Origin of the sequence: Streptomyces endocoffeicus, assembly GCF_016741935.1 — a bacterium.
GTDB lineage: Bacteria > Actinomycetota > Actinomycetes > Streptomycetales > Streptomycetaceae > Streptomyces > Streptomyces endocoffeicus.
Genome location: NZ_JAERRG010000016.1, coordinates 1 through 56,541 on the forward strand (window position 1 = coordinate 1; position 56,541 = coordinate 56,541).

Sequence of the window (56,541 nt, forward strand, 5' to 3'; positions counted from 1 at the left end):
TCGAGTAGGAGCGGGGCCTTTGTGCGCTGTCTCGGAGCGTCAGCGCAGCCGGGGGAAGTCGGCGCCGTCAGCGCGGCCAGGGGAAGTCGGCGCCGTCAGCGCAGCCAGGGGAGGTCGGCGCCCACCGGCTGGAGGCCGTCCGCGATGATCCGGCATGCGGCGCCGAACTGCTTGACCTGCTCGGGGGTGAGCCGGTCGAAGATGGCCGTCCGTACGGCGGTGACATGGCCGGGGGCGGTGTCCTGCAGCACCTTGAGCCCCTTGTCGGTCAGGACCGCGTTCTGTCCGCGCTTGTCGTCGGGGCAGTCCTCGCGCCGGACCCAGCCGTCCTTCTCCATGCGCGCGACGGCATGGGACAGCCGGGAACGGGTGATCTTGGCCGCCTCGGCCAGCTCGGTCATCCGCATCCGGTGGCGAGGCGCCCAGGAGAGCTTCACCAACAGGCCGTAGTAGACATGGGGCATGCCCGCGTCGCGCTGCAACTGGCGGTCGAGGTGGTCCTCCAGGAGCATGCTCGCCTGGACATACGCCTGCCAGCTGCGCTGTTCGTCTTCGGTCAGCCAACGCGGCTCGTCGGCGTCTGAGGGGGTTTTCATGGCGTCGTCCACGAGTCCATTCTAGGGAATTCTCTTTGAATCTTAAATAACTGTGCGCTACAGTGATAACTATATGCTTGAGACTTCAAGCATTTTGGCGAGCTCTGTCGACTGACGAGGAGTCCTCATGTCCGCGCTCGACGGGCGCATGCCCGCGCTCTACCTCAGCCATGGTGCTCCGCCGCTCGCCGACGATCCGGTCTGGCCGGGACAGCTCGCCGCCTGGGCCGCCGGCCTGCCCCGGCCCAACGCCATTCTCATGATCTCCGCTCACTGGGAAGAGGCGCCCCTGGCGATCGGCGCCACCCAACAGGTGCCTCTGGTCTATGACTTCTGGGGCTTCCCTCAGCACTATTACCAGGTGCGGTACGCCGCGCCGGGCGCCCCCGAACTCGCCGAGCGGATCCGCAAGACGCTGCGCACGGCCGGTACCCCGGTGCAGGACATCCCCGACCGGGGGCTGGACCACGGGGCGTATGTGCCCCTGGTCGAGATGTATCCGGAGGCCGACATCCCGGTTCTCCAGGTCTCGATGCCGACCCTCGACCCGCGGAAGCTGATGGAGATCGGCCGGAAGCTGGCGCCGCTGCGGGACGAGGGCGTCCTGATCGTCGGCAGCGGCTTCTTCACCCACAACCTGGCCGCGCTGCGGCATACCGGCCCGATGCCGCCCAGTTGGTCGGCCGAGTTCGACGACTGGGGGCAGCGGGCCCTGGACGCGCAGGACATCGACGCGCTGCTGGACTTCGAGCACGCGGCCCCGGCGGCAGGGCTCGCCCATCCGCGCACCGAACACTTCGCGCCGTTGTTCGTCACGCTGGGCGCGACGGAGGCGGAGCTGCGCAGTCAGCGGAGTGCGATCGACGGGTTCTGGATGGGGCTGGCGAAGCGGTCGTTGCAGTTCGGGTGAGGGTGAGGGTGAGGGTGAGGGTGAGGGTGAGGGGGCGGAGGTGGGGGCAGGGGCGGCTCAGCGGGTACGGCCTGGGTGGGGCTCTTGTCAGAGCACCGGGTCGATCATCGCGCAGGCGTGCAGTGCGGCGGCCAGGGCCCTCGGGTCCGTGCCCCGGGCGACATCGAGCGCGGTGTCGGTCAGCTTGATGGCGTGCTCATCGCCGTGCGCGGCGGCGCGGGCGAAGACCTCCTCGGGGGCGACCCCCTCCCCGGACGGCAACCGGTCGGCCGGGAGCGGCTCCCGCGGCGCGTACACCGCCGTGACCGCGGCACTCGCCGCCCATGCCGCGTCCAGGCTCGGCACCCACAGCTCGCGCGGCAGCGCGGGCAGGGCGCGGAGTACGGCGTTGGGCGCGGTGGCGGTGTGGACCAGCATGATCGGTTCGCCGTGGCCGTGGGTGGCGTAGCGATGCGTCGCGGCCCGTACGAGCTCGGTCAGACGCCGGCGCGCCTCCTCGGGCCGGTCGGCAACGGGGTTGTCGGGGTCGTCGGGGCCATCGGGGCCGTCAGGGTCCGGGCCGGGGCCGGTCGTCCGGCTGGGCTGCGGGGCGGTGGGCGGCCAGGTGGGAAAGGCGGTGAGCCGGGCCAGCCGGTCCCGTATGTCACCGCTCTGGTCGGCGATCGGCTCCACGGCGGCCAGCGCGTCGGCCGCCGCCCCGGAGGCGGGGCCCGGCTGCTGTCGGAGCGGCGGCAGCGGGGCGTGGCGGGCGGCCCAGTAGCCGAGGGCGTGGGCCAGCTCGGCGGTGCGGGGAGCGGCCGTCGTGCCCGGCTCGTCCAGCAGGGTCCGTACGGCGTGACCGACCCGGATCACCGGATGCGTCGCGCCGGCGGCGATGCCCGGCAGCAGCCGGGGCCACCACACGGCGAGCACGTCCTGCCAGGGGTGATCGGCGAGTTCCCGGTCGAAGTAGGCGGGCCAGTCGGCCAGCCGGCGTGGATCGCCGAGCGCCTCGCGCCAGTTCTCCTCGGTGATCGCGGCGTACGAGCGCGGCATCTCCTCCAGCTTGTGGCGATAGCGGTCCAGCCAGCGGTGCACGGTGCGCCCCTGGCCGTGGCGCACCAGTGCCTCCACGGCCATCGGCGCGTGATTGCTCAGCCATCCGTGCCGCTCGGGGCCGGAGGCGTGCAGTCGCTCGAGGGCTTCGTCGAGAGTTCCACTCGTGTCGTCTGTCATGACCTCACGCTAGGGAGGGCGGGACGGCCCCGGAACGGACCGGGGACGGAGCCGTGCGGGGACCAACGACCTAAGCCGGGCCAGGCCCGAGGGCTGGCCTTGAGGGCTGGCTTTGAGGGGCGGTCTTGAGGGCCGGTCTTGAGGGCTGAGCGTCACTCCCGAGGGCTGAGGGTCACTCCCGAGGGTGTTCCGCCCGTACGTGGAAGACGTAGAACGACATGCCCACCATCACGAGCCCCGCCCCCAGCCCGATCCCCGAGGACCGGTACACCGAGCCGCCGCTCACGGAGTGCAGAAAGCCGAGCGCACAGCCGAGGACCGTCCCGTAGAGCACGGCCCGGAGCTCCGGCATCAGGCCCGGAGTCATCCTGCCGAGGGCGTAGCAGAGCGCCCCGACCACCGCCGCCGACACCACGCCGAAGACGGCGGCTGTGGGGATGGTGGAGCCCTGGTTGTGGGTCACGAACATCACCCAGCCGCCGTAGAGCACCGCCAGAACGGCCGGGACGCCCCAGGAGGCGGAGGGGTGCGGCGGGAGGTGGAACTGCGGACGGCGGTGGTGGCTCACGGGGGCTGTGGGAGCTGTGAGGGAATGCATGGCGGAACCTCCTCGTCGCCGCGTCCCCGCCCTGGCCTGTCACTTTCCAGCGCACACCCATGCGGAGGGCCGGGCAACCCGGCACGATGGGCCATACGGGCAACCGGCGGCCCACGAGATTCGTCTTGACAGATGAGAGAAGGGCGGGAGAGCCGTAGCAGGCGACCGCACAGGGGGTCTGACCTGCGCTTCCCGGTGTCCCGGCGGTGCGCTGACCCGCGTGTGGCTGGACAGGATACTGCATGATCGTAAAAACGTGAGGGCCTGATGGGAATTCTGTCCTGATTCCAGTCGTTGTTTCCTTCGGACGGGGCACCCGACACCGGAGTGTCCGTCCATAGTCCGCGCCCGATCCATCTGTAAGGGAGCACGCATGGCAACCCGTGCCGTCGCCCGTAATCAGTCCGCCGCCGGTGGTGGCGCTGATGGGGCCAACAGCGTTCGCGCCTCAGGCGGGGAGATCGCCGATCGCGACCTGGTCGGCATGTATCTCGACGAGATCGCTCGTACCCCGTTGCTGGACGCGGCGAAGGAGGTCGAGCTTTCTCAGTCCATCGAAGCGGGGGTGTACGCCCAGCAGATCCTGGACGGGGACGTCGAGGACACCCCTGCCGCAGGTGCGAGCCGCGAGGAGCTGGAGGCGATAGCTGCCGAAGGCGCCCGCGCCAAGGACATCTTCATCCGCTCCAATCTGCGCCTCGTCGTGGCTGTGGCGCGCCGCTATCCGCGCAGTGGGCTCCCCCTGCTCGACCTGATCCAGGAGGGCAACGCGGGCCTGGTGCGCGCGGTGGAGAAGTTCGACTACACGAAGGGCTTCAAGTTCTCGACCTATGCCACGTGGTGGATCCGTCAGGCCATCACGCGCTCGATCGCGGATCAGTCCCGTACGATCCGGCTGCCCGTCCACCTGGTCGAGGAGCTCGGCCGGATCCGCCGAGTGCAGCGGGAGTTCAACCGTGAGCACGGCCGCGAGCCGGAGCACGCCGAGATCGCCAAGGAGCTCGGCTCCACGATGGAGCGGGTCTCGGATGTGCTGGACTGGGCCCGCGACCCGGTCAGTCTGAACATGTCGGTCGACGACGAAGGGGAGACCCAGTTCGGCGATCTGCTGGAGGACACCTCGGCCGTCTCGCCCGAGCAGTCGGTGATGACGCTGCTGCGCAGCGAGGAGCTGGAGGACCTGATCGGTCGCCTCGACGACCGCACCGCCTCCATCATCAAGGCGCGGTACGGCATCGACGACGGCCGGGAGCGCACCCTGACCGAGGTCGGCAAGCAGCATGGCCTCACGCGTGAGCGGATCCGCCAGATCGAGAAGCACGCATTGCTTGAGCTGAAGAAGATGGCCCGCCAGACCGGTTTCGACGCAGCGGCTTGAGTTCTCAGGCCAGCAGACCCCAGCCACCAGATCCCCTCCAACCCTGGACCGAGCCCCGGCGCCTCCCCCCCCGGCGCCGGGGCTCGCTTCTGCCTGTCCGTCTGTCTGTTGGGCTGTCTGTCTCTCTGTCGGGGTCTTCTGTCTGTCCGTTGCGGGCTGGGGATGGAGGGAGCGACCGGTCAGACGGCGAAGCCGCCGTCCACGGCGATCGACGCCCCGGTGATGTAACGGCCGCTGTCGCCCGCGAGATGAGCCACGGTCGCCGCGATCTCCGTGGTGCGGCCGTAGCGCCCGAGCGCGGTGAAGCCGCTCTGGAACGCGGCGTTCTCGCCGTCGGCCGGGTTCATATCGGTGTCCACGGGGCCGGGGTGGATCAGGTTGGCGGTGATTCCGCGCGGGCCGAGCTCACGGGCCAGGGCCTTGGTGAGGCCGGTGAGCGCGGTCTTGCTGGTCGCGTAGAGGCTGCCGCCGGGGAAGGCGACCCGCTCGGCCATACAGCTGCCGATGTTGATGATCCGCCCGCCGTCGGCCAGATGCGCGGTGGCCGCCTGCGCCAGGAGGAACGGCGCCCGGACGTTCACGGCGAGGACCCGGTCCACATCGTCCAGCGACAGCTCGGCGATGGGGCCGAGGACGCCGACACCCGCGTTGTTGACCAGGATGTCCAGGCGGCCGAACTCGGCGGCGGCCCCCTCCACGGCGGCCCGTACCGCCTGCGCGTCGACGCCGTCGACCCGCACGGCCCAGGCGCGGCGGCCGAGCGCCTTGATGCGGTCGACGACATCCGCCGCGCGCTCGGCCTGGCTGTGGTAGGTCAGGGCGACATCGGCGCCCTCCTCGGCGAGCCGGATCGCCACGGCCTCGCCGATGCCCCGGCTGCCGCCGGTGACCAGGGCCGCCTTGCCGTCGAGTGTCATGCCTTCTCCTCTATTCCCTGTATTCCTTGTATGCCAGGTATTTCTGGTATGCGGTAAAGACACCGCTACGCATAAAGACACCGCTATGCGCAAAAACTTCGCTATGCGGTGGTCCCGGAGGACATGACTCGATCCTGGCCGGGCGGCCCGCGGAAGTCCGGCGGGATTCGGACGGTGCGCTACGGCGATGGGCGGGCGGCCAGGGGCGGATCAGCCGGGGGCGGATCGGCCCGGGCTGATGCGGTGAGGCACGGCACATGTCCGGTCGAGTTTGTTTCGTGCCCGAGTCTGTTTACTTTCCTGCATCGCCCACGTAATCTGGCCGCGAAATCACAGGTTCGGGCATGGAAGGGACGTAAACCCACATGTACGCACCGGAGCGTCAGCAGGAGATTCTCCGACTCGCCCGCGAGGGCGGGCGGGTGGATGTCCTGTCCCTCGCCGAGGAGTTCCAGGTCACCGCCGAGACCGTACGGCGTGATCTGCGCGCCCTCGACCGGGCGGGGCTCGTCCGCCGTGTGCACGGGGGCGCCATCCCGGCCGGGCGGCTGGACTTCGAGCCCGATCTCGCCGAGCGCGAGTCCACCGCCGCCGATGAGAAGGACCGCATCGCGCGGGCCGCCATCGCGGAGCTGCCGTCCGACGGCAGCGTGATCATCGACGCCGGTTCGACGGCGGCCCGGTTCGCCGCCGCCCTCCCGCTGGAGGCCAAGCTCACCGTCGTCACCCACGCGCTGCCGGTCGCCGCCCGTCTCGCCGACCACCCCGGTATCGCGCTGCACCTCGTCGGCGGGCGGGTCCGCCATCGCACCCGGGCCGCCGTGGACGCATGGGCGCTGCGCGGCTACGGCGAGATCAAGGCCGATGTGGTCTTCCTCGCCACCAACGGCTTTTCGCTGGACGGCGGGCTCACCACACCCGATCTCGCGGAGGGCGCCGTCAAGAGCGCCATGATCGCGGCGGCCCGGCGGGTGGTGCTGCTCGCGGACTCCGCCAAGTTCGGCCGGGAGCACTTCGCCCGGTTCGGCGGCCTGGACGACGTCGATCTGCTCATCACGGACACCGGGCTCAGCCCCCAGGACGCCCTGGCCATCGAGCGCCAGGGCACGGAAGTGGCACGCGCATGATTCTCACCGTCACCCCCAACCCCAGCCTGGACCGTACGTACGAGATCCCCGCGCTGGAGCGCGGCGCCGTGCTGCGGGCCACGGCCGACCGGGTCGACCCCGGCGGAAAGGGCGTCAATGTCTCGCGCGCCGTGGCCGCCGCGGGGCAGCGCACGGTGGCCGTACTGCCGCTCGGCGGACCGGAGGGCGCGCTGCTCGCCCGGCTGCTGGAGGAGCTGGGCATCGAGGCGGCGGGCGTGCCCGTGGCGGGCTCGACCCGGGTCAACATCTCCGTGGCCGAACCGGACGGCACCCTCACCAAGCTCAACGCGAGCGGGCCCGAACTGAGCGACGCCGAGGCCGAGGCGGTGCTGGAGGCCGTCCGGACGAGGGTCGAGAGCGCCGACTGGATCGCCTGCTGCGGCAGCCTGCCCCGGGGGCTCGCGCCCGAGTGGTACGCCGAGCTGGTGGCGCGGGCCCACCGGGCGGGCGCCCGGATCGCACTGGACACCTCCGGCCCCTCGCTGACCGCCGCCCTGCGCGAGCGCCCCGATGTGGTGAAGCCCAACGCCGAGGAGCTGGCCCAGGCCGTGGGCCGTCCGCTGGTCACCGTGGGCGAGGCGGTCAAGGCGGCCGAGGAACTGCGCGAGCTGGGCGCCCGCGCCGTACTCGCCAGCCTGGGCGCCGACGGCCAACTGCTGGTCGACGAGACCGGCGCGTACTTCGGCACCGCCCGGGTCACCGCCGTGCGCAGCAACGTCGGCGCGGGCGACGCCTCGCTCGCCGGATTCCTCACGGCGGGCGGCTCCGGGCCCGCCGCACTCGCCTCGGCCGTGGCCCATGGAGCCGCCGCGGTGCAGTTGCCGGGCAGCGCCATGCCGACCCCGGCCGACCTCGACCCATCCGCCGTGGTCACCACGGCGGACATTCCGCTGGACCGTGTGCTCAAGGAGCCCACGTGACCGGCCGACCCCACTCCCACCCCCCAGTCCCCACTCCGTCCGCCCGCCCCCAGGGCGGCACCGCACACAAGGGAGCCGCGAGATGAGTGAGCTGATCACCGCGGATCTGGTCGACCTTGACCTGTCCGCCGACACCAAGGAAGCCGCCGCCCGGTCGCTCGCCGAACGCATGGTCGAGGCCGGCCGGGTCACCGACCTCGACGGCTTTCTCGCCGATGTGGCGGCGCGCGAGGAGCAGATGCCGACCGGCCTGGACGGCGGCATCGGCATACCCCACTGCCGCAGCGCCCATGTCACCGAGCCGACCCTGGCCTTCGGGCGCAGCGCGGCCCGGATCGACTTCGGCGCGGCGGACGGGCCGGCCGATCTGATCTTCCTGATCGCCGCCCCGGCGGGCGCGGACAGCGACCATCTGACGATCCTGTCGAGCCTTGCGCGACAGCTGATGAACGCCGAATTCACCGATGCGCTGCGCTCGGCCGACCAGCCCGAACAGGTGGCCGCCCTGATCCGCGGCGAGGAGCCCGCCACGGCTGAGCCCGCTGCGGCCGAGCCTGCTGCGGCCGAGTCCGCCGCCGCGGAGCCTGCTCCGGCCGAGCCTGCCGCCTCGGACTCGGCCGCGTCCTCGGCTGCCGCCCGGACGGCTTCGGAGCCGGTGGCCCCGTTCCGGATCGTGGCCGTCACGTCCTGTCCCACCGGTATCGCCCACACCTATATGGCCGCCGAGTCGCTGGAGAACGCCGCTCGCGAGGCCGGGGTCGAGCTGGTGGTCGAGACCCAGGGCTCGGCCGGATTCGACAAGCTCCCCGCCGCCACCATCGCCGCCGCCGACGCGGTGGTCTTCGCGCACGATGTGGAGGTGCGGGAGAAGGGCCGCTTCGCGGGCAAGCCGACGGTGGACGTCGGGGTGAAGGCGGGCATCAACCGCCCCGCCGAGCTCATCGCCGAGGCGCGCGGGAAGGCCGCGCGGGGCGAGATCGCCACACCGGCCGACGGCGCGGCGGAGGGCTCGGCGCCGATGGACGCGGACGGTGCCGCCGGTGACGGCTTCGGCACCCGGCTGCGCAAGTGGCTGATGACGGGCGTCAGTTACATGGTCCCGTTCGTCGCCGCGGGCGGTCTGCTGATCGCGCTCGCCTTCGCGATCGGCGGCTACGAGATCGCGAACGCCAAGTCCGTGGCGGACCACTTCGTCTGGACCGAGAGCAGCAGCTGGGCGGCGCTGCTCTTCCAGATCGGCGGTGCGGCGTTCACCTTCCTGGTGCCGGTCCTGGCGGGCTATATCGCCTACGGCATGGCCGATCGGCCCGGTCTGGTCCCCGGATTCGTGGGCGGCTACATCGCGACCACCATCAAGGCCGGATTCCTCGGCGGTCTGGTCGCGGGTCTGATCGCCGGCGCGGTCGTCATGGCCATCCAGCGGTTCAAGGTCCCGGCGTCGCTGCGCGGCATCATGCCGGTGGTGGTGATCCCGCTGATCTCCTCCGCGATCGTCGGCGTCCTGATGTTCGTGGTGATCGGCAAGCCCATCGCCTCCGCGCAGGAGGCGATGACCGACTGGCTCAACGGCCTCTCCGGCGCCAACGCCATCGGCCTCGGCGTCCTCCTCGGCCTGATGATGTGCTTCGACCTGGGCGGCCCGGTCAACAAGGTGGCCTACGCCTTCGCGACCGGCGGTATCGCGGTGTCGGACCCGTCCACCGGAAGCCTCAAGATCATGGCGGCGGTGATGGCCGCCGGTATGGTCCCGCCGCTGGCGATGGCCCTCGCCACCACCGTGCGCGGGCGGCTGTTCACCAAGGCCGAGCGGGAGAACGGCAAGGCCGCCTGGGTGCTGGGTGCCTCCTTCATCAGTGAGGGCGCCATTCCGTTCGCCGCGGCGGATCCGCTGCGGGTGATCCCCTCGTCGATGGTGGGCGGTGCCGTCACCGGTGCGCTGTCGATGGCCTTCGACTGCACGCTGCGCGCACCGCACGGCGGCATCTTCGTGGTCCCGCTGATCGGCCAGCCGTTCCTCTACCTGCTGGCCATTGTGGCGGGCACGGTGGTCTCGACCGGTCTGGTGGTCTTCCTCAAGGGGCTGCGGAAGACGGCGGAGCCGGGGGCCACCGGCCAGGCGGGCGGCGGTGCTGCCGCGGGCGGTACCACCGAGGACGAGTCGAAGGTGGCGGTGGCGGTCTGACCGCATCTCAGCCACCCCCTGTCGGGCTCGGCGGCCCGCCCACCTCCGTGGGCGGGCCGCCGCTCTTCGTGGGCGGGTCGCCGGTCTCCGTGGGTGGGTCGCCGGTCTCCGTGGGCAGACCGCGCGAGGCGTAGTAGGCGCCGAGTGCGGCCTCGCCACCCGACCCCATGGCGGTCGCGATCCGCTGGAAGCGGACCGACCGCAGATCACCGGCGGTGAAGACCCGGGGATGCTGGCTCCCGGGAGGGCAGTACCCGGACCGGTCGGCCACCACGGCCCCGGCCGGGGGAGCCGGGGCGCTGCCCAGGTTGAGGAAGGCGAGATCGGCCGTGAGCGTCCGCCGCTCGCCCTCCACCGTCTCGACCTCGGCGGTGAACGGTGCCGACGCGGACCCGGGCCCCAACTCCAGCCGCCGCACGGCCACCAGCTCCACCCGGGGGTCCCGCCGGATCTCCTCGGCCTTATAGGCGTCCTCGGGCGGATACGCCACCACAAACCGGGCCTTGAGCTCCGGATGAGCCCGCACCACGGTCCCCAGGGGCCGGTCCGCCCCCAGGACCAGCACCGTCCGGTCGTCGATCGCCGCCGGATCCGCCTCCCACAGCTGCGGCAGTGCCCGGCCCGCCGCGCCCCCGAGCCATCCCGCTCCCTCGGGACCCAGCGGCCCGACCCCCGTGGCGATGACCACATACGGAGCGGTCAGTCGCGAGCCAGGAGCCGCAGCGGACCCCGCAGCCTCCACGGTTTCCACCGGCTCCACGGAGTCCACCGGCTCGATCGTGACCTCGACGCGGTCGTCGAAGGCATCGACCAGCGTGGCGCGGCGGCCCAGCTCCACCCGGCACAGATCACACTGCGCCAGGTCGGCCTCGATCGCTGCCGCCAGATCCGGGCCGTTGGTGACGGTGAGGACATTGCGCACCACCGGGATGCGCCGCAGTGCCCCGCACAGGGCGTCGCCCGGCTCGATCAGCACCGAGCGCATCCCCACGCTCGCCGCCATCACGGCGGCGGCGCAGCCCGCCGGGCCACCGCCGACGATCAGCAGATCCGTATCCATCCGAAGCCCCCCTTCTCTTCGTCGCTCCGGCCCGCTTCTCTCCCGGCCGGACGCTTCCTTCTCTCCCGGCCCCGCGGATCAGAGGCCGTAGAGATCCCGGTACGCGGGGAAGACACCGCCCGGGCCGTCCACGGTCTCCGCCGCGAGCACCGCCTTGACCACCGCCCGGGTCAACATGTCCGCCCCGGCCGCCAGGACCTCGTTCAGCGCACCGCTCTCCCGGTGCACCCCGAACGCCGGATCGCCGGCGTCCTCGGGGTCGCCCTCCGGTATCAGCGGGCGTCCGCAGGTGGCCAGGGCGAATACCGTGTCGCCGTCGGAGAGCAGATGCACCGGCCGGACGGCCCGCGCCAGACCGTCGTGCGCCGTACCCGCGAGCTTCTGCGCCTGGGCCCGGGTGAGCACGGCGTCGGTGGCGACCACGGCCAGCGTGGTGTTCAGCGGAGGCCGCACCGACGCGGCCTGCCGCCGCTCCGACTCGGCCCGCGCGGCGGTCAGCCGGCGCATCGCCTCCACGTGGACGGCAGCACCGGGCCGGTGCGGGCCGCCCTCCTCCGACGATCCGTAGTGCTCCCCGTACAGCGCACCCGTTCCGGGATCGACGACCGATCCCGCGGCGTTGACCACCACGAGCGCGGCCACCGTGACGCCGGACGGCAGCACCGTGGAGGCCGAACCCGTGCCGCCCTTGAGCCCACCGGCCACCGCGCCCGTACCCGCCCCCACATTGCCCTGCGCGACCGGAGCCCCCGTCTCCGAACCGGCCGCCGCGTCGATCGCCTCGCGCCCCAGCGCGGCGTCCGGGCGGGCCCGCCAGTCGCCGCCCCGGCCCAGGTCGAAGAGGGCGGCGGTGGGGACCACCGGAACGACCTGCGCCGGATCGGGGCCGACCCGGAAGCCCCGGCCGTGGTCCTCCAGCCAGGAAGCCACCCCCGAGGCGCTGTCGAGTCCGAAGGCGCTGCCGCCGGTCAGTACGACGGCATCGACGCGCTGGACCAGATTGCGCGGATCGAGGGCATCGGTCTCACGAGTGCCGGGGCCACCGCCGCGCACATCTACGGCGGCGACCGCACCGCCCTCGGGGGCCAGCACCACGGTCGTCCCGGTGAGCCGGCCGCTGCCGGACCGCTGGGCATGGCCCACCCGCAGTCCGTGGACATCTGTCAGGCCGTCGGCCGGACCGGTGGGAGTTGATTCGGGGTTTGTCCGCTCGGCATCCATGGAAGCTATGCGTAGCACGGGAAGCCGTGGCATGGTCGAGTGGCGAGGCGCGAACCACTCCGGTATCCGCTCTTCCGCGATCGCCGCCGAAGCGCGTCGGACGGGATGAGGACCTCTCATATAGAGGGCGTTCATCAGACGTTGATGGCCTGACAGCAATCTGAGCTGTATGCCGTTCGCCCCCGTCCGAAAGAAGACCGCCGTGCCCCGTAGCTCTCGGACGGAGGAGCTCCCGACACCGGCCGCCGACCCTCGGCGGGCCGCCCGGGTGGCCCTCCGCTGGATCAGCGAGCCGGACTGCACCGAGGAGCTCACCCATGCCGAGCTGCTCGACCAGGCGGCCCGGGCCGCCGCCGCGCTCACCCGGCTCGGCGTCCGCGCCGGGGACCGGGTGGCGGTCCATCTGCCGCTGGTGCCCGAATCCGTGATCGCCACGCTCGCCTGCGGCCGGCTCGACGTCGTCCGCGCCAGCCTCCCCGTGGGGCTGCGCCCCCATGAGCTGCGCGACCGGATCAGGGAGGTCGGCGCCAAGGTCGTCATCACCGCGGACGCCGGGCAGCACGGCGGAGAGATACAGCCGCTCAAGCGCCACGTCGATCGGGCGCTGGCCGGCTGCCCCGAGGTGCGGTCCGTGCTGGTGGTCCACCGGCTGGCCGGCCCGGTGTCCTGGCGGCCCGGGCGTGACCTGTGGTGGCACGACGAGCTCGGCCGATACACCGAGCCGCTGCCCGGGCCGTACTCTTGAGGCATGAGCACCGCCCCTGCCCCTGGACCGCGCGATCCGGCCGCCGCGCTGATCTTCGACGATCCCTTCGCGCAGCGGTCATCGGACGATACGGACCACGGGTGGGGTGAGCGGGTTCCCGGCGGCGACAGTGCCGGCGATGCCGCTGATCTGGCCCGGTTCCTCGACGAGAAGCCGCCCCACCACCTCTGACGGATTCCTAGGCGCTGGAGCCGCTGCCGCCACCGTCGCGGACGGTGGCGCGCTGTGCCACCAGCTCGTCCCGGATCTCGCGCAGCAGAATGATCTCCTCGGCATCCGCGACGGCCTGCTCCTCCTCCGCCTGCGCCTCCTTGGCGGCCTTCCGCGCCAGATAGCGCGACATCGGCAGGACCATCAGGAAGTACACCACCGCCGCGGTGATCAGGAAGGTCAGCACGGCGGAGAGCACGCTTCCCCAGAGGATCGGGATGCCGTGGACGATATCGCCCGTGGCGTTGGTCTCGCAGGGCGCCTTGAGACAGGAGCGGTACTTCTCGAGGTCCTTCGTGCCGAAGGCTCCGACTATGGGGTTGATGAGGCCCTTCACTATCGAGTTCACGACGGCGGTGAAAGCGGCTCCGATGACGACCGCGACGGCCAAGTCGATCACATTGCCGCGCATCAGGAAGGCTTTGAACCCTTCCATGACGCTCTTCTTCTCCTCGGTCACCTTCTCCTGGCTCAACCCACTGCCTCTCTTTCGCCGCGTCGGTGCTTGAGCGGACGGTTCCGCAACCTACACCCGCAGGTGAGAGGGGCATCAGGGCGGTCGGGGGAGTCAGCTGCGGCACAGCGCCACCGCCAGTCGGGAGTCGGCAGCGGCCCCGGCCAGCGCGGTGGCGTCCGCTCGCTCCACCGTCAGCACCACCAGCGCCCCGCCGCCGATCGCCGCGCCGTCGAGCGCGCCGCCGCCGTCCAGCGCCCCGTCGCCGCTCGCATCCGCGTCCGGATCGGCCTCCGGTGCGCCGCCGTCGGCTCGGCCGTCCGTCGCGCGGGCGCTCCGGGACCCCGGCACCTCGGCCACCCGGACCCCACGCGCGACCACCCGCGCCGTAGTACCGGACGGCCGGGTCCGTGCGGCGTCCGGAAGCGGCGTGGCCAGCACATCCACCCGGTCGCCGGGGTGCAGCAGCCGTACCGCCGCCGCGTCGGCGATCCGGACCGGCGCCGAGACCATGGCGGGGCGCGGGCCGCCCCGCCGCTCCTCACCCGCGGGCGCGGGCGCCCGGGAGGACACCGCGTCCGTGTGCCCCCGGCCGGACGGTGCGGCGGCCGCGAGTGCGGCGGCCGTCAGCGCCAGCCCGGCCGCCATCGTGCGGCGGCGCCGCACGGTCCGCCGCAGCCCGAATCCGCCGGTGCGCCCGGTGCGCACGGGATCGAAGCGTGGCACCGCACGGGCCGGGGGAGCGGAGCGGGGTAACGCGAGGGTGGGGGACGGATGGGACATGGCACATCACCGCCTGCCGTGAGGGTCCGGGTGCTTCTGGCCCCCTCACCATGCCCGCCCCCGCCCGATCCCGCTCGGGCCTGTGGACGGCCACCGGGCTGTGGAAAACTCGGCCACCCGCGCGAGCGACACCCGCCCCGTCCGGCTGCCCCCGCGCCGCGCCTACGGAAGCTCGATCCCCAGGTCCCAGCCGTCGTGGGCGTGGGTGCACAGGCAGTCCCGTGCGGAGGTCTCCGGCAGCCTGCCCACCGCGTCGAAGAGCACCTCGCGCAGTCGGCCCACGTTCTCCCCGAAGACCTTCAGCACCTCGGTGTGGGTGACGCCCTCGCCGGTCTCGACCCCCGCGTCCAGGTCGGTGACCAGCGTCAACGACGTGTAGCAGAGGCCCAGTTCGCGGGCCAGTACCGCCTCCGGGTGGCCCGTCATGCCGACCACCGACCAGCCCTGCGCGGCATGCCAGCGCGATTCGGCCCGGGTGGAGAAGCGCGGTCCCTCGATCACGCACATCGTCCCGCCGTCCACCGGCTCCCAGCCGCGTCCCCGCGCCGCGTCCACGGCTGCCTTCCGGCCGACCGGGCAGTACGGGTCGGCGAAAGTGGTGTGCACCACATTCGGGATCCGCCCGTCCGGCAGCTGTTCGCCGTCGAAGTAGGTCTGCGTACGCCCCTTCGTGCGGTCCACCAGCTGGTCCGGGACGAGCAGCGTGCCAGGTCCGTACTCCGGCTGCAGCCCGCCGACCGCGCACGGGCCGAAGACCTGCCGCACCCCGAGCGAGCGCAGGGCCCAGAGGTTGGCGCGGTAGTTGATGCGGTGCGGCGGCAGATGGTGCTTGCGGCCATGCCGTGGGAGGAAGGCGACCCGCCGCCCCTCGATGTCACCGAGGACGAGCGAGTCGCTCGGCGCCCCATAGGGAGTCTCCACGGTGATCTCGGTCACGTCGTCGAGGAACGTGTAGAACCCCGATCCCCCGATGACCCCTATGTCTGCTTGCCTGCTGGTCTCGACCATGTGATCACCCTAGCCAGCCGCGCCCACGCGAACGACACCCCGCCGCCTCCGGGGGAGGCGACGGGGTGTCGATGAAGCCGAAGAACCAGGCGGCCGGATCAGGCGGCCGAGCTCGACGTCGAGGACGACGAGGATGACGTCGACGACGAAGACGTCGAGGAGGAGGACGAGGAAGAGGAGTCCGAGGACGAGGAAGACGTCGAGGAGGACGACGAGTCGGAGCTGTCACTCTTCGCCGCCGACTTGCTGGAACCGCCGCTCGAGCTGCTGGAGGAGGAGCGGCTGTCGTTCCGGTAGAAGCCGGAGCCCTTGAACACGATGCCGACCGCCGAGAACACCTTCTTCAGGCGTCCCTTGCAGTTGGGGCACTCGGTGAGCGCGTCGTCGCTGAACTTCTGCACCGCCTCGAGGCCCTCGCCGCACTCGGTGCACTGGTACTGATAGGTCGGCACGTTCTTCCTCCTGGCACTCTCACTCAATGAGTGCTAACGACGCTCCATAGTGCAGTATTCCTGCCCGTCAGTCCACCGGGACGAGACATGCAGTGATCGAACACACCGCCCGAGGCGGCCTCCGACGGGCTCCTCAACCCGCTCCCGTGCCCAGCCAGCCCGCCAGCTTGCCGCCCCGGCCCACCGCCCGCAGTCGCTGCTCCGCCGCGTCGCGCACCGGGTCCGTGGCCACTACCAGCAGTTCGTCGCCGCGCCGCAGCATCGTCGAGGGCAGCGGTACGAAGCTGGTCTCGTCCCGGACCACCAGGGTGACGGCGGCCCCCGGGGGCAGCCGCAACTCGCCGATCTCCACGCCGTGCATCTTGGACGACTGGGGGATCGACACCGACAGCAGATGGCCACGCAGCCGCTCCAGTGGCGCCGACTCGATGCCCAGGTCGGCCGGCTCGGGCTCCTCGAGCCGCAGCCGGGGTGCGAGCCAGGGCAGCGTCGGCCCCTGGACCAGGGTGTAGACGATCACCAGCACGAAGACGATGTTGAAGATCCGGCGGCTGTCGGGCACATCGCTGACCACCGGGATGGTCGCCAGCACGATCGGCACCGCCCCGCGCAGCCCGGCCCAGGACAGCAGGGCCTTCTCCCGCCAGGGCAACCGGAACGGCGCCGTGCTGACCATGACCGACACCGGACGGGCCACCACGGTCAGCACCAGCCCCACCGCGAGGGCGGGCAGGATGTCATCGCCCAGTTCATGCGGGGTGACCAGCAGCCCCAGTAGGACGAACATCCCGATCTGGGCGAGCCAGCCCAGCCCCTCGGCGAAGCCGCGCGTCGCCGGCCAGTGCGGCAGCCGTGCGTTGCCCATGATGAGCGCGGCGAGGTAGACGGCGAGGAAGCCGGACCCGTGCGCCAGCGAACCCGCCGCGTAGGCGGTCACCGCGATGGCGATCACCGCGATCGGGTACAGACCCGAGGCGGGCAGCGCCACATGCCGCAGGCCGTAGGCGCCCAGCCAGCCGACCGCGATGCCGATCACCGCGCCGATCGCCAGCTCCAGGGCGATCGTGCCGATCAGGGAGTACCAGGACTCCATGGGGCCCTGGCTGGAGAAGGCGACCACCAGGATCACCACAGGGGCGTCATTGAAGCCCGACTCGGCCTCCAGGACACCCGTGAGCCGCTTGGGCAGCGGCACCGTGCGCAGCACCGAGAAGACCGCCGCCGCGTCCGTGGACGACACCACCGCGCCGATGATCAGCGCCTGTCGCCAGTCCAGTCCCACCACGTAGTGCCCCGCCGCCGCGGTGATTCCCACGCTCACCGCGACGCCCACGGTGGACAGGACGGCGGCCGCCGGCAGGGCGGGTTTGATCTCGCCCCACTTCGTGCCCAGACCGCCTTCGGCCAGGATGACGACCAGCGCGGCGTAGCCGAGGATCTGCGTCAGCTCGGCGTCGTTGAAGGTGACGCCGATCCCGTCCGTGCCGATGGCGACGCCGATCCCGAGATAGATCAGCAGCGTGGGCAGTCCACTGCGTGATGACACCCTTACGGCCGCCACCGCGAAGAGCAGGACGAGGGAGCAGATCAACAGCAGCTCATTGAGGTGGTGAACAGTCAGGGGCCGACCCTTTCTCGCGGGAGCGGGGGGAACGCTGCGAAGGGGTCCCCACCGACCGGAACTTCATTGCCTTACCTAACATTTTACGGGATCTTGACGCGAGCCTTCCATGAGAAGGCTTCACCGAGGTGTACGAGCCCGGACGGTGGCCGGTGCGGGGCGTCAGTCATGACTCCGCGTAGGGGTGGCGACAGCGCTGCGCCTATGGTTGCTCCAGCACTCCAGGTTCACCCTGCCCCTCGAAGGACAGCGATGCCCGCCAACACAACCGGCTCTTCTCCCAAAAAGAAGAAGAGCCGACGTCTCCGCCTGATCGTGATCGCAGTCGTGCTGCTGCTCGTCGGGGGCGTCGGCTACGGCGCGTACTGGAGCATCAGTACAGTTCGAGCCTCATTCCCGGAGACCACGGGATCGCTGCAGCTGAAGGGGTTGTCCGGCCCCGTGCAGGTCAAACGTGACGGCTACGGGATACCTCAGATCTACGCCGGCACCTCCGAGGACCTCTTCCGCGCCCAGGGGTTCGTCCAGGCCCAGGACCGCTTCTGGGAGATGGACGTCCGCCGCCATATGACCGCGGGCCGGCTCTCGGAGATGTTCGGTTCCGGCCAGGTGGAGACCGACGCGTTCCTGCGCACCATGGGCTGGCACCGGGTGGCCAAGCAGGAGTACGACACCAAGGTGTCGGCCGACACCAAGAAGAATCTGCGGGCCTACTCCGACGGCGTCAACGCCTACCTCAAGGACCACCAAGGGGACGCGCTGTCGGTCGAGTACGCGGCCCTGGACTTCAAGAACGACGGCTACAAGCCCGAGAAGTGGACCCCGGTCGACTCGTTGGCGTGGCTGAAGGCGATGGCCTGGGACCTGCGCGGCAACATGCAGGACGAGGTGGACCGCGCCCTGGCCTCCAACCGGCTCAGCGCCAAGCAGATAGACCAGCTCTACCCGTCCTACCCGTACAGCCGGAACAAGCCGATCGTCCAGGGCGGCGCCGTCAACGGGGTCACGGACGAGTTCGACCCCAAGGGCACCCCGGCCGGTTCCACGAGCGGCACGGGCGGCACCGGCTCGGTGGACGGAGGGGCCACCGGAGCCGCTCAGGGGCTGCAGACGCAGCTGTCCTCGCTCTCCAAGACCCTGGACGACGTCCCGGCGCTGCTGGGCCCGAACGGGACCGGTATCGGCTCCAACTCGTGGGTGGTCTCCGGCAAGTACACGACCACCGGCAAGCCGCTGCTCGCCAACGACCCGCACCTGGCGCCCCAGCTGCCGTCCGTCTGGTACCAGATGGGGCTGCACTGCAAGCAGGTCAGCAGCGCGTGTCCGTACGACACGGCGGGCTTCACCTTCGCCGGTCTGCCCGGTGTGGTCATAGGTCACAATCAGGACATCAGCTGGGGCATGACCAACCTCGGCGCCGACGTCAGCGACCTGTACCTGGAGAAGGTCACCTCCGACGGCTATCTCTACGACGGCAAGCAGATCCCGTTCACCACCCGCGAGGAGACCATCAAGGTCGCGGGCGGCGCGAGCCGTAAGATCACCGTCCGCACCACCAACAACGGCCCGATCGTCTCCGACCGCGACGACGAGCTCGCCGACGTCGGTAAGGACGCCCCGGTGGGCACCGGCGCCGATGACGTGGCGCCCGACCGCGGCGACGGCTACGCGGTGGCGCTGAAGTGGACCGCGCTGAGCCCGTCCAACACCATGGACTCGGTCTTCAAGCTCAACACCGCCAAGAACTTCAGCGACTTCCGCAAGGCGGCCCGCGACTTCGCGGTGCCCTCGCAGAACCTCATCTACGCCGACACCAAGGGCAACATCGGCTACCAGGCGCCCGGCCAGATCCCGGTGCGCTCCCAGGGCGACGGCCGCTACCCGGCGCCCGGCTGGGACTCGCGCTACAAGTGGAGCAAGTACATCCCGCAGTCGGCGCTGCCCTGGGAGCTCAATCCGGATCGCGGCTATATCGTCACCGCCAACCAGGCCGTCATAGACAAGAAGAACTACCCGTATCTGCTGACCGACGACTGGGGCTACGGCGCGCGGAGTCAGCGCATCACCGACCTCATCGAGTCGAAGGTCAAGGACGGCGGGAAGATCTCCACGGACGACATGCAGTCCCTGCAGATGGACAACAGCAGCGAGATCGCCAAGCTGCTGACGCCCTATCTGCTGAAGATCGACGTCAAGGACGACTACGTACGCCAGGCCCAGAAGCTGCTGGAGAGCTGGGACTACACCCAGGACTCGGACTCGGCGGCCGCCGCGTACTTCAACGCCGTCTGGCGCAACACCCTCAAGCTGGCCTTCGGCGACAAGCTCCCCAAGGAGCTGCGGGTCAAGGGAGAGTGCCTGCGGGTGCGCCCGGCCGACGACTCGGGTCCGCTGGAGGACCTGAACGGCAACACCCGGCTGGTCCGCGAATGCGGTAAGCGCGACCCCGACATGGCCCAGCCCGACGGCGGCGACCGCTGGTACGAGATCGTGCGCAAGATCATCAAGGACCCGAAGAACGACTGGTGGAAGACGGCGGGCACCCGCAACAAGCCCGGCGCCACCAACCGTGACGAGCTGCTGGGGCAGGCCATGCGGGCCGCGCGCTCGGAGCTCACCGCCAAGCTGGGCAAGGACATCAACAGCTGGAGCTGGGGCCGGCTGCACCGGCTGACGCTGAAGAACCAGACCCTGGGCACCGACGGCCCCGGCGCGGTGCAGTGGCTCCTCAACCGCGGACCGTGGAACCTCTCCGGCGGCGAGGCGGCGGTCAACGCCACCGGCTGGAACGCGGCGGGCGGCTACGACGTCACCTGGGTCCCCTCGATGCGGATGGTCGTCAACCTCGACAACCTCGACAAGTCGCGCTGGATCAACCTCACCGGCGCCTCCGGCCACGCCTACAACGCGCACTACACGGACCAGACCGAGAAGTGGGCGAAGGGCGAGCTGCTGCCCTGGGCGTTCAACAAGAGCGCCGTGGACAAGTCGACGGAGGACGAGCTGGCGCTCACCCCGTAGCGATCCATGGAGCACCCGGGGCCCGCACGGGGCCCCGAAGGGCCCGGTGGCCGTCTGAGGGGCGTTTCCGCCCCCGGCGGGTCCCGGGCCCGTTCGACCCTCGCGGCCCCGCTGAAGGCGCCTCCCGGCGCCTTCAGCGGGGCCGCGGTGCGAAGCGGTGGAGGCCCGACGGCGTCACCGCCGCGTGCACCGGACGGTCGTGGGTCTCCTCGGGCACCTCGTCCAGCAGTTCACCGTCGTACAGCAGCACCAACAGCGCCGGATCGGCCCCCGCCGCCGCCAGCCGGGCCAGCACCCGGTCGTACGAGCCGCCGCCGCGGCCCAGCCGCATCCCTCGCCGGTCCACCGCGAGCCCGGGCAGCAGCACCACGTCCGCACCGGTCACCGCCTCGGGGCCGAGCCGTGGCCCCTCGGGCTCCAGCAGGCCGCGCCGGGCGGGCGCCAGCCGCCCGGGCCCCTCGTCCTCGCCCCAGTCGAGATCGTCGTCCTCGAGCAGTACCGGAAGCAGCACCCTTACCCCGCGGGCGCGCAGGGCCTCCCTCAGGGCGTGGGTACCGGGCTCGCCGCCCACGGACACATAGGCCGCCACCGTGGCCGCCCCGGCGAGCTCGGGAAGCTCCAGGGCGCGACACGCCAGAGCGGCGCCGGCCGTCTCGATGTCATCCGCCGTCAACCTGGACCTCATCGTCAGGTGACGTCTCCGCAATGCGCGCTTACTAGCGTCGGTGTTGATCACTGGGTGCGCAATCTTCCTGTCTCATGCCATATTCACCGAATACTCATCATCTGCCCCAAAGGCACCGGATAGGGTTCGGTACATGACTCAATCGCGTACTCGGATCAGCAAGGCTGTCATCCCTGCCGCGGGACTCGGAACCCGCTTTCTTCCGGCCACCAAGGCCACCCCCAAGGAGATGCTGCCGGTCGTCGACAAGCCGGCGATCCAGTACGTCGTCGAGGAAGCAGTCACCGCCGGACTGTCCGACGTCCTCATGGTCACCGGTCGTAACAAGCGGCCCCTGGAAGACCACTTCGACCGCAACTACGAGCTCGAAGAGGCCCTGACCCGTAAGGGCGACGAGACCCGACTCGCCCGCGTCCAGGAGTCCAGCGACCTGGCGACCATGCACTACGTCCGCCAGGGAGACCCCAGGGGTCTCGGCCACGCCGTGCTCTGTGCCGCCCCGCACGTCGGTGACCAGCCCTTTGCCGTCCTCCTCGGCGACGACCTCATTGATGCCCGCGACCCGCTACTGGCCCGCATGGTCGACATCCAGGAGCGGCACGGCGGCAGCGTCATCGCCCTGATGGAGGTGGACCCGGCACAGATCCACCTCTATGGCTGCGCGGCCGTCAAGCCGACCGTGGAGGACGACGTCGTCCAGGTCACCGGCCTGGTCGAGAAGCCCGACCCCGCGGACGCGCCCAGCAACTACGCCGTCATCGGCCGCTATGTGCTCGACCCGGCCGTCTTCGGGGTGCTGCGCGAGACCGAGCCGGGCCGCGGTGGCGAGATCCAGCTCACCGACGCCCTGCAGGCGCTAGCCTCCAGTCCGGACCTCGGCGGCCCGGTGCACGGCGTCGTCTTCAAGGGGCGCCGTTACGACACAGGCGACCGTGGCGACTATCTGCGTGCCATTGTCAGACTCGCGTGCGAACGTGAAGACCTGGGCCCGGAGTTCCGGGATTGGCTTCGCAGTTACGTCACCGAGGAGATGTAGCACCTTGAGCAGCACCGCAGAACGGGCCGCCGACCGAGGCCCGGACCAGGACCGGGTCTGGACGGTGGCCGAGCACCTCGACAACATCCTCGGGCACGTTCATCCGCTGGAGCCGATCGAGCTGCAGTTGCTCGAGGCCCAGGGCTGCGTCCTGGTGGAGGACGTCACCGTCCCCGGCGCGCTTCCGCCGTTCGACAACAGCTCCATGGACGGCTATGCCGTCCGTACGGCTGACGTCGCGGCCGCGACCGAGGACCATCCCGCGGTGCTGACCGTCATCGGCGACATCGCGGCGGGCAGCGGTGACCTGCCCGCCGTGGGCCCGGGCGAGGCGGCAAGGATCATGACCGGCGCCCCGGTCCCGCCCGGCGGCCAGGCCATCGTCCCCGTCGAGTGGACCGACGGCGGCCTCGACAGCGGGCCGGTCACCCACATGCCCGCGCGGGGCTCGGATCCCCACGGCGGCAGCGGCCGGGTGCGCGTCTTCCGCCCGGCGCGGGAGGGGCAGCACGTGCGCACCCGGGGCAGCGACGCGGACGCGGGCGAGCTCGCGCTGCGCGCCGGGACAGTCCTGGGCGCCTCGCAGCTCGGGCTGCTGGCCGCGCTCGGCCGCGCCACCGTGATGGTGCGGCCCCGGCCGCGGGTGGTGGTGCTCTCCACCGGCAGCGAGCTGGTCCAGCCCGGTGAGGATCCGGGCCCCGGCCGGATCCACGACTCCAACAGCTTCCAGCTCACGGCCGCCGCCCGGGAGGCCGGCGCGATCGCCTACCGGGTGGGCGCGGTGGCCGACGACGCCGCCACGCTGCGCGCCGCCGTCGAGGACCAGCTGGTCCGCGCCGACATCGTCGTCACCAGCGGCGGCGTCAGCGTCGGCGCCTACGACGTGGTCAAGGAGGCGATGCACGAGGTGCACTTCCGCAAGCTGGCCATGCAGCCCGGCAAGCCCCAGGGCTTCGGCCGCGTCGGCCCGGAGAGCACCCCGCTGCTGGCCCTGCCCGGCAACCCGGTGAGCTCGTACGTCTCCTTCGAGCTCTTCGTGCGCCCCGTCATCCGCACCATGCTGGGGAGCGACGACATCCACCGCACCACCGCCCAGGCGGTCTGCCCCGAGGGTGTCGCCTCCTCGCCCAAGGACAGGCGCCAGTTCCTGCGCGGCTGGTACGAGCCGGCCACGCTCGACGGGCCGGCCACCGTCAGCCCGGTGGGCGGCGCGGGATCGCACCTGATCAAGGCCATGGCGCACGCCAACGCGCTGATCGTCGTCCCCGAGGACGTCTCCCAGGTCGCCCCCGGCGCCGAGGTGGACGTCGTCCTGCTGGCCTAGCCGCCGACCGCGGCGGGTACGGTGTCGTCCCACACAGGAGCCACCTGGCCCGGACCGGGAGAACGATGAGCAGCGCCCAGGACCATCTCACCCACCTCGACCCGTCGGGCGCCGCCCGCATGGTCGACGTCTCGGCCAAGGACGTCACCGCGCGCACCGCGCGGGCGAGCGGCCGCGTGCGCGTGGCGCCGCGCGTCGTGGAACTGCTGCGCGGCGAGGGCCTCCCCAAGGGCGACGCCCTCGCCACCGCCCGCATCGCGGGCATCATGGGCGCCAAGCGGACCCCGGACCTGATCCCGCTGTGCCATCCGCTCGCGGTGTCGGGCGTCACGGTGGACCTCGAGGTCGCCGACGACGCCGTCGAGATCACCGCCACCGTGAAGACCACGGACCGCACGGGCGTGGAGATGGAGGCCCTGACGGCGGTGTCGGTCGCCGCCCTGACGGTGATCGACATGGTCAAGGCCGTCGACAAGGGAGCCGTCATCACCGACGTGCGGGTGGAGGAGAAGACCGGCGGCAAGTCCGGCGACTGGAGCCGGGCGTGAGCGGCTCAGCGGCGCCGCGCCGCGCCCTGGTCGTCACCGCCTCCAACCGCGCCGCCGCCGGGGTCTACGCCGACACCGGGGGCCCGCTGATCGCCGAGGGGCTGGCCGGGCTCGGCTTCGCCGTGGACGGCCCGCGCGTGGTGCCCGACGGCGATCCGGTGGAGGCCGCCCTGCGGGACGCCGTGGCGGCCTCGTACGACGTCGTGGTGACCACCGGTGGCACCGGTCTCACCCCCACCGACCGCACCCCGGAGGCCACCCGCCGGGTCCTGGACTACGAGATCCCGGGGATCGCGGAGGCCATCCGTGCGGAGGGGCTCGCCAAGGTGCCCACCGCCGCGCTCTCCCGAGGGCTGGCCGGGGTAGCCGGCACGACCCTGGTCGTCAACCTGCCCGGATCCACCGGAGGGGTGCGTGACGGCCTTAAGGTGCTCGGCCGCCTCCTGGTCCACGCGGTCGACCAGATCCACGGCGGGGACCACCGCAGACCCGCCGATTCCGCCGCCCCCGCCGATGATCCCGCCGATCCCGCGGGGCAGGCCGGGAGCGCGCGCTGAACGCCCCCTGGCCGGTCGTGCTGGCGGACGGCGACACCGTCCTCCGCCCCATAAAGCTGCGCGACCAGCGCGCCTGGCGCGAGGTCAACCAGCGCAACCGGGAATGGCTGCGGCGCTGGGAGGCGACCATCCCGCCGCCCCCGCCGGGCGGCCCCGTCACCCACCGGCCCACCTACCGGCAGATGGTCCGCCATCTGCGGGCGGAGGCGCACGCCGGGCGGATGCTGCCGTTCATCATCGAGTACCAGGGGCGGCTGGCCGGGCAGTTGACGGTCGCCGGGATCACCTGGGGCTCGATGTGCTCGGGCCATGTCGGCTACTGGGTCGACCAGGCGGTGGCCGGGCGCGGAGTGATGCCGACGTCGGTCGCGCTCGCCGTGGACCACTGCTTCCGCGCCGTCGGACTGCACCGCATCGAGGTGTGTATCCGGCCCGAGAACCTGCCCAGCCGCCGGGTGGTGGAGAAACTCGGATTCCGCCAGGAAGGGCTGCGGCCGCGCTATCTCCACATCGACGGCGCATGGCGCGACCACCTGGTCTACGCGCTCACGGTGGAGGAACTGTCCGAGGGGCTGCTGAACCGGTGGCACCGGACCCGACCAGGCGCGTCGCAGAAATGAAATACCTGTTCGAATAACGGGAGAACATTTCCAGCCTGGTCATCCCAACAATCACAAAAAACTTTCGAGATATCAGCCAGATCGTGCGACACACCGCGCCAATTGGCAGATGGCCTCATGCGGACCCCTCTACCGTGTGAGCGTGAGCAGCAGTGGCCTCATCTACGCAGTCATCGTCGGGGCCTGGGCCGCCTATTTGGTGCCGATGTGGCTTCGTAGGCAGGACGAGCTCAATGAGGCCCGTCCGACGGAACGCTTCAGCACCGCCATCCGGCTGCTGTCCGGACGGGCGGGCATGGAGCGTCGTTACGCCAAGAGCCGTGTGGACCTCGAGCGCCCCGGGGACCCGGCGGACGACCCTGCCGAGCGCACCGCCGAGGACGCGGACGCCCCCGCCACGGGTGGCGCCCCCGCCGAGCCGGGGCGCTACGCGGCCGACCCGGAAGCGGTGACCGACGCGGTCGACGTCCGGGCCTTCGCCGATCCCGTAACCCTGTGTGCCCCGGCCCCCACGGGGGCCGACGCCCCCGCCGAGGGCGCGTCGGCACCGGCGGCCGGGAGCGCGAGCGGTGCGCGCGGCGCGGGTGCCGGAGGTACGAGTGGTGCGCGGGCCGCGGGTGCCGGAGGAAAGAGTGGTGCGCGGGCCGCGGGCGCCGGGGGTGTGAGCGGTGCGCGCGGCGCGGGCGGCGGAGGCTGGAGCGCCCTGGACCGTGGACGGCGCGCGCGAGTGCTCGCGCGCCGCCGCCGCACCACCGTGATCCTCTTCGTCGCCTTCACTCTCGGCGCGATCGTCGCGGCCGTCGGCGGCCTCGCCTTCCTGTGGGCCCCGGGCATCCCGGCCATACTGCTCAGCGCCTACATCGCCTACCTCCGCGCCCAGGAGCGCCGGCGCTTCGCGTTCACGATGGACCAGCGCCACGCCGAGCAGGCCGCGCAGCGGCTGCGTGAGCGCCGTCCGCGGGCTCATCCGCCCGTCGAGGGCCCCTCGGCCGAGGACTGCCCCGCCGACCCTCCCGCCGAGGCCGAGCCCGCCCCCGCGAAGGCGCCCTCGCCGCACGCGGCCGGGCGCCGTGCGCTGGTGGAGCAGACCGATCACGCCGAGTGGGTGGACCAGGAGCGCGAGCGCGAGCGGGGCCCGGCCGCCGGTGAGGGCTGGGAGCCGGTGCCGGTCCCGCTGCCCACCTACGTCACCGCCCCGGTCGCCCCGCGCGCCACCGGCAGGGTCGACCTGGCCGCCCCCGACGCCTGGAGCTCCGCCCGCTCCAGCACCGTCGACCCGGCCTCCGCCCACGACCCCGCGCCGACCCCGGACCCGGTCGCCGCCCCACCCCGCGGCACCCGCGACCGCGGCCGCACCCCCCTCTTCGACCAGTACGCCGACGAGGACCGGCCGCGTGCTGCCAACGAGTGACGGGCCCTCCACTGACCAGCGAGGAACGGATTACCAAGCACCCCGGAGGGGATGCTAGAGTTTCACTCGTTGCAAGGGCCTGTGGCGCAGACTGGTAGCGCACCTCGTTCGCATCGAGGGGGTCAGGGGTTCAAATCCCCTCAGGTCCACCGCAGCTCAAAGCCCCCGCCGGGGAAACCCGGCGGGGGCTTTTTCGTGCCGTACAGGGTTCGCTTCAGGGGACGGGTCAGCCGGGCAGGTCGCCGGTGTAGCGGTAGATCGCGCCGGCGGCGTTGACGCCCCAGACGGTGCCGTCGGCGCCTACGCCGATGTCGGACAGCGATCCGGGGATGTTGATCCAGGGGTTGGCGGGGGTGGTGTCGCTGTAGGTGTAGTGGTAGATCGCGTCGGCGGGGTCGCAGCCCCACACACAGGTGCGGGAGCCGACGTCGATCGCTTTGAGCGAGCCGTTGAGGCCCTTCCAGTTGTTGGTGTCCTGGTCGCCGGTGTAGCGGTAGATCTGGTGTCCTGCGTTGACGCCCCAGACGGTGCCGTCGGCGGCCGCGCCGATGTCGGACAGCGACCCGGGGATGTTGATCCAGGGATTGGCGGGATTGGCGTCGCTGTTGCTGTAGCGGTAGATCGCCCCCGCGGGGTCGACGCCCCAGACGTTGGTCCTCGATCCCACCGTGATCCGCACCAGCGAGCCGTTGATGGGCTTCCAGTTGTTGGTGTCCTGGTCGCCGGTGTAGCGGTAGATCTGGTGTCCTGCGTTGACGCCCCAGACGGTGCCGTCGGCGGCCGCGCCGATGTCGGACAGCGATCCGGGGATGTTGATCCAGGGACTGGTGTCGTTGTTGGTGTAGCGGTAGATCGCGCCGGCGGCGTTGACGCCCCAGACGTTGGTCCTGGATCCCACTGCGATCCGCGCTAACGACCCGTCGATGTGTTTCCAGTCGGACATGCGGGCGGCCCCTCTCCAGTCAGGTGCGGTTCGCCAGCACGCTGCCCAAAGGGAACGATTCATCATTCAAACTGATTTGAAGTGTCATCAGAGCTATTGGCTCGATGAGATGGTTTGCCCGAGTGGTGGCCGCTCCCGGACTGGCCTCACGCAGGTCAGCCCAGCTTTGAGATGACGCGATCGCGGCCACTCGTGCGAGCGATTGACAGGGTGACGCGTCCGGGCCGTCCGCGTGCGGGGTGCTCGACCGCCACCACGCTTGACATCGGATCGTCCCCTTCTCCATTATTCAGCTACTTAACTAGTGGACCAGCGGTGGGGTGGATGCGGTACTACATCGAGAGACGCCGTGGCGTCGCGGCGTACCAGCAGATCGTCGAGCAGACCAAACGGGCCGTCAGAGCGGGCGTGTTGAAGCCCGGTGACCGGTTGCCGACCGCTCGCGAAGTGGCCGAGACCTGCGCCGTGAACCCGAACACCACGCTCAAGGCATATCGGGAGCTGGACCGGGACGGCGTGGTGGAGCTGCGGCAGGGAGTGGGCACGTTCATCGCTGCCGCGGCCGCGGACCGGAGTCACGCGCCCGCCGCTGAGTCGCCGCTCTACGCCGAACTGGCGGAGTGGACCGGGCGGGCGCTGGCCGCGGGGCTGATGGAGGAGGACGTGCGGGATCTGGTCGAACTGGCGCTTCAGGAGCGTCGGCAGACGGCGGCGGGCACCGCCCGCAGCGGTACGGACGAGCGGAACGGGGAGCGGGGATGAGCGGGTCGACAGGAGGGGCGGCCATGCGGGACAAGGGGCGGACCGCCCTGGAAGTGCGCGGCCTCGGACGGCGGTACGGGCGCCGCTGGGTGCTGCGTGAGGCGACGTTCCGGCTGCCCGCCGGACGGGTGTGCGGACTCGTGGGTCCGAACGGAGCGGGCAAGACGACGATGCTGGAGATCATCGCGGGGCTGCGCGAGGCGTCGGCGGGCGAGGCCAGAGTCTTCGGCGAGCCGGCCGGCGGGGTGGCGGCGCGGCAGCGGGTCGCGTTCCTGCCGCAGGAGAAGCCGCTGTTCACGCGCTTCACGGTCGCCGAGACACTGCGGCTGGGCCGTGAGCTGAACCCGCACTGGGATCAGGAGCTGGCCGAGGGCTTCGTACGGGCCGGTTCCGTTCCGCTCGACGCCAAGGTGGGACGGCTGTCCGGCGGCCAGCGCACCCGGGTCGCCCTCGCGGTGGCCCTGGGCAAGCGCCCCGACCTCGTCCTGCTGGACGAGCCGCTGGCCGACCTGGACCCGCTGGTGCGCAGGCAGACCGTGGCCGCCTTACTGGGCGAGGTCGCCGAGCGCGGGATCACCGTCCTGCTCTCCAGCCACCTGGTGGCCGAACTCGACACGCTGTGCGACTACCTGCTGCTGGTGGCCGAGGGCGGGCTGCGGCTGGCCGGTGACGTGGACGAGATCATCAGCGTCCACCGGGTGCTGTCCGCGCCCACCGACCGGGTGCCGACCGGCCCCGACGGGCTGCCCGCGGGCCTGGAGCACCACACGGTCGTGGAGACCCACGACGACCAGCGGTACACCACCGCGCTGGTCCGCCCCGGCGGACCGGTCGGCGGCTTCTGGGACGCCGCCGCGCCGACTCTGGAGGAAGTGGTGCTCGCCTATCTGGAGCAGAGCAGCTCCGCGCCGCTCATCAGCCCGAACTCCTATGTTCCCGGCGTCGGTTCGGAGGTGGCGAAGTGAGTACGACGACACAGACGCGGGCGGACGGCGGCTTCCCCGGACTGCCGGGGCGGCGGACGCGGGCGCGCGGCTTCGGCCCGAGCGGGATGGCCTGGCTGGTGTGGCGCCAGCACCGGACGGCGTTCCTCCTGCTGCTCGCGATGGCGGCCGTCGCGACGGCGGGCCTGGCGTGGCTGGCCCAGGACGCGAGCAGCGCCGTGGCGGCCGCCGAGGAGGCGAAGGCGTCCCCCGGGGCGGCCGCGGCCCTCGACGCCGCTTACCAACGGCTCGACTTGTTGGGTCTGGCGCTGGCGGGTCTGCCAGTGATCATCGGGGTGTTCATCGGCGCCCCGCTGTTCGCGGGGGACCTGGAGACCGGCACCGCCAAGTTCGTGGGCGTCCAGTCGTACGGCCGCTGGAACTGGGTGGCGACCAAGCTCGGCATGGCCGCCGTGTTCGCGGCCGTGGCGGCGCTCTCCACCGGGATCGCCATGAAGGCCCTGTGGACGCCACTGGTGAACCACATGGCCGTCAACGCCGACTTCACCAGCACCGGCGGGTTCGACACCACGGGCCCGGTCGCGGTGGCCCTGGCCGTGCTCGGCCTGTTGATCGGCGCCGCCGCCGGGCTGCTGATGCGGCGCACGCTGCCCGCGATGGTGGTGACCTTCGTCGCCCTGCTGGCGGTGAAGACCGTCTGGTCGCAACTGCGGATGATGTTCGCGACCACGGTGACGAAGACCACGGGCGGCGGCAGGTTCGGTGAAGGCGACTCCCCGAAGGTCCCCGACAACGCCGTGGAGATCGACACCTCCTACGTGACCGGGGACGGCTCGTTGCGCGGCTGGAGCACCTGCACGGATGCCGGCGACAGCTCGGCCTGCCTGCGGCGCCACGGGGTGGTCGGCTGGTCGAAGGAGTATCTGCCGTTCTCCCACATGGACGCCATGCAGTGGGCGGCGACGGGCGCGCTGGCCGGGCTGATCCTGCTGACGGTGGGTGTGCTGGTGTACGCGGCGCGGGGCGCTCTGCGCTGACCTCACGCCGGGGTGGCCGACGGTTCTACGGCGGGGGTTTGCGGCGCCTGGTTTTGTATGGCGGGGATCAGGCGGAGCGGTTTTCCGCGCTGACCATCCAGGCGTGTTTCTCGAGGGAGTCGATGATCGCGTGCAGCAGGTCGGCCGTGGAGGGATCCTCGCTGTCGACCTGGTCGTGGAGGGTGCGGAGGGTGTCGGCGGTGGCGCGCAGGCGGGCGGTGACGAGGCCGACGACGGTGCTCACGCTCGCCTCGCCCGCCGGGAACGCGGGGAGTGTGGTGGTCGCCGCCACGGTCTCGGAGCGGCCGTCCGGGACGGCGGCCAGGGCGCGCATGCGTTCGGCGATGGTGTCGGCCGACTCGCGGGCGTCGTCCACGATCTCGTCCAGTTGAAGGTGCAGATCGCGGAAGTTGTGGCCGACCACGTTCCAGTGGGCCTGCTTGCCCTGGAGATGCAGTTCGACGAGGTCCACCACGATCTGCTGCAGCGCCTGGGCGAGCTGCGGCGAGGCCGTGAACCCGGCGACCTCGCTCTCCGAACGTCGGGAACCCCCAGAAGCGGCCATGGCGTGTCTCCTTCGAAAGCGCCGCGGAGCAGACCCCTGGCACAGGAGGCCCGTGTCCGTATGCGATCAAGTCTTGAGGAGGCCTCCTTCCGTCGCCACTCCGCTTGACCCGCTCGGGTACCTATGGCGAATGAGTACCTGGCGCGATCCGCGGGAGGCGCGGGGGTGGGCCCGATGTCATGGAATCGTGCTTACCGCGTTCGTGTTTGGTGCGGGCCGGGGGACAGGCGATGGCGCAGGCCAGGGGCGCGGGCATAGTAGATGCCCGGTCCTGTGGCTCCATGGCGTGAAAGCGCCGTAGGGCAGAGGGCGGCACAGCACATCACAGCGCAACAACTGCACCACAACAGGGGGATAAGGCTCCATGCCACTCATACGCCGTTCCACCGTGGCGGCCGCGGCCATGACCGCGCTGCTGGTGGTCTCCGCTTCGGCCTGCGGGCCCGGTGACGACGACGCGGCTTCCTCGTCGAGCTCCTCGGCCGCGTCCACCGGGCAGCAGGCCAAGGACGGGATCAAGCTGCCCGATGGCGTCCCGACGAGTCTGGACGACCTGAAGAAGTGGAAGGAGGGCGGCTGGAAGGACTGGGACAAGTGGGCCCGCAAGGCATCGGAATTCGCCAATCCGATCATCAAGAACTTCTGGCAGCCGTCCAGGATGGCCAAGGCGAAGGACTCGTCACACACCGTCTCCACGCAGAGCGCCGGCCAGGACCAGGCGGCCACCGACCCCGAGCCGCCCGCCGTGCCGGCCAAGCAGGTCTCGCGGCCGTACCACCAGAACATGGCGCCGGTCGGGAAGGTGTTCTTCGACAGCCCCGAGGGGCCGATGGTGTGCTCCGGCACGGTCATCGACGACCCGGCCCACCCGGGGAAGTCCAACCTGGTGTGGACCGCCGGCCATTGTGCGCACTCCGGCAAGCAGGGCGGCTGGATGCGCAACATCGTGTTCGTGCCCTCGTACAACGACAACGGACTGCCCGCCGAGCAGACCCAGTCGGCGGCGCAGAACGAGGTCAGCCCGTACGGCGTGTGGTGGGCGGACTGGTCGCAGACCTCGTCCGAGTGGATCGCGAACGGCGGCAAGACCGGCGGGGTGGGGTCGGCGTACGACTTCGCGGTGCTGCATGTGAAGCCCGAGAACGGCGGCGGCAAGTCGCTGCAGGAGACGGTCGGGGCCTCGGTGCCGGTGTGGTTCGGAGCGCCGTCGGCGGACCAGGTGAGCTCGATCGGCGCATACGGCTATCCGCAGGCCCCGCCGTACGACGGGGCCAAGATGTTCAACTGCACCAGCAGGCCGGGCCGGCTGTCCTTCTCGCCCACCTCGCCGACGATGTACCGGATCGGCTGCTCGATGACGGGCGGTACCTCGGGCGGTGGCTGGTTCGTCAACCACGGCGGTAAGACGGTGCTGGTGTCCAACAGTTCGATCGGCTCGTACGGGCACACCTGGCTCGCCGGGCCGCATCTGGGGGCCGAGGCCAAGGGCGTGTTCGAGGCCATCAGCAAGAAGTTCGCCGGTCAGGGCTGACCGGGCCCCTCGTCATGGGCTTACGGATGGGCTTACGGGCGCGCCCGTAAGCCCATCCGTCGTGCCCGTCGCCTCCGCCCCGTCCGTGGCGTCCGTGGCGTCCGTAAGGAGCTTGGCGTAGCAGCGGCTGCTCTCCTCGAAGCGGTAGAACCCGAACTTCGTCACCGGTGCGTAGCCGGACGAGGTGTACAGCGCGATGGCCTCGGGCTGCTCGGTGCCGGTCTCCAGGACCATCCGCACCCGCCCCGCCTCCCGCGCGCTGTCCTCCAGCGCCGCGAGGATCCGCCGGGCCAGCCCCCGTCCGCGCGCCGCGCGCACCACGAACATCCGCTTGATCTCGGCGTCCCCGTCCTCGTAGCCCTCCTCGCTCCGCTCCTGGCTGCGCCAGCCGCCGCTCGCGACCGGGGTGCCGTCCGTGTCGTAGACGATGAGATAGAGGCCGTGCGGCGGGTCGAAGTGGGCCGCGTCCATATGCGTCAGATCGCCGTCGCCGTAGCGCTCGGCGTACTCCACCTGCACTTCCGCGTCGAGTTTGCGGGCGTCAGGGTGATCGTAGCGAATGACTCGAACGTCCATGCGATGGATCGTACTTCTATGCGGGGGGAGGGGCCGTTGTTTTTGTCGCGTATCGTGCCGGGCGTGCTCACCGTGACGACCGTGAATGTGAACGGGCTGCGCGCCGCCGCCAAAAAGGGCTTCGTCTCCTGGCTGGACGGTACCGCGGCCGATGTGGTGTGCCTCCAGGAGGTGCGCGCCGAGCCCAAGGAGCTGCCCGAGGCGGTCCGCGAACCCGACGGCTGGCATGTGGTGCACGCCCCGGCGGCGGCCAAGGGCCGGGCCGGGGTGTCGGTGTACGCCCGGCGCGAGCTGGAGGGCGTCCGGGTCGGCTTCGGGTCGTCCGAGTTCGACGGCAGCGGCCGCTATGTGGAGGTCGATCTGCCGGGCGTGACCGTCGGCAGCCTGTACCTCCCCTCGGGTGAGGTCGGCACGGAGCGCCAGGACGAGAAGGAGCGCTTCATGGCGGAGTTCCTTCCGTATCTGAAGGAGCTGCGCGAGCGCGCGGCGGCCGGTGGGCGCGAGGCGCTGGTGTGCGGCGACTGGAACATCGCCCACCAGGAGGCCGACCTCAAGAACTGGAAGGCCAACCAGAAGAAGTCCGGCTTCCTGCCGGCCGAGCGCGCCTGGCTGACCAGCGTCTTCGAGGAGGCGGCGTACGTGGACGTGGTGCGCGCCCTGCACCCGGACGTCGCGGGTCCCTACTCGTGGTGGTCCTACCGCGGCCGGGCCTTCGACAACGACGCGGGCTGGCGCATCGACTACCAGATCGCCACCCCGGGGCTCGCCGGGCGCGCGGTCAAGACGGTGGTGGAGCGGGCGGCCGCCTACGACCAGCGGTGGAGCGACCACGCCCCGGTGACGGTGGCCTACGGCCCGGCTCACTGACGTTCGCGGCCGCGGCGGTCCTGTGAGTGCGCCGGCCTCGGCGGGCTCACCGGCGCCGCGGGCTCACTTGTTCCCGGTGCTGCCGCCCTTCGGCGGCGTCTCGCCCAACTCCGCCCGCATCCGGCGGTTCATGGCCATCGTCAGCTCGGCGTCCACCACGCTCGTGGCCAGCGGCCGCAGCCGCTCCACGGTCTCGCCGACGTCCTCGCCGCGCTTCACGGCGTCCGCCAGCACATGGGCGCGCAGCAGTGTGACGAAGGTCTCGGCGATCGCGTCCACATGCTCACGCACCTCGCGCGCCGCGCCGAGTACGGCGGCCAGCGGGACGCCCTGTTCGACCAGGGTGTGTGAGACGTCCAGCAGACGGCGGCTGAGGTGGACGATCTCGTCGCCGTCGACGGCCAGATAGCCGAGGTCGAGCGAGGTGCTGAGGTTCTCCGGGGTGACCTCGCCCTGGAAGTAGTCCGCGAGGGCCTCGGGCCGGAGCCGGACCGGGGTCTCCGCGGGCCAGGAGGCGGCGGCGCCGGGCAGCCCGAGCAGTTCGCCGACGTCCCGGCGGCCGCTTTCGAAGGCGGCGAACAGCTCGGCGATCCCGCCGAGGGTGTGGCCGCGCTCCAGCAGTGCCGCGATCGTCCGCAGCCGGGCCAGATGGTGGTCGTTGTACCAGGCGATCCGGCCCTCGCGGCGCGGCGGTGGGAGCAGCTTGCGCTCCCGGTAGAAGCGCAGGGTGCGCACGGTGATCCCCGCCTTCTCGGCCAGTTCCGGCATGCGGTACTCGCGTACCTCGTCCGCTTCGCTCGTCGCCACGAGGGAAGCCTATGCCGAAGCCCATGCCGCGGCCGGTCGGGTGCGACCGCCGGTAACTTCGTTATCCACAGCCCCTACCGCTTGGTAGATCCCTGTCCTACGCTCCCATCGTGCCAGTGATTGCTGGCACGGTCGTATTCGCGTTCATGGAAGGCGGCGGCATGGCTGGGCTGACGCATGAGCATGTGCGGGTGGCGGTGATCGGGGCCGGATTCGGCGGGCTGGGAGCGGCGGTGCGGCTGCGCCGCGCGGGCATCACGGACTTCGTGGTGCTGGAGCGCGCGGACGCGGTCGGCGGCGCCTGGCGGGACAACACCTATCCGGGCTGTGCCTGCGATGTCCCGTCGCATCTGTACTCCTTCTCCTTCGCGCCCAACCCCGACTGGCCCCGGAACTTCTCCGGTCAGCCCCATATCCGCGCCTATCTGGAGCGGGTCGCCGACACCTTCGGGCTGCGGCCGCACCTGCGCTTCGGCGCCGAGGCGCGGTCCCTGCGCTGGGACACCGAGGCGGTGCACTGGGAGGTGGAGACGGCGCGGGGCTCGCTGACCGCCGATGTGGTGGTGAGCGCCACCGGTCCGCTCGCCGACCCCCGGATCCCGGACCTTCCCGGGCTTGACGGCTTCCCCGGCGCCGTCTTCCACTCCGCCCGCTGGGACCACACCACCGATCTGCGCGGCAAGCGGGTGGCGATGATCGGCACCGGCGCCTCGGCCATCCAGATCGTCCCCGCCATCCAGCGCGAGGTCGGCCGGCTCACCCTCTTCCAGCGCACCCCGCCGTGGGTGCTGCCGCGGATGGACCGCCGGATCAGCGGCCTCGAGCGATGGCTGCACTCGAAGATCCCGGCCACCCGTTCGCTGCGCCGCGGGGTGCTGTGGGGCATCCGGGAGCTGCAGGTCGGGGCCTTCACCAAGCGGCCGGGCGAGATGCGGTTCGTGGAGCGGCTGGCCCGCGCCCAGATGCGACGGGCCATCAAGGACCCGGGGCTGCGGGCGGCGCTGACCCCCGACTACCGCATCGGCTGCAAGCGCATCCTGCTCTCCAACGACTACTATCCGGCGCTCGCCCAGCCGCATGTGGACGTGGTCCCGACGGGGCTGAAGGAGGTGCGCGGCTCCACTCTGGTCGGTGCCGACGGCACCGAGACCGAGGCCGACGTGATCATCTTCGGCACGGGCTTCCATGTGACCGACGTCCCCATAGCCCAGCGGGTGACCGGGGCGCGCGGGACGACGCTCGCGGAGGAGTGGAGGGGCGGGATGGAGGCGCTGCGCGGCACCAACCCGGCGGGCTTCCCCAACTTCCTGACCATCATCGGGCCCAACACCGGCCTCGGGAACAGCTCGATGATCCTCGTCATCGAGGCGCAGCTGGCCTATATGGCCGACTATCTGCGCCAGTTGGACACCCTCGGCGGCAAGGTCGCGCTGGACGCCCGGCCGTCGGCGGTGCGCGCCTACACCGACATGATCCAGGAAAGGATGGAACGCACGGTGTGGAACACCGGAGGTTGCGACAGCTGGTACCTCGACAACGGCCGCAACACCACCCTGTGGCCCGGGACGACGTCCGAGCTGCGGAGGGTCACCCGGCGCGTGGACCTCGCCGAGTACATGGTGGTGCGGCCGCGCACCGGGCCGGTCAAGGCCACGGTGTCCACGGCCGGTGCGGGGAGGGGATCGCGATGAGGCGGGCTCCTTCGCCGCCCCCGGGGCCGTACGTCCCGCCCGTGCCGGAGCGCGAGCTGACAGCCGTCTCGGCCGACGGGAGCCGGATCCATACGGAGCTGCACGGGCCCGAGGGCGCCCCGGCCGTCCTGCTCGCGCACGGCTGGGTCTGCTCCACAGCCTTCTGGGCGCCGGTGGTGCGCGCCCTCTCGGCCGACCACCGGGTGATCCTCTACGACCAGCGCGGCCATGGCCGCAGCCCGGCCCCAGGGCCCGGCGGCTACGGCACCGAGGCCCTGGCCGACGATCTGGTGGCGGTGCTGGAAGCGGCCCTTCCGTCCGGTCGGCGGGCCGTGCTGGCGGGCCACTCCATGGGCGCGATGACGCTGATGGCCGCCGCCGACCGCCCCGTGCTGCGTGAGCGCGCGGCCGCCGCGGTGCTGTGCAGCACCGGTGCCGCACGGCTGATGGAGCGGTCGAGGGTGGTGCCGCTGCGCTCCCCGCGGGCGCGGGCGCGGGTGCACCGCCTGCTCCTCGGCTCACGCGCCCCGCTGGGCCCGGTCACGCCGCTCTCCAAGCGGCTGGTGCGGTACGTCACGATGGGCCCCGGCGCCGACCCGGCCACGGTGGAGGTGGCCGCGCGGATCCTGCACGCCTGCCCCCGCGTCGTACGCGCCGGATGGGGCCGGGTCCTGGCCGCTCTCGAACTGGACGCGCGGGTCGGCCGGCTGACCATGCCCACGGCCGTCATCGCCGGCACCGCCGACCGGCTCACCCCGACCGAGCACGCCCACGCCCTCGCCGCCGCGCTGCCGCACTGCACCGGACTGACCGAGCTCCCGGGGCTCGGCCATATGACCCCGCTGGAGGATCCGGAGGCGGTCACCGGGGTGATCCGCGGCCTGGTCGAGGAGTACGGGACACCCCGGGAAGCCGATCTCACGACCTCTACGGAAGCCGGGCACACGGCAGCGGCAGCGGCAGTGGCAGCGGAAGCGGACGCGAAGGAGCAGACGGCATGAGTGTGCGCAGGGGCCTTGAGGGCCAGGTCGCGGTGGTGACGGGCGCGGCGCGGGGTGTCGGCGAGCTGCTCGCCCGCAAGCTCTCGGCACGCGGCGCGAAGGTCGCGCTGGTGGGCCTGGAGCCCGAGGAGCTGAAGCGGGTCTCGGGGCGGCTGGCCACCGACTCCGCCTACTGGCACGCCGATGTCACCGACGCCGCGGCGATGGCGCGGGTGGCGGAGGAGGTCGTGGGGCGGTTCGGCGCGGTGGACATCGTCTGTGCCAACGCGGGCGTGGCCCAGGCCGGTCCGTTCCTCGACACCGATGAGACGGCCTGGCGGCGGGTGATCGAGGTCAATCTGCTGGGCAGCGCCGCCACGGCCCGCGCCTTCCTGCCCGCGCTGACCGCGAGCCGCGGCTATCTGCTGCAGATCGCCTCGCTCGCCGCGATCGCGCCCGCGCCCATGATGACGGCGTACTGCGCGTCCAAGTCCGGGGTCGAGGCGTTCGCCCACAGTCTGCGGGCCGAGGTGGGCCACCGTGGGGTCCGGGTCGGCGTGGGCTATCTGAGCTGGACGGACACCGATATGGTGCGCGGCGCCGACCGGGACGAGGTGATGCGCGAGCTGCGGCAGCGGCTGCCCTGGCCCGCGGGCCGCACCTATCCGCTGGGCCCGGCGGTGGACCGGCTGGTGGCGGGCATCGAGCGCCGGTCGGCGCATGTGTACGCGCAGTGGTGGCTGCGCGGTATGCAGTCGATGCGCGGCTATCTGCCCGCGTTCATCCACGCCGTGGGGCGACGCGAGATGCGCCGCGCCGAGCCTCGGCTGGCGGCGACCCGGGAGGAGCGGGGCGGTCTGGTGGGCGAGGGCGGCGCGGCGGACGAGAAGGCGCGCACGTCGGGCGCCGTGGGCACGGAGCGTCACCAGTAACGCTCAGTCAACCGTGCTGACCTGGGCTTTCTTCGACTCCTCCGGTCCGGAATGCGGAGAAAGTCGGTGCGTGTAACTCTTGTCGGGCCCGACGCCATTCACCCGATGAGGAGTGACACATGGGCCCCAAGGACCAGTCGAACGAGAAGGCTCAGCAGGCCAAGCGGAAGCAGCAGGGCGGCCGGAGCCAGGAGCCGCGGCGCGGTCAGCAGACGCAGTCCGGTGAGCGCGGGCAGTCGGCTGAGCGCATGCAGTCCGGTGAGCGCATGGAGGAGCGCTCCCGCCGGGAGCCGGGGCAGGAGCAGCGCCGTGGCCGGCAGGACCGGCCGGAGGCCCACGGGGAGTCCCAGCGGATGGGCCGTGAGCGCCGTCAGCCGGGCATGGACGACGAGACGATGGACCAGGAGCCCTTCGAAGAGATGTGACGTACAGAGGGCGGCACATTGGGCGGGAGGGGTGTATCCCCATGTTTGACCATGGGGATACACCCCTGAGCCTGCACCCTCAGTTCCCGTTGCGCGGCGGCAGTTGGGGGCGGCGCAGGTCGGGGACGTCCGAGTGGTCCGGTGGGGTCGCGGCCGGATGGCGCTCCAGCAGATCGAGCGCCGTACGGACGGCGACCCCCAGTTGCGGATGGCGGCCCTCCGCCCAGTCGACGGGGGAGCGCGGCGCCTCGATGTCCGGCTCCACACCGTGGTTCTCCACGCCCCAGCGATAGGCGTCGAACCACGCGGCGTTCATCGGCACCGTGATCGACGTGCCGTCACCGAGGCGGTGCCGGCCGGTTATCCCGACCACCCCGCCCCAGGTGCGCAGCCCCACCACCGGCCCGATGCCCTGGATCTTGAAGGCCGCGGTGATCATGTCGCCGTCGGAGGAGGTCGCCTCGTCGGCGACCGCGACGATCGGCCCGCGCGGCGCGTTGCTGGAGTACGACACGGGCTGGGCGTTGCGGGTCAGGTCCCAGCCCATGACCTTGCGGGTGAGCTTCTCCACCACCAGCTCGCTGATGTTGCCCCCCGCGTTGCCCCGGACGTCCACGATCAGCGCGGGCAGCGACATCTCGCGGCGCAGATCGCGGTTGAACTGGGCCCAGCCGGAGCCGCCCATGTCGGGGATGTGGAGATAGCCGCACCGTCCGTCGCTCAACTCCCGCACCACGGACCGGCGCTGGGCGACCCAGTCCTGGTAGCGCAGCGGCCGGTCGTCGATCAGCGGGGAGACCGCGACCCGGCGCGGCGGCCCCTCGCCGTCCGGCGGTTCGAAGGTCAGCTCCACCGTTGTGCCGCCCGCGGCCGTCAGCAGCGGATACGGACCGGCCATCGGGTCCACCGGGCGCCCGTCGACATGGGTGAGCACGGCGCCGTCCCGGATGCCCAGACCGGCCAGCGGTGAGCGGGCCCGGGAGTCGGAGGACTCACCGGGCAGGATGCGGGCCACCGCCCACCGTCCGTCCTTGGCACGGGTGAGGTTGGCGCCGAGCAGTCCGATGGGGCGCTGGTAGTGGGGCGGCCCCTCGTTGCGCCGCTGGGCGCTGACGTAGGCGTGCGAGGTGCCCAGCTCGCCGAGGGTCTCGCGGAGCAGATCGGCGAACTCGTCGGGCGAGGCGACCCGTTCGACCAGCGGACGGTACTGGTCGAGCACCCCGTCCCAGTCGACACCGCACATCCCCGGGTCCCAGTAGTAGTGGCGGGTGATGCGCCCGGCCTCGTCGTACGCCTGCCGCCACTCGGACGCCGGATCGACGGTGTGCTGGATCCGCCGCATGTCGAGGTGGACGGTGGAGTCGCTGTCGCCGGACTCGGTGGCGGGCATCGCGCGCAGATCGCCGTCGTCGTAGGCCACCAGCCGGGTGCCGTCGCCGCTGACCACGAACCAGTCCAGTTCACCGGTGAGTTCGGTGCGCTTGGCCTTGGCCAGGTCGAAGTGTTCCAGGGTGGGGCGGCTCGAGGTCTCGCCCGGGTTGGCGAACGTCTCGCCGAGCGCGCCCGAGATCGGCCAGCGCAGCCACACCAGCCCGCCGCCGCTGACCGGGCTCAGCGAGGAGTACTTGGACGCGGAGACGGGGAAGGCCGTGACCCGGCTGGCCAGCCCCTCCACCTCGACCGTCACGGTGCCGTCGCCGTCGCCCTCGCCCCCGCTGACGTCCGGGTCCAGTCCGCCCGCCGCCGGGCGCCCCTCGGGGGACAGCGCGAAGGGCGAGGGGGTGGCGGAGGACAGCGGTACGAGATAGGGGCGGCAGCCGAGCGGGAAGGAGAGGTCGCCGGTGTGCACGTCGTAGACCGGGTCGAAGCCGCGCCAGGAGAGGAAGGCGAGATAGCGGCCGTCGCTGGTGAAGACCGGCTCCTCGTCCTCGAACCGGCCATTGGTCACCTCCACGGTGGTCCGGTCGGCCAGCCGCGCGATCTTGATGGAGCGCAGGGTGCGCCCTATCCCGGGGTGGGACCAGGCGAGCCAGGCCGAGTCGGGGGCGAAGGCCAGGTCGCCCACCGGGCCGTTGTCCGACCGGATCAGCTCGGTGACCTCGCCGTCGCCGTCGGGGGAGGTGTCCACCAGCAGCAGCCGCCCGTCGCCCGCGGCGACCGCGAGCAGGTCGCCGTCGGGCGAGGGCTCCAGCTCGTGCACCCGGCCCAGCTGACCGGCGGCCAGCCGGCGCGGCTCGGTGGGGCCGGTGGCCCCGGGCAGCTGCGCTATCTCGATGGCGTCCTCGCCCTCCGCGTCGGTGAGGTAGGCGACCCGGCCGGTCGAGCCCAGCATCACGGGCAGCCGCACCCGGACGCCCGGGGTGTCGGCGAGGGTGCGGGCGGGGCCGTCGCGGTGGGTGAGCCAGTACAGGCTGCCGCGGACGCACACCGCGCTGGCCCGGCCGGTGGTGTCCACCGACAGCGAGTCGATGTGCGAGGCGGCGGGCACCTGGTAGGGCCGCCGCCCGGTGCGCGCCCCGCCGAGCCGTACGTCCAGCTTGCGCGGTTCGCCGTCCGGGCTCAGGTCGTCCACCAGCCACAGCTCGCCCGCGCACTGGTAGACGACGCGGGAGCCGTCGGTCGAGGCGTGCCGGGCGTAGAAGTCGGCGTGGTCGGTGTGGCGGCGCAGATCGGTGCCGTCGGGCAGACAGGAGTAGAGGTTGCCGATGCCCTCGTGGTCGGAGAGGAAGGCGATCCTGCCGCCGACGAACATCGCCGCGTCCAGATGGCCGTTCAGCTTCTCCGCGAGCCGGGTGCCGTGCAGCCACAGCCGCCCCATCGCCCCGCCCCGGTAGCGCTTCCAGGTGGCGGGCTCGTGCGGCGGTTTGCCGGTGAGCAGCAGGGTGCGGCGCTCGCCGTCGAGGTCGGCCATCGCGATGTCGGCCACCGGCCCCCAGGGCAGCCGCCCGCCGGGGCTGCCGTCGGTGGGCAGGCTGTAGGCCCAGGAGAAGTGGGAGAACGGCTGCTCATGGGAGGAGACCGCGAGGATCTGGGAGGCGCCGTCCTGGTCCGGCGGGGTCCAGCCGCACACCGTGGCGTCCGTACTGCCCCAGTAGGTCAGCCGGCGGGCCGGGCCGCCGGCCGAGGGGACGAGATAGATCTCCGGGTCGAGGCTGCGCCAGGTGGTGAACGCGATCTGGGAGCCGTCGGGGGAGAAGCGGGGAGGTCCGACGCGGGTACGGTCCACGGTCAGCCGCCACGCTCGCCCGGGTGGCCCACCCGGGTCGGTCAGCGGGGCGACCCACAGATCGTCCTCGGCCGCGAAGCACAGCAAGTCGCCGTGCAGATGCGGAAATCGCAGGTACGCCAGGTCGTCGTCGCACGCGTAAGGCTCCACCCCACCCATGTTTTCGAGCTACGCCATTCGGAGCAACTCGGTTGTGTGACCGAGACCACCAACGAAACGGCGTAGTTTCGATAGGGCCGGGCTTATGCTGGAGGGGTACGAAACCGTTTCGTTCGGAAGTTCGGACGTTCGGACGTGTGGAAGTTCGGACGTGTGGAAGTTCGACAGCCCGGAGGGAGGCGACGCCCCATGCGGACCACGGATCAGCCGACGGAGGACCGCGACACCGCCCGGGTGCGCCGCAGCAGACTCTCCCCCGAACGTGAGCGGGAGCTGTACGAGGCGGTGGTCGAGCTGCTGGGCGAGGTCGGGTACGACGGTCTGACGATGGACGCCGTCGCGGCCCGCACCCGATCCAGCAAGGCCACGCTCTACCGCCAGTGGAAAGGCAAGCCGCACCTGGTCGCGACCGCGCTGCGCCACACCAAGCCCGTTCTGCTCCAAGGCGTCGACACCGGATCGCTCCGCGGGGACCTGCGGGAGATCGCGCGGTGTTCGGAGACCGCCCATGAGCGGGACGCCGCGCTGATGAGGGGACTCGCCCACGCAAGCCACGACAACCCGGACCTTCATCAGGCCCTGCGAGAGTTGTTGATCTTCCCCGAGATCGACGCGCTCCACGCGCTGCTGAGGCGCGCCGTCGACCGCGGCGAAGTCACCCCGGACCGGCCCGCCTTGAACTACGTCGTGCACATGATGTGCGGCGCGTTCATCACCCGACCGCTCGTCGAGGGCAAGCAGCCGGACCAGACGTATCTCCTGGAGTACATCGACGCCGTGATCCTCCCCGCGCTCGGCGCCGCATAGCCCTTCCTCTCGCCTCCTCACTCCCCCCTGATCTCCCCGCACAACCTCATAAGGCCCCGGACGGCGCGCCGCTCTCGTCGCCGGTTCGGTCACCCATCCCTGCCCAGTGTCAGCCAATCGACGGGAGCACCCCTTCTCGTGGCCACCTTCCTTTATAAACTCGGCCGGTTCGCCTTCCGGCGACGCGGCTTCGTCGCGTTGATATGGGTGGCGCTGCTCGCGGTCGCGGGCGTCGGCGCCGCCACCGCCTCCCAGCCCGCCAACGACAGCTTCTCGATCCCGGGCACTGAGGCCCAGAAGGCATTCGACCTGCTGGAACAGCGGTTCCCCGGCGGTAACGCGGACGGCGCCACCGCCCGTGTGGTCTTCCGCGCCCCGAGCGGCGAGAAGATGACCGACCCGGACAACAAGGCGGTGGTCACCAAGACCGTCGCCGACCTCAAGGCCAGCTCGCCGCAGATCGCCTCGGTCGCCGACCCCTACCAGTCCCATGCCGTCAGTAAGGACGGCACCACGGCGTACATCCTGACCAGCTACAAGGTCAACGCCATGGAGCTGGAGGACCCCGCCAAGGACGGTTTGAAGGACGTGGGGGACAAGGCCCAGAAGTCGGGGCTGACGGTGCAGATCGGCGGTGACGCGCTCCAGGAGATGCCGGAGACCGGATCCACCGAGATCATCGGCATCGCGATCTCCGCGGTCGTCCTCGCCATCACCTTCGGCTCGCTGGTCGCGGCCGGACTGCCACTGCTGACCGCGCTCATCGGCGTCGGCATCGGCATCTCGTCGATCACCGCGCTCGCCACCACCCTGGGGCTGTCCACCACCACCTCCACACTGGCGATGATGATCGGCCTCGCGGTCGGGATCGACTACGCGCTGTTCATCGTCTCCCGCTACCGCGCGGAGCTGGCCGAGGGACGGGACCGGGAGGAAGCCGCCGGACGGGCCGTGGGCACCGCGGGCTCCGCGGTCGTCTTCGCCGGCCTTACGGTCGTCATCGCGCTGGTCGGCCTCGCCGTCGTCAACATCCCGATGCTGACCAAGATGGGCTTCGCCGCGGCCGGTACGGTCGTCATCGCCGTCCTCATCGCGATCAGCCTCATCCCGGCGGTGCTGGGCTTCGCCGGCAAGCGGGTGTTCGGGCGCAGGGCGCGCCGGCGGATGGAGGAGCGCGCCGCGGCGGCCGCCGCGAGCGGTGCGGACGCCTCCGAGGAGAAGCCCAACATGGGCACCCGCTGGGCCCGCTTCGTGCTGCGCCGCCCGTTGATGGTGCTCCTGGTGGCCGTGCTCGGCCTCGGCGCCGCCGCCGTGCCCGCCGTCAGCCTGGAGCTCGGTCTGCCGGACGACGGCTCGCAGCCGGTCAGCAGCCAGAAGCGCCAGGCGTACGACATGATCTCCGAGGGCTTCGGCCCCGGCTCCAACGGTCCGCTGATGGTGGTCGTCGACGCCAAGGGCAGCGATGACGCCAAGGGCGCGGCCGAGCAGGTCCGCAAGACCATCACCGGTCTGGACGGTGTGGCCGCGGTCAGCCCGGCCACCTTCAACAAGGCGGGCGACACCGCGACGCTCTCCGTCATCTCCAAGTACAAGCCGAGCAGCATCGACACCGAGAACCTGGTCGGCGACATCCGGGACGAGGCGAGCGGCTTCAAGTCCGACACCGGTGCCGAGGTGCTGGTCACCGGCCAGACGGGGATGAACATCGACATCTCGCAGAAGCTCAACGACGCGCTGGTGCCCTATCTGGTGCTCGTCGTCGGACTGGCCTTCCTGCTGCTGATGGTGGTCTTCCGGTCCGTTCTGGTCCCGCTCAAGGCGGCGCTCGGGTTCCTGCTCTCCGTCGTCGCGGCGCTCGGCGCGGTGGTCGCGGTCTTCCAGTGGGGCTGGCTGGCGGACCTGTTCGGGGTCGAGGAGACCGGCCCGATCATGAGCATGATGCCGATCTTCATGATCGGTGTGGTGTTCGGTCTGGCGATGGACTACGAGGTCTTCCTGGTGACCCGGATGCGGGAGGCGTACGTCCACGGCGAGCGCCCCGGCCAGGCCGTCGTCACCGGCTTCCGGCACGGCGCCCGGGTGGTCACCGCGGCCGCGGTCATCATGATCAGCGTCTTCGCGGGATTCATCGGCTCGTCCGAGTCGATGATCAAGATGATCGGCTTCGGCCTCGCCACCGCCGTTCTCTTCGACGCCTTCGTGGTCCGTATGGCCATCGTCCCGGCGGTCCTGGCGCTGCTCGGCAAGGCGGCCTGGTGGCTGCCGCGCTGGCTGGACCGGGCGCTGCCCAACGTGGACGTGGAGGGCGAGGGCCTGCGCAAGCAGCTCGAGCAGCCCGCCGCGGCCCAGCAGCCCGACAGGGACTCCGACGCCGAGCTGACCCGCGTCTGACCTCCGTCTGACCCACATCTGACTCGCGTCTGACCCGCGTCTGACCCGCGTCCGACTCGCGTCTGAACACCTGGCGTCACGCCTCGGCCCGACGGCGGCCTTCCGATCCCGGAAGGCCGCCGTTCGACGTTTTCCACGAGCCCGCGCGATCCCGCGACGTCGGCGCTCTTGCGAACGACTTGCAGGTACGGGCTACCATCGGGCCGATAGCCGCAGCTCAGGAAGTTCAGGAGCGGAGTCCTGCCATGCATGTGCCCGACGGATTCATCGACGCACCGGTGTCGGTGGCGACCGGTGTGGTCGCGGCCGGGGCCGTCGCGGTCAGTTTGCGCGGCGCCCGGCGGGAGCTCGACGAGCGGACCGCGCCGCTGGCCGGGCTGGTCGCGGCGTTCATCTTCGCCGTGCAGATGCTGAACTTCCCCGTGGCCGCCGGGACCAGCGGCCATCTGCTGGGCGGCGCGCTGGCCGCGATACTCGTGGGCCCGTACACGGGGGTGTTGTGCGTCTCCGTGGTGCTGCTGATGCAGAGCGTCCTGTTCGCGGACGGCGGGCTCACCGCGCTCGGCGTCAACATCACGGACATGGCCCTGGTCACCACCGTCGTGGCGTACGCGCTCTTCCGCGCGATCGTGAAGCTGGCCCCGCATCGCCGCCGTACGGTCACCGTCGCGTCCTTCGTGGCGGCGCTGATCTCCGTACCGGCCGCCGCGGTGGCCTTCACGGCGATCTACGCGCTCGGCGGCACGGCCGATGTGGCGATCGGCAAGGTCTTCGCGGCGATGGTCGGTGTGCATGTGCTGATCGGCATCGGCGAGGCGGCGATCACCGCGCTGACGGTCGGTGCCGTCGTGGCCGTACGGCCGGATCTGGTGTACGGGGCGCGGGGGGTGACCGCGCGTCCGCTGGAGATCCGCAGCAGCCCGCTGGCCCCGGCCGCCCCGGGGGCGGTGGCGCGGGCCGAGGGCCCGGTGACCGAACCCGCCGCGACGACCTCCGGGACCTCCGAGCCCGCCGGGATCCCCGAGTCCGCCGGGGCCCCCGAGCTTGCCGGGGCCTCCGGGGCCCCAGAGCCCGCCGCCGGGCCACGGCGGTCGGTGCGGCCCGTGTGGTGGGCCGGGCTCGCGGCCGCGCTGCTGTGCGCCGGGGTCATCAGCTTCTACGCCTCCGCCAGCCCCGACGGGCTGGAGAAGGTCGCCCATGACAAGGGGATCGACCAGAAGGCGGAGGACCACGCCGCCAAGGACTCCCCGCTCGCCGACTACGGCGTCAAGGACATCACCGACGCCCGGCTCTCCGGCGGGCTCGCCGGGGTGATCGGGGTCGGGGCCACGCTCGCCGTCGGCTCCGGGGTCTTCATCGTCATACGGCGGCGCAGGGCGACGGCCGAGAGCGGGAGAGGCTGACCGTGGGCGCGGGACACGCACACAAGCTCTACCGGGAGGGCCGGTCGCCCGTCCACGCCCTCCCCCCGCACTGCAAGATCGCCGCGGTCTTCTGCTTCGTCCTGGTCGTCGTCTCCACGCCCCGCGAGGCCGTCTGGGCCTTCGGGGCGTACGCGGTGCTGCTGGCCGGAGTGGTGGCGGCGGCCCGGATCCCGGCCGGGTACGTACTGCGGCGGCTGCTGATCGAGATCCCGTTCGTGGCCTTCGCCGTGCTGATGCCGTTCATCGCGGAGGGCCCGCGGGTGGAGGTGCTGGGGATGTCGCTCAGCGAGTCCGGGCTGTGGAGCGCCTGGAACATCCTCGCCAAGGGCACCCTCGGCGTCGCCGCCTCCGTCCTCCTGGCGTCCACGACCGAACTGCGCGCCCTGCTGCTGGGATTGCAGCGGCTGCGGATGCCCTCGCTGCTGGTCCAGATCGCCTCATTCATGATCCGCTACGGGGACGTCATCTCCGATGAGATGCGCCGGATGCGGATCGCCCGCCAGTCGCGCGGCTTCGAGGCGCGCGGGGTGCGGCACTGGGGTGTGCTCGCCTCCTCGGCCGGGGCGCTGTTCATCCGCTCCTACGAACGGGGCGAGCGGGTCCACCTGGCGATGGTCAGCCGGGGCTATACGGGCACCATGCCGGTGATCGACGATGTGACGGCGTCCCGTACCCAGTGGATGTACGCCGCCGCCCTCCCGCTGACCGCGCTGGCGGTCTGCCTGACCGGATGGATGCTGCCATGACCGACCCCGCCACCACCCCGCCGTCCCTCCAGGTGTCCGGTCTGGCCTACGCCTACCCCGACGGCCATCAGGCCCTCTTCGGCGTCGATCTGACGGTGGCCCGCGGCGAGCGGGTGGCGCTCCTCGGCCCCAACGGCGCGGGCAAGACCACGCTCGTACTGCACCTCAACGGCATCCTTACGGCGGGCGCCGGGACGGTCACGGTCGCGGGGCTGCCGGTGGCGAAGGCACATCTGGCCGAGATCCGCCGCCGGGTGGGCATCGTCTTCCAGGACCCGGACGACCAGCTCTTCATGCCGTCCGTGCGCGAGGACGTGGCCTTCGGCCCGGCCGCGGCGGGGCTGCGCGGCCCGGAGCTGGAGGAGCGGGTGCGCCGCGCGCTGGAGCGGGTCGGGATGGCGGAGTTCGCCGACCGGCCGCCGCACCACCTCTCCTTCGGGCAGCGGCGGCGGGTGGCCGTGGCGACCGTACTGGCCATGGAGCCGGAGATCCTGGTCCTGGACGAGCCCTCGTCCAACCTCGACCCGGCCTCGCGCCGCGAACTCGCCGACATCCTGCGGTCCCTGGACGTGACCGTGCTGATGGTCACCCACGATCTGCCGTACGCGCTGGAGCTGTGCCCGCGCTCGGTGGTGCTCAGCGGCGGGGTGATCGCGGCGGACGGCGGAACGCAGGAGCTGCTGTGCGACGAGGAGCTGATGCGCGAGCACCGGCTGGAGCTCCCCTTCGGCTTCGACCCGCGCTCGGTGACGGTGCCGGCGTTTCCGGTGGGGTGAGGGTGCCGGTGAGGTGGCGGGCTGGGGGTGTCCGGCGGGCCTTGACGCCTGCGGCGGGCTGTTCCCCTCCCCGCCCCTTCCCGGCAGCATCGATATGCGGCTCCGCCGCGTGGGGGGGGCTCCGCCCAGACCCCGAGGATCCAGGGGCGAAACCCTGCCACGCGGCGGATCCCCGTAGGTACGGTGACCAGCGCCGGTGAGGCGGCACGCTCCGGTGAGGTGACCGGTCATCCGGGCCCGCCGGACATGGACATCGGCGTCGGCGCCGCTCGGCACGGGCGTCCGGCCTTGATCCGTTCCACCGCCGCCAGCAGATCCGCCTGCCGCACCCGCGGCCGTCCCGTCCGCAGCACCTCCGCCGCCGCGTCGATCACCGCACGGCGGATATCGCGCCCGGTCACCTCGTCGACCCCGGCCAGCCCCTCCGGTGAGACGTCCTCGGCGAGGGGCAGCGCCTCGGGCAGATGGCGCCGCCAGATCCCGGCCCGAGCCGCCTCGTCCGGCGCCGGGAAGCGCACATGCCACACCCGGCTGTCGAACGCCGTGTCATAGCTCGTCACCAGGTTGGTGGCCAGGACGACCAGCCCCTCATGGCTGTCCAGGGCGGTCAGCATCTCGCTGCGCATGGCGTTCACCGCGTGCTCCGAGCCATGGGTGGTGGTCTCGAACCGCGAGGACATCAGCGCGTCCGCCTCGTCCAGGAAGAGCACCGCGCCCTGCTCGCGCGCCGCATGGAAGAGCGCCGCCAGGTTCTTCGGGCCCTCCCCGTGGTACTTGCTCTCCAACTGCGAGGCGCGGGCCGGTATCAGCGGACGCCCCAGCCGGTGGGCGAGGGCGTGGGCGGCCAGGGTCTTGCCGGTGCCGGGCGCGCCCTCCAGGTTGATCGCCGAACCGGGGTGCGGCTGGATCTCGCGCAGCCCCCACTCGTCGAACAGCACCCGGCGCTGCTCCACGGTATGCACAGCGCGCAGCAGTTGGTCCAGCGTCCGGTCCGGGAGCACCAGGCGGTCGAAGGTGTACAGCGGTGGCGTCGCGGTGAACCGCCGCGCCCGCTCCGCGATCGACGGTTCGTCCGGCCCCGCTTCCGCTTCACTCTCCGCCGTCGGACCCGCGCGCGGCCCCGACTCCGCCGCCCCCGGCGGTTGATTGGTGACGGTGACGGTGAGCGGCCGTGGTCCGCCGCGGCCGCTGAACTCCTTCGCGGCCTCGATCAGCCGGGTCCGCAGCAGCGCCGCCTCCACATCGTCGGTGCCGCCCGGAATCCCGGTGACGGCGAAGGCGGTACGCGAACCCCTTCCCAGGTTCCTCACTGGATCTCCCCCCTCGAACGCCGGCCGCGCCCCTGGCCCCGGGCCCACGGACCCGAGCCCACGGCCCCGGACCCTCAGCCCCAGACCGCGACCCGGTGGTGCGCATGAGCGCTGCGCACCCGCTGCTCGGCCTGCTTCCCCTCGATCCGGCGGCCTTCGACGAACTGCTCCCGCGAGGTGTCGAAGAGCCCCTGGATATAGCTGACATTGCCGTTGCGGATGGATTCGGAGACCGTGACCGCCCGCAGATCGGGATCGGTGTGCAGCCGCTCGCTCCGGGACCGGAACCAGTCCGCCAGGAGCTCGATGGTCACGCAGACGACATGGACCACCGCGACCGCGCCGATCCCGCCGAGTGCGAGGAGGACCATGCCCAGCAGGCTCAGCATGACGGCCCCGCCTCTCCGAAGATGATGAGGTCCTTGTCCCCGAAGGCCGCGCACAGCTCCTCGTCCAGGCGCCGGGCCCGGCAGACCCAGACCGGGGCGGACGCCTCGGTGTCGCCCAGCGGGACGCCCTCCTGGTCCAGGAAGAAGGTCTGCACGAGGAACACCGGGCCCTGGCGCCGCCGCAGCACGGCTCCGGCGGCCGCTTCCGGTGCCCGTGGGCGGTTGCGGACCAGGAAGGAGACCACATCGCGGTAGCGGAGGACGCCGCGCGGCGATACACGCCGGGCGCCCCGCCCGTGCTCGCGCTCCCGGTCGCTCCCGGCCCCGGGGGACCGGCACTCGAGACGGGCGTCCGTCCCGCGGAGCGTCACGTCGAAGGTGCCGAGGAAACGGTCGTCGGTGGCCGTCTCACGAGCGCCGCGCTGGTCAGGCATGGGCTTCCCCCGTCTTCCGAATCCGTCGTCCGAACCGGTCGTCCGAAGAGGCGGGCCCCCGGTTCCCCCGGCGAGGGCCCGACACCGATCCTGCGCGCCTCGCGTGTCGCTTTTCGTCCCCCGGGACGGTGGGAAATCCGGGAGATCGCTGTCGGCGCCCGTGACGACAGAAACCGACATCCGCGCGGGCCCTCGTCGCGCGGGCCCTCGTCGCGCGGGCCGTCGTCGCTCGGCCCCTCATCGCGCGGGCCGTCGTCGCGTGGCCCCTCATCGCTCGGGCCCACATCGCGTGGCCCCTCATCGCTCGGCCCCGCCCCGGCGCGGCGGATGCGCCCCCATGTCCGTCAGCCGGCGCAGCAGCAGATCCGGTTTGGTGTGCCGGGAGCACACGTACATCGCGAACATCATGCGGATGTCGGCCGGTTTGGAGTTGATCCCGCAGGCGGTCATGGCCCGGTCTATCTGCGTACGGACCGTGGAGACCTTCACATCGAGGTGGGCGGCCGTCTCCTCGTACGAGTACCCGTCCGCGTACCACTCCAGCGCCCGGACCTGGCCCTCGCTCAGCCCGGCCGCCCAGGGGGAGAACACCACGGGCTCATGGGCGGGCGGCTGCTCGGCCGACGAGGCCATGTAGAGCGCGTCCAGCAGGGTCAGCTGGCCGAGCCCGGCCCGGGCGCACTGCATCCGGAAGTCCCGCAGATCCTCCCCGTAGCGCTTCTCGCTGACGCCCAGCTCCTCCAGGATCCAGGCCACCCGGCCGCCGCGGGCCGTGCGCCCCAGCAGATCGGCGAAGTACGGCGGCACGCTGAGCCCGCATTCGCGCACCGCCGTCTCCAGGGCGGAGGCCAGATGCGGTTTCAGCCAGTGCGGATGGTTGCGGGCGTCCCATACGGCATTGGCCAGGACCGCCGCGCCGACCGTCTTGCCGAAGACCGCCTTCGCCCCGCACACCCAGGGGGCCACCCGCTGGCGCCACTGTTCGGCCGCCGTGCACACCACCACGTCCGAGCGGCGCACCAGATCGGCGAACTGCTCGGCGGTGCCGACCCCCATCATGTCCGCCACGCACACGTCGTACTCCGCACCGCTCACCTCGAGCTGCTCCACGGAGTCCACCTCGCTGACCACGGTCAGCCGTGGATCGGCGTTCAGCGCGGCCACCAGGCCGCGTCTGGTCATCTCATGGTCCTCGACCACCGCCACCTGGAGTGGCTGCTTCGGTCCGTACTCGGCCGACTCGTCTCTCATCCGACGCCCCCTTGACTCGGCTCGGTCGTGTAACCCGTCTCGGTGTTGTTGTCCCGTTGGATCGGCAGGGTGAGCGTCACCTGCGTGAATCCGGCGACCGACCGCACCCGCAGCGCCCCGCCCCGCTCGCGCAGCAGGCTCTCGTGCAGTGCCAGCGACCGCATGGCGCCGACCCCGCGCGCCAGCACCCCGGGCGGGAAGCCCACGCCCTCGTCGGTGACCACCAGCTCCACCAGCTCGCCGCCGTCGGCGTCCTCGACGAGGTCCACATGCAGCACCGCGTCATGCACCCCGGCGCTGCGCTCCACATTGATCAGCAGGGCGCGCAGCGCGGGCTCCAGCAGCTCCACCTGGGACGGCAGCACCCGGGCCGCGGCGCCGACCACCCGCTCGGTGACGATCGGCTCCACGGTGAGGGTGTCGTTGGTGGCCAGGGCCACCTGCCGGTGGACCATGCCGATCAGCGGCACCGACTCGCTGAACCGCCCGGTGCCGATGAAGGTGGCCAGCCGCTCCCGCGCCACCACCGCCGATTTGCGCAGCGAGTCGATCTGCTCGGGGTCCGAGGCGTCGATCCGCTGGAAGGCGTTGAGGGTGTGGCCGAGGTGGTTGTGGAGCTCGATGGCGAGCAGCTTGCGCTGCTCCTGCTCATGCAGCTGAAGGCTCATGTCGCCCAGGTCGGCGGCGAGTTGCAGCAGGAACGCGGCGCCGCGGCGGATGAGATACGCCAGCGCCCCGTAGCCGGTGAGCCCGATGAGCACATCGGAGCGGGCCAGCGCCGCCGGGCCGCCGTCGCCCAGGGCGACGACCGCGGCGTAGGAGGCGGCGATCGCGCAGGTGCCGGTGATCAGCACCCGCCGCGGCTGGCCGAGCGCCGAGCCGATGCCCGCGGCCGAGATCTGCTCGGTGGTCAGCACCAGCAGCGGGGCCATGTCCTGCGACCGGTGCGCGCCCATGACCAGCGCACACGCCCACAGGAACGCCACGGCCGAGCACAGCTCCACTGCGGCCGCCACACCGTCGTACGTGGTCGGCGGCGGGCCTTGCGGATCGGGCCGGACGCCCGCGCGCTCCCGCTCGGTGTCGTCCGCGAGCACCCGCCGGTGGTTGCGGGCGATGCGCGCGACGAACCACAGGGATTCGGCCACCACCGCGATCAGCAGCAGCAACGCCCCGCCGCGGTGCGGCAGATGGCCCGCGATCCCGGGAACCGTCACCGCCAGCTGGATGCCGTGCATCAGACGGAAGATCAGCAGGATGCGCAGCATCTGCCATTCCATGTCCCGGCGGGCCAGCCGGTGTCGGTCGGCCGGCGGTTCGGCGACCTGGTGATATCCGTCGGTGGGGCGTGGCGCCCGCCCACGCCCCCGCTGTCGTTCCTCGCGTGGCCACCGCCACGCCCATGCCCATGCCCCTGCCCATGCCCATGAACGCGGCCGCGGCCGCCCCCGTAACCGAGCCACGTGCCCCCCGATTTCCCCCGGATTCCAGTGTGCGGTGGCCGGGGGCGGCGCAATAGGGACCCTTGGCCCTGGGGGACCCGCGTGTGCGGGTACGCGAGGGCGCTCGGAGGCATACCGGGGGCGCGTGACGCGTCCTCTTCCGCGCCGCCCCACCGCACCTGCGGCGCCTCGGGCCGTTACGCCTCCCGCGCCGCCAGGCTGGTCCGCACCGCGCGCACGAGCGCCTGCGCACGCGGATCGGCGGTGACACCGCGCCGCATACCGTTGGTGACGTAGGCAAAGCCGATGCGCGCCTCCGGGTCGGCGAAGGCGAGGGAGCCACCGCGCCCCGGGTGGCCGAAGGAGCCCGGCCCCAGCAGCGGGCAGGCCGGGCCGTGCAGCATGTAGCCGAGGCCGAACCGGGTGCCGACGACCAGGACCCGGTCCGGACCCGCGGACTCCTCGGTACGGGCCATCGTCAGCGTCGCCGGAGCGAACAGCCTGCCCCCCGAACGGGCCGTACGGGCCGAGGGCAGCGGGCCGATCAGCGCCGCGTAGAAGCGGGCCAGCGCCTCGGCGGTCGCCACCCCGCCCGAGGCGGGCAACTCGGCGGCCAGATACGCGGGGTCGTTCTCGTCCGGCAGCGGTGTGATCGCGGCGAACGCCCGCCGGGTCAGCGACTCGGGGTCCCGGTACGCCTCGGCGACCGACCGCTTGGGGCGCAGCCGCGGCCCCTGGACGGCGGGCGCGGAGAGCGCCTCCACCGCCGCGATCCGGCCCACCCGGCCCCGCTGCTCCTCGGGCAGCCCGAGCCACAGGTCGAGCCCCAGCGGCCGGGCGATCTCCTCGGCGATCCAGCGCCCGATGGTCCGCCCGGTGACCCTGCGCACCAGCTCGCCCAGCAGCCAGCTGTACGTCTGGGCGTGGTAGCCGTGCGCCGTACCGGGCTCCCATACGGGCTGCTGGGCGGCGACGGCCCGCGGCCCGGATATGCCGTCGATGGCCTCGGCGGGGGTCAGCGGGGTGTCGAGCACGGGCACGCCGGTGCGGTGCGCGAGGAGATGGCGCACCAGCACCCGCTCCTTGCCCGCCGCCTTGAACTCCGGCCAGTAGGTGCTGACCCGGCCGTCCAGGTCCAGCTGGCCGCGCTGGTGCAGCAGCAGCGGCACGGCGGCGGCCACGCCCTTGGTGACCGACCGGACGATCTGGGCGGTGTCCTGGGCCCAGGGCCCGGGGCCGTCGCCGGACGCCTCGGGGCTGTTGTCGCCGTCGTTGTCGGGGGTCTTCGTACCGCCCCACAGATCGACGATCTTCTCGCCCTCCCGGTACAGGACCACGGCCGCGCCGCGCTCACCGTGCCGGGCGAAGTTCGCCGCGAAGGCGTCCCGGACCGGTTCGAAACCGTCCGCCACCGTGCCCTGGACGTCCACCACTGTCCGACTCCCGCCATGCCGACCCGAGCGTGTGTGCTGTGTTTCTCTTATGGTGCAACGCCCCGCGCGTGAGGATCATGCCGGGGCCGGGCATGATCCCGGCGGACCCGCCGCCATGGGGCGGTGGCGGTCCCGGAGCCGACGAGAAGCCGACGAGAAGGGGCACATGGTGCGGAGATTCGAGGGCTACGCGGTCATGCTCACCGGCGCGGGGCGCGGGATCGGGGAGGTGACCGCCCGCCGGTTCGCCGACGAGGGCGCCCGGGTGCTGATCACCGACCAGGACGGTGAACGGGCCGCGAAGGCCGCCGCGTCCATACGGGCGGACGGCGGCGGGGCCGAGTCGCTGGGCTGCGACGTGGCCCGGCGGGCGGACGCCGAGGCGGCCGTGGCGCACGCCGTAAGGAGCTTCGGAAGGCTGGACGTCCTGGTCAACAGCGCCCACTCGTGCCACGTCGACACCCCGCTGTTCGAGGACCAGGCGGACGACGAGTGGCAGCAGGACATCGATGTCACCCTCGGCGGCGCCTTCCGCTTCTCCCGCGCCGCGCTGCCGCATCTGGCCGCCGCGGACGGCCGGGGCGCGATCGTCAACGTCGGCTCGGTCAACGGCCTCCAGGACTTCGGCAACCACGCCTACAGCGCCGCCAAGGCGGGTCTGGGCAGCCTCACCCGCACCCTGGCCGCCCACGCCGCCGGCCGGGGCGTCCGCGTCAACCTCGTGGCCCCCGGGACGATCCGCACCCCCGGCTGGGACGGCCGGGAGGACACCCTGCGCCGCGCCGCCGAGGTCTACCCCCTCGGCCGGGTCGGCGAACCCACCGACATCGCCGCCGCCATCACCTTCCTCGCCTCCTCCGACGCCGCCTGGATCACCGGGATCACCCTCCCCGTGGACGGCGGCATCACGACCACGAACGTGGCGGTGCGCAGGGCCTTCGGTCACTCCGAGACACCCAGCGAGACATAGTCGTAGCCGCCCTGCCAGGGGTCGCTCGTATAGACGTTGGTCAGCCGGGAGCCGCGCCAGAGCACGCTCTTCTGGAACAGGATGGGCAGATACGCGGCGGAGTCGGAGATCCGCCGATTGATCTGCGCGTAGTCGCTCCCGGCCTTTTCCGTGTCCTGTTCGGCGATGGCCGTGTCGAAGAGGTGGTCGATCGTGGGGTCGTCCAGCTCCGCGACATTGGTATTGGCGGTGCTCTGGATGAAACGGCTGTCGGCCAGCGGCTGCAGAAAGCTCTGACCGGTCGGGAAGTCGGCGCCCCACCGGTAGACGACGATGCCGTATCCCTTCTTCTTCACCGTCGCGGGGGAGCCCATCGTCGTGGCGTATTGACTGGCGTCGATCTGAGCGACCTTGGTCTCGATGCCGACTTTCCCCAGCGATGACTGGAGCGACTGGACGACGGCCACGTCGGAGGGGCGGTTGTTACGCACCGCGATGGTGATCGTGAAGCCGTCCGGCTTTCCGCATGCCTTCAGCTCCTCCTTCGCCTTGGTGGCGTTCGTACCGTCGTTCTTGAGCGTCTCGTACGGGTCGTATGAGGAGTCGGAGCCAGTGATGGCGGGCGGGAGCATATGGGGCGCGATATCACCGGAGAGCACACCGCCGGAGGCGGTTCGCATGTTTTCCCTGTCCGCCGCGTAGAGGACCGCTTTACGGCAGTGGACGTTGTCCAGGGGCTTGACCGAGCGCGGGAGGGCCGCGAACAGGAGCAGTTGGGTGTACGGGTTGTCCAGCCGGGCACTCAGGTCGGAACTGCTCCTGGCCTTGGCGATGGCATCCGTGTTGAGCCCGGAGAATTGCAGGTCCAGGTCGTAGTCGCCGTGGAACAATGCCTTGTCCCTCGCCTGCTGATCGTCGTTGACAGCCACCGTGATCCGGTCCGGAAGGGCGGTGCGGATCGGGTCGGACGACCGCTTCCACTTGGTGTTGCGGATCAGTTCCAGCGATTTGCCCGGCTGATAGGAGTCGAATTTGTACGGCCCCGAGGAGAACGGCCTGTCCGTGTACTTGCCCTTGGTGTCCTTCCCCTTTTTCACGGGGGA

At 71.6% G+C, this 56,541-nt stretch carries 53 protein-coding genes and 1 tRNA gene (1 of these 54 only partly in view); 30 read left to right on the forward strand and 24 right to left on the reverse strand.

The features are described 5' to 3' along the window. Window positions 1–95 precede the first annotated feature (95 nt). Window positions 96–596 carry a MarR family winged helix-turn-helix transcriptional regulator gene (locus JK364_RS32410; protein ID WP_201854924.1) on the reverse strand — a complete coding sequence of 167 codons (501 nt, stop codon included), beginning with the start codon at window positions 594–596 and terminating at the stop codon, window positions 96–98. Between the two features lie 127 nt (window positions 597–723). On the opposite strand from JK364_RS32410, the gene JK364_RS32415 reads away from it, so the two are divergent. Next, window positions 724–1,506 carry a dioxygenase family protein gene (locus JK364_RS32415; protein WP_201854925.1) on the forward strand — a complete coding sequence of 261 codons (783 nt, stop codon included), beginning with the start codon at window positions 724–726 and terminating at the stop codon, window positions 1,504–1,506. A gap of 87 nt (window positions 1,507–1,593) precedes the next feature. Here JK364_RS32415 and JK364_RS32420 read toward each other — a convergent pair whose 3' ends face one another. Together JK364_RS32420 and JK364_RS32425 are read right to left on the reverse strand one after the other, a co-directional pair. Beyond that, entirely contained in the window at window positions 1,594–2,721 is a 1,128-nt protein-coding gene (locus JK364_RS32420) for a questin oxidase family protein (protein ID WP_201854926.1), read from the reverse strand. 172 nt (window positions 2,722–2,893) lie between these two features. Then, entirely contained in the window at window positions 2,894–3,319 is a 426-nt protein-coding gene (locus JK364_RS32425; protein WP_201854927.1) for a hypothetical protein, read from the reverse strand. Between the two features lie 373 nt (window positions 3,320–3,692). Here JK364_RS32425 and JK364_RS32430 point away from each other — a divergent pair, with 373 nt between their 5' ends. Further along, window positions 3,693–4,697, forward strand: coding sequence for a sigma-70 family RNA polymerase sigma factor (locus JK364_RS32430; RefSeq protein WP_201854928.1), 1,005 nt, complete (start codon window positions 3,693–3,695; stop codon window positions 4,695–4,697). Window positions 4,698–4,876: 179 nt separating this feature from the next. Here the strand turns inward: JK364_RS32430 and JK364_RS32435 are convergent, their stop codons facing one another. Further along, window positions 4,877–5,614: an SDR family NAD(P)-dependent oxidoreductase gene (locus tag JK364_RS32435; RefSeq protein WP_201854929.1), complete on the reverse strand. Its 738-nt coding sequence runs from the start codon at window positions 5,612–5,614 to the stop codon at window positions 4,877–4,879. Window positions 5,615–5,979: 365 nt separating this feature from the next. On the opposite strand from JK364_RS32435, the gene JK364_RS32440 reads away from it, so the two are divergent. From JK364_RS32440 to JK364_RS32450, 3 genes are all read left to right on the forward strand, one after another. Continuing rightward, on the forward strand, window positions 5,980–6,741 hold the full coding sequence (locus tag JK364_RS32440) for a DeoR/GlpR family DNA-binding transcription regulator (protein WP_086886097.1): 762 nt from the start codon (window positions 5,980–5,982) through the stop codon (window positions 6,739–6,741). Beyond that, window positions 6,738–7,682, forward strand: a complete 945-nt coding sequence (gene pfkB / locus JK364_RS32445; RefSeq protein WP_201854930.1) for a 1-phosphofructokinase — start codon at window positions 6,738–6,740, stop codon at window positions 7,680–7,682. The genes JK364_RS32440 and pfkB overlap by 4 nt, the downstream gene beginning before the upstream one ends. 82 nt (window positions 7,683–7,764) lie before the next feature. Next, on the forward strand, window positions 7,765–9,864 hold the full coding sequence (locus JK364_RS32450) for a PTS fructose transporter subunit IIABC (RefSeq protein ID WP_201854931.1): 2,100 nt from the start codon (window positions 7,765–7,767) through the stop codon (window positions 9,862–9,864). 7 nt (window positions 9,865–9,871) lie between these two features. Here the strand turns inward: JK364_RS32450 and JK364_RS32455 are convergent, their stop codons facing one another. Continuing rightward, entirely contained in the window at window positions 9,872–10,924 is a 1,053-nt protein-coding gene (locus JK364_RS32455) for an FAD-dependent oxidoreductase (RefSeq protein WP_201854932.1), read from the reverse strand. Between the two features lie 78 nt (window positions 10,925–11,002). Next, a complete protein-coding gene (locus tag JK364_RS32460) occupies window positions 11,003–12,145 on the reverse strand; it encodes a P1 family peptidase (RefSeq protein ID WP_201854933.1) in 1,143 nt (380 codons plus the stop codon). A 202-nt stretch (window positions 12,146–12,347) separates the two neighbouring features. Here JK364_RS32460 and JK364_RS32465 point away from each other — a divergent pair, with 202 nt between their 5' ends. Further along, the gene (locus JK364_RS32465) at window positions 12,348–12,890 is read left to right on the forward strand and encodes an AMP-binding protein (RefSeq protein ID WP_307841441.1); all 543 of its coding nucleotides are present in this window, start codon (window positions 12,348–12,350) and stop codon (window positions 12,888–12,890) included. A gap of 3 nt (window positions 12,891–12,893) precedes the next feature. Next, the gene (locus tag JK364_RS32470; protein ID WP_201854935.1) at window positions 12,894–13,082 is read left to right on the forward strand and encodes a hypothetical protein; all 189 of its coding nucleotides are present in this window, start codon (window positions 12,894–12,896) and stop codon (window positions 13,080–13,082) included. 7 nt (window positions 13,083–13,089) lie between these two features. On the opposite strand, the gene mscL is transcribed toward JK364_RS32470, so the two are convergent. The 5 genes from mscL to JK364_RS32495 all read right to left on the reverse strand — a co-directional run bounded on the left by mscL (window position 13,090) and on the right by JK364_RS32495 (window position 17,439). Beyond that, window positions 13,090–13,557 carry a large conductance mechanosensitive channel protein MscL gene (mscL, locus tag JK364_RS32475; protein WP_138915960.1) on the reverse strand — a complete coding sequence of 156 codons (468 nt, stop codon included), beginning with the start codon at window positions 13,555–13,557 and terminating at the stop codon, window positions 13,090–13,092. Between the two features lie 132 nt (window positions 13,558–13,689). Next, window positions 13,690–14,358, reverse strand: a complete 669-nt coding sequence (locus tag JK364_RS32480) for an RcpC/CpaB family pilus assembly protein (protein WP_201854936.1) — start codon at window positions 14,356–14,358, stop codon at window positions 13,690–13,692. Window positions 14,359–14,520: 162 nt separating this feature from the next. Continuing rightward, entirely contained in the window at window positions 14,521–15,366 is an 846-nt protein-coding gene (locus tag JK364_RS32485; RefSeq protein ID WP_044571131.1) for an S-methyl-5'-thioadenosine phosphorylase, read from the reverse strand. 98 nt (window positions 15,367–15,464) lie between these two features. Further along, window positions 15,465–15,818: an FmdB family zinc ribbon protein gene (locus JK364_RS32490; protein ID WP_201854937.1), complete on the reverse strand. Its 354-nt coding sequence runs from the start codon at window positions 15,816–15,818 to the stop codon at window positions 15,465–15,467. Window positions 15,819–15,951: 133 nt separating this feature from the next. Then, window positions 15,952–17,439: a potassium/proton antiporter gene (locus JK364_RS32495; RefSeq protein WP_201855129.1), complete on the reverse strand. Its 1,488-nt coding sequence runs from the start codon at window positions 17,437–17,439 to the stop codon at window positions 15,952–15,954. Between the two features lie 252 nt (window positions 17,440–17,691). Between JK364_RS32495 and JK364_RS32500 the strand changes: the two genes are divergently transcribed. Beyond that, the gene (locus JK364_RS32500) at window positions 17,692–20,460 is read left to right on the forward strand and encodes a penicillin acylase family protein (RefSeq protein ID WP_201854938.1); all 2,769 of its coding nucleotides are present in this window, start codon (window positions 17,692–17,694) and stop codon (window positions 20,458–20,460) included. Between the two features lie 133 nt (window positions 20,461–20,593). Here JK364_RS32500 and JK364_RS32505 read toward each other — a convergent pair whose 3' ends face one another. Beyond that, window positions 20,594–21,193 (reverse strand): 5-formyltetrahydrofolate cyclo-ligase, encoded by a 600-nt coding sequence (locus tag JK364_RS32505; protein ID WP_307841454.1) that lies wholly within the window; start codon window positions 21,191–21,193, stop codon window positions 20,594–20,596. Window positions 21,194–21,278: 85 nt separating this feature from the next. On the opposite strand from JK364_RS32505, the gene galU reads away from it, so the two are divergent. The 7 genes from galU (at window position 21,279) to JK364_RS32540 (ending at window position 26,790) form a co-directional block, all read left to right on the forward strand. Continuing rightward, entirely contained in the window at window positions 21,279–22,181 is a 903-nt protein-coding gene (galU, locus tag JK364_RS32510; RefSeq protein ID WP_201854940.1) for a UTP--glucose-1-phosphate uridylyltransferase GalU, read from the forward strand. Between the two features lie 4 nt (window positions 22,182–22,185). Beyond that, a complete protein-coding gene (gene glp / locus JK364_RS32515) occupies window positions 22,186–23,505 on the forward strand; it encodes a molybdotransferase-like divisome protein Glp (RefSeq protein ID WP_201854941.1) in 1,320 nt (439 codons plus the stop codon). A 65-nt stretch (window positions 23,506–23,570) separates the two neighbouring features. Beyond that, window positions 23,571–24,053, forward strand: coding sequence for a cyclic pyranopterin monophosphate synthase MoaC (gene moaC, locus JK364_RS32520; protein WP_138914182.1), 483 nt, complete (start codon window positions 23,571–23,573; stop codon window positions 24,051–24,053). Continuing rightward, the gene (locus JK364_RS32525) at window positions 24,050–24,610 is read left to right on the forward strand and encodes a MogA/MoaB family molybdenum cofactor biosynthesis protein (RefSeq protein WP_201854942.1); all 561 of its coding nucleotides are present in this window, start codon (window positions 24,050–24,052) and stop codon (window positions 24,608–24,610) included. The genes moaC and JK364_RS32525 overlap by 4 nt, the downstream gene beginning before the upstream one ends. Then, entirely contained in the window at window positions 24,607–25,230 is a 624-nt protein-coding gene (locus JK364_RS32530) for a GNAT family N-acetyltransferase (RefSeq protein WP_201855130.1), read from the forward strand. The genes JK364_RS32525 and JK364_RS32530 overlap by 4 nt, the downstream gene beginning before the upstream one ends. A 142-nt stretch (window positions 25,231–25,372) precedes the next feature. Next, on the forward strand, window positions 25,373–26,641 hold the full coding sequence (gene sepX / locus JK364_RS32535; RefSeq protein WP_443732266.1) for a divisome protein SepX/GlpR: 1,269 nt from the start codon (window positions 25,373–25,375) through the stop codon (window positions 26,639–26,641). Between the two features lie 75 nt (window positions 26,642–26,716). Continuing rightward, window positions 26,717–26,790, forward strand: a tRNA-Ala gene (locus JK364_RS32540). Window positions 26,791–26,867: 77 nt separating this feature from the next. Here the strand turns inward: JK364_RS32540 and JK364_RS32545 are convergent. Further along, the gene (locus JK364_RS32545) at window positions 26,868–27,584 is read right to left on the reverse strand and encodes a tectonin domain-containing protein (RefSeq protein WP_201854944.1); all 717 of its coding nucleotides are present in this window, start codon (window positions 27,582–27,584) and stop codon (window positions 26,868–26,870) included. 315 nt (window positions 27,585–27,899) lie between these two features. Between JK364_RS32545 and JK364_RS32550 the strand changes: the two genes are divergently transcribed. From JK364_RS32550 to JK364_RS32560, 3 genes are read left to right on the forward strand one after another with little or no spacing between them, the layout of a single operon-like run. After that, window positions 27,900–28,346, forward strand: coding sequence for a GntR family transcriptional regulator (locus tag JK364_RS32550; RefSeq protein ID WP_372462024.1), 447 nt, complete (start codon window positions 27,900–27,902; stop codon window positions 28,344–28,346). Window positions 28,347–28,369: 23 nt separating this feature from the next. Further along, on the forward strand, window positions 28,370–29,311 hold the full coding sequence (locus tag JK364_RS32555; RefSeq protein ID WP_201854946.1) for an ABC transporter ATP-binding protein: 942 nt from the start codon (window positions 28,370–28,372) through the stop codon (window positions 29,309–29,311). Next, complete coding sequence (locus tag JK364_RS32560; protein ID WP_307841443.1) at window positions 29,308–30,327, forward strand: ABC-2 membrane transporter-related protein; 1,020 nt, start codon at window positions 29,308–29,310, stop codon at window positions 30,325–30,327. Before JK364_RS32555 ends, JK364_RS32560 begins: the two co-directional genes overlap by 4 nt. A 67-nt stretch (window positions 30,328–30,394) precedes the next feature. On the opposite strand, the gene JK364_RS32565 is transcribed toward JK364_RS32560, so the two are convergent. Beyond that, window positions 30,395–30,892, reverse strand: a complete 498-nt coding sequence (locus JK364_RS32565; protein WP_201854947.1) for a Dps family protein — start codon at window positions 30,890–30,892, stop codon at window positions 30,395–30,397. Between the two features lie 364 nt (window positions 30,893–31,256). Here JK364_RS32565 and JK364_RS32570 point away from each other — a divergent pair, with 364 nt between their 5' ends. Then, window positions 31,257–32,423, forward strand: a complete 1,167-nt coding sequence (locus JK364_RS32570) for a trypsin-like serine peptidase (protein ID WP_201854948.1) — start codon at window positions 31,257–31,259, stop codon at window positions 32,421–32,423. Window positions 32,424–32,435: 12 nt separating this feature from the next. Here JK364_RS32570 and JK364_RS32575 read toward each other — a convergent pair whose 3' ends face one another. Further along, the gene (locus JK364_RS32575) at window positions 32,436–32,999 is read right to left on the reverse strand and encodes a GNAT family N-acetyltransferase (protein WP_201854949.1); all 564 of its coding nucleotides are present in this window, start codon (window positions 32,997–32,999) and stop codon (window positions 32,436–32,438) included. A 63-nt stretch (window positions 33,000–33,062) separates the two neighbouring features. Here JK364_RS32575 and JK364_RS32580 point away from each other — a divergent pair, with 63 nt between their 5' ends. After that, on the forward strand, window positions 33,063–33,866 hold the full coding sequence (locus JK364_RS32580; RefSeq protein WP_201854950.1) for an exodeoxyribonuclease III: 804 nt from the start codon (window positions 33,063–33,065) through the stop codon (window positions 33,864–33,866). 63 nt (window positions 33,867–33,929) lie between these two features. Here the strand turns inward: JK364_RS32580 and JK364_RS32585 are convergent, their stop codons facing one another. Further along, window positions 33,930–34,634 (reverse strand): MerR family transcriptional regulator, encoded by a 705-nt coding sequence (locus tag JK364_RS32585; protein ID WP_201855132.1) that lies wholly within the window; start codon window positions 34,632–34,634, stop codon window positions 33,930–33,932. Window positions 34,635–34,834: 200 nt separating this feature from the next. Here JK364_RS32585 and JK364_RS32590 point away from each other — a divergent pair, with 200 nt between their 5' ends. The 4 genes from JK364_RS32590 (at window position 34,835) to JK364_RS32605 (ending at window position 38,701) form a co-directional block, all read left to right on the forward strand. Further along, window positions 34,835–36,364, forward strand: coding sequence for a flavin-containing monooxygenase (locus JK364_RS32590; RefSeq protein WP_201855133.1), 1,530 nt, complete (start codon window positions 34,835–34,837; stop codon window positions 36,362–36,364). Continuing rightward, entirely contained in the window at window positions 36,361–37,365 is a 1,005-nt protein-coding gene (locus JK364_RS32595; protein WP_201854951.1) for an alpha/beta fold hydrolase, read from the forward strand. Before JK364_RS32590 ends, JK364_RS32595 begins: the two co-directional genes overlap by 4 nt. Then, the gene (locus JK364_RS32600) at window positions 37,362–38,276 is read left to right on the forward strand and encodes an SDR family oxidoreductase (protein ID WP_201854952.1); all 915 of its coding nucleotides are present in this window, start codon (window positions 37,362–37,364) and stop codon (window positions 38,274–38,276) included. The genes JK364_RS32595 and JK364_RS32600 overlap by 4 nt, the downstream gene beginning before the upstream one ends. Before the next feature lie 119 nt (window positions 38,277–38,395). Then, entirely contained in the window at window positions 38,396–38,701 is a 306-nt protein-coding gene (locus tag JK364_RS32605) for a hypothetical protein (protein WP_201854953.1), read from the forward strand. Between the two features lie 79 nt (window positions 38,702–38,780). Here JK364_RS32605 and JK364_RS32610 read toward each other — a convergent pair whose 3' ends face one another. Continuing rightward, window positions 38,781–42,077, reverse strand: coding sequence for a S41 family peptidase (locus tag JK364_RS32610; RefSeq protein WP_307841444.1), 3,297 nt, complete (start codon window positions 42,075–42,077; stop codon window positions 38,781–38,783). A 198-nt stretch (window positions 42,078–42,275) separates the two neighbouring features. Here JK364_RS32610 and JK364_RS32615 point away from each other — a divergent pair, with 198 nt between their 5' ends. The 5 genes from JK364_RS32615 to JK364_RS32635 all read left to right on the forward strand — a co-directional run bounded on the left by JK364_RS32615 (window position 42,276) and on the right by JK364_RS32635 (window position 48,230). After that, entirely contained in the window at window positions 42,276–42,893 is a 618-nt protein-coding gene (locus JK364_RS32615) for a TetR/AcrR family transcriptional regulator (RefSeq protein WP_230992850.1), read from the forward strand. Window positions 42,894–43,031: 138 nt separating this feature from the next. Next, entirely contained in the window at window positions 43,032–45,284 is a 2,253-nt protein-coding gene (locus tag JK364_RS32620; protein ID WP_201854955.1) for an MMPL family transporter, read from the forward strand. A gap of 245 nt (window positions 45,285–45,529) precedes the next feature. After that, a complete protein-coding gene (locus JK364_RS32625) occupies window positions 45,530–46,687 on the forward strand; it encodes an energy-coupling factor ABC transporter permease (protein WP_201854956.1) in 1,158 nt (385 codons plus the stop codon). 2 nt (window positions 46,688–46,689) lie between these two features. Continuing rightward, window positions 46,690–47,454: a cobalt ECF transporter T component CbiQ gene (gene cbiQ, locus JK364_RS32630; protein ID WP_201854957.1), complete on the forward strand. Its 765-nt coding sequence runs from the start codon at window positions 46,690–46,692 to the stop codon at window positions 47,452–47,454. Further along, window positions 47,451–48,230, forward strand: a complete 780-nt coding sequence (locus JK364_RS32635; RefSeq protein WP_201854958.1) for an energy-coupling factor ABC transporter ATP-binding protein — start codon at window positions 47,451–47,453, stop codon at window positions 48,228–48,230. Before cbiQ ends, JK364_RS32635 begins: the two co-directional genes overlap by 4 nt. Before the next feature lie 227 nt (window positions 48,231–48,457). On the opposite strand, the gene JK364_RS55675 is transcribed toward JK364_RS32635, so the two are convergent. From JK364_RS55675 to JK364_RS32655, 6 genes are all read right to left on the reverse strand, one after another. Beyond that, window positions 48,458–49,540: an ATP-binding protein gene (locus JK364_RS55675; RefSeq protein ID WP_307841445.1), complete on the reverse strand. Its 1,083-nt coding sequence runs from the start codon at window positions 49,538–49,540 to the stop codon at window positions 48,458–48,460. Between the two features lie 74 nt (window positions 49,541–49,614). Further along, entirely contained in the window at window positions 49,615–49,929 is a 315-nt protein-coding gene (locus tag JK364_RS55680; protein WP_230992851.1) for a hypothetical protein, read from the reverse strand. Further along, on the reverse strand, window positions 49,923–50,363 hold the full coding sequence (locus JK364_RS55685; RefSeq protein ID WP_230992852.1) for a hypothetical protein: 441 nt from the start codon (window positions 50,361–50,363) through the stop codon (window positions 49,923–49,925). Before JK364_RS55685 ends, JK364_RS55680 begins: the two co-directional genes overlap by 7 nt. Window positions 50,364–50,660: 297 nt before the next feature. Beyond that, window positions 50,661–51,614 carry a sigma factor-like helix-turn-helix DNA-binding protein gene (locus JK364_RS32645; RefSeq protein ID WP_201854960.1) on the reverse strand — a complete coding sequence of 318 codons (954 nt, stop codon included), beginning with the start codon at window positions 51,612–51,614 and terminating at the stop codon, window positions 50,661–50,663. After that, a complete protein-coding gene (locus JK364_RS32650) occupies window positions 51,611–52,882 on the reverse strand; it encodes a sensor histidine kinase (RefSeq protein ID WP_201854961.1) in 1,272 nt (423 codons plus the stop codon). The genes JK364_RS32645 and JK364_RS32650 overlap by 4 nt, the downstream gene beginning before the upstream one ends. A 371-nt stretch (window positions 52,883–53,253) precedes the next feature. After that, window positions 53,254–54,489 (reverse strand): serine hydrolase domain-containing protein, encoded by a 1,236-nt coding sequence (locus JK364_RS32655; protein ID WP_201854962.1) that lies wholly within the window; start codon window positions 54,487–54,489, stop codon window positions 53,254–53,256. Window positions 54,490–54,658: 169 nt separating this feature from the next. Here JK364_RS32655 and JK364_RS32660 point away from each other — a divergent pair, with 169 nt between their 5' ends. Next, window positions 54,659–55,459, forward strand: coding sequence for an SDR family NAD(P)-dependent oxidoreductase (locus tag JK364_RS32660; protein ID WP_201855135.1), 801 nt, complete (start codon window positions 54,659–54,661; stop codon window positions 55,457–55,459). Here JK364_RS32660 and JK364_RS32665 read toward each other — a convergent pair. Next, window positions 55,432–56,541, reverse strand: the end of a protein-coding gene (locus tag JK364_RS32665) for a caspase, EACC1-associated type (protein ID WP_201854963.1). It continues 1,626 nt past the right edge of the window; the window shows 1,110 of its 2,736 coding nt (coding positions 1,627–2,736); its start codon lies beyond the right edge, outside the window; its stop codon occupies window positions 55,432–55,434. The genes JK364_RS32660 and JK364_RS32665 overlap by 28 nt on opposite strands.

Bases quoted from the DNA above. Each gene is read 5' to 3' on its own strand.
- JK364_RS32410 (WP_201854924.1), bottom strand. From the start codon at position 596: ATGAAAACCCCCTCAGACGCCGACGAGCCGCGTTGGCTGACCGAAGAC.
- JK364_RS32415 (WP_201854925.1), top strand. From the start codon at position 724: ATGTCCGCGCTCGACGGGCGCATGCCCGCGCTCTACCTCAGCCATGGT.
- JK364_RS32420 (WP_201854926.1), bottom strand. From the start codon at position 2,721: ATGACAGACGACACGAGTGGAACTCTCGACGAAGCCCTCGAGCGACTG.
- JK364_RS32425 (WP_201854927.1), bottom strand. From the start codon at position 3,319: ATGCATTCCCTCACAGCTCCCACAGCCCCCGTGAGCCACCACCGCCGT.
- JK364_RS32430 (WP_201854928.1), top strand. From the start codon at position 3,693: ATGGCAACCCGTGCCGTCGCCCGTAATCAGTCCGCCGCCGGTGGTGGC.
- JK364_RS32435 (WP_201854929.1), bottom strand. From the start codon at position 5,614: ATGACACTCGACGGCAAGGCGGCCCTGGTCACCGGCGGCAGCCGGGGC.
- JK364_RS32440 (WP_086886097.1), top strand. From the start codon at position 5,980: ATGTACGCACCGGAGCGTCAGCAGGAGATTCTCCGACTCGCCCGCGAG.
- pfkB (WP_201854930.1), top strand. From the start codon at position 6,738: ATGATTCTCACCGTCACCCCCAACCCCAGCCTGGACCGTACGTACGAG.
- JK364_RS32450 (WP_201854931.1), top strand. From the start codon at position 7,765: ATGAGTGAGCTGATCACCGCGGATCTGGTCGACCTTGACCTGTCCGCC.
- JK364_RS32455 (WP_201854932.1), bottom strand. From the start codon at position 10,924: ATGGATACGGATCTGCTGATCGTCGGCGGTGGCCCGGCGGGCTGCGCC.
- JK364_RS32460 (WP_201854933.1), bottom strand. From the start codon at position 12,145: ATGGATGCCGAGCGGACAAACCCCGAATCAACTCCCACCGGTCCGGCC.
- JK364_RS32470 (WP_201854935.1), top strand. From the start codon at position 12,894: ATGAGCACCGCCCCTGCCCCTGGACCGCGCGATCCGGCCGCCGCGCTG.
- mscL (WP_138915960.1), bottom strand. From the start codon at position 13,557: ATGGAAGGGTTCAAAGCCTTCCTGATGCGCGGCAATGTGATCGACTTG.
- JK364_RS32480 (WP_201854936.1), bottom strand. From the start codon at position 14,358: ATGTCCCATCCGTCCCCCACCCTCGCGTTACCCCGCTCCGCTCCCCCG.
- JK364_RS32485 (WP_044571131.1), bottom strand. From the start codon at position 15,366: ATGGTCGAGACCAGCAGGCAAGCAGACATAGGGGTCATCGGGGGATCG.
- JK364_RS32500 (WP_201854938.1), top strand. From the start codon at position 17,692: ATGCCCGCCAACACAACCGGCTCTTCTCCCAAAAAGAAGAAGAGCCGA.
- galU (WP_201854940.1), top strand. From the start codon at position 21,279: ATGACTCAATCGCGTACTCGGATCAGCAAGGCTGTCATCCCTGCCGCG.
- moaC (WP_138914182.1), top strand. From the start codon at position 23,571: ATGAGCAGCGCCCAGGACCATCTCACCCACCTCGACCCGTCGGGCGCC.
- JK364_RS32545 (WP_201854944.1), bottom strand. From the start codon at position 27,584: ATGTCCGACTGGAAACACATCGACGGGTCGTTAGCGCGGATCGCAGTG.
- JK364_RS32555 (WP_201854946.1), top strand. From the start codon at position 28,370: ATGCGGGACAAGGGGCGGACCGCCCTGGAAGTGCGCGGCCTCGGACGG.
- JK364_RS32565 (WP_201854947.1), bottom strand. From the start codon at position 30,892: ATGGCCGCTTCTGGGGGTTCCCGACGTTCGGAGAGCGAGGTCGCCGGG.
- JK364_RS32570 (WP_201854948.1), top strand. From the start codon at position 31,257: ATGCCACTCATACGCCGTTCCACCGTGGCGGCCGCGGCCATGACCGCG.
- JK364_RS32575 (WP_201854949.1), bottom strand. From the start codon at position 32,999: ATGGACGTTCGAGTCATTCGCTACGATCACCCTGACGCCCGCAAACTC.
- JK364_RS32585 (WP_201855132.1), bottom strand. From the start codon at position 34,634: ATGCCGGAACTGGCCGAGAAGGCGGGGATCACCGTGCGCACCCTGCGC.
- JK364_RS32590 (WP_201855133.1), top strand. From the start codon at position 34,835: ATGGCTGGGCTGACGCATGAGCATGTGCGGGTGGCGGTGATCGGGGCC.
- JK364_RS32595 (WP_201854951.1), top strand. From the start codon at position 36,361: ATGAGGCGGGCTCCTTCGCCGCCCCCGGGGCCGTACGTCCCGCCCGTG.
- JK364_RS32600 (WP_201854952.1), top strand. From the start codon at position 37,362: ATGAGTGTGCGCAGGGGCCTTGAGGGCCAGGTCGCGGTGGTGACGGGC.
- JK364_RS32605 (WP_201854953.1), top strand. From the start codon at position 38,396: ATGGGCCCCAAGGACCAGTCGAACGAGAAGGCTCAGCAGGCCAAGCGG.
- JK364_RS32615 (WP_230992850.1), top strand. From the start codon at position 42,276: ATGCGGACCACGGATCAGCCGACGGAGGACCGCGACACCGCCCGGGTG.
- JK364_RS32625 (WP_201854956.1), top strand. From the start codon at position 45,530: ATGCATGTGCCCGACGGATTCATCGACGCACCGGTGTCGGTGGCGACC.
- JK364_RS32635 (WP_201854958.1), top strand. From the start codon at position 47,451: ATGACCGACCCCGCCACCACCCCGCCGTCCCTCCAGGTGTCCGGTCTG.
- JK364_RS55680 (WP_230992851.1), bottom strand. From the start codon at position 49,929: ATGCTGAGCCTGCTGGGCATGGTCCTCCTCGCACTCGGCGGGATCGGC.
- JK364_RS55685 (WP_230992852.1), bottom strand. From the start codon at position 50,363: ATGCCTGACCAGCGCGGCGCTCGTGAGACGGCCACCGACGACCGTTTC.
- JK364_RS32645 (WP_201854960.1), bottom strand. From the start codon at position 51,614: ATGAGAGACGAGTCGGCCGAGTACGGACCGAAGCAGCCACTCCAGGTG.
- JK364_RS32650 (WP_201854961.1), bottom strand. From the start codon at position 52,882: ATGCTGCGCATCCTGCTGATCTTCCGTCTGATGCACGGCATCCAGCTG.